Genomic DNA, 54,640 nt, shown 5'->3' with positions numbered 1-54,640 from the left:
CGACCATCTCGATGAGCATGCGCACGTTGCCGTGGGCCGTGTCGGCGACGAGCACGTCCACGCCCGCGTCGATGAGCGTCGTGGCGCGCTGCCACGCGTCGCCGAAGTAGCCGATCGCGGCCCCCACGAGCAGGCGGCCCTGGCCGTCCTTGGACGCCTGCGGGAACTGCTCGGACTTCACGAAGTCCTTGACGGTGATGAGGCCCGAGAGACGGCCGTCGGCGTCGACGAGCGGGAGGCGCTCGAGCTTGTGCTTGCGCAGGAGGGCCGTCGCCTCCTCGCGCGAGATGCCGGCCGGGCCCGTGATGAGCGGCTGCGGCGTCATGACCTCGTCGACCTTGGTCGTCGCCCACTCGGCGACGGGCGTGAAGCGCAGGTCGCGGTTGGTGACCATGCCGATGAGGCGGCGCTCGGCGTCGACCACGGGGAAGCCCGAGATGCGGTACTCGCCGGCCGTCTTGTCGAGCTCCTCGAGCGTCGCGTCCGGGCCGATGGTCACCGGGTTGTCGATGATGCCCGTCTGCGTGCGCTTCACCAGGTCCACCTGGAGCGCCTGGTCCTCGATGGACAGGTTGCGGTGCAGGACGCCGATGCCGCCCTGGCGCGCCATCGCGATCGCCATGCGCGACTCGGTGACGGTGTCCATGGCCGCCGAGACGAGCGGGACGCGGATCGAGATCTCGCGCGTCAGGCGCGTCGTGGTGTCGATGTCCGACGGCGCCAGGTCCGAGTAGCCGGGCTGCAGCAGGACGTCGTCGTAGGTGAGACCCAGGAAACCGAAGGGGTCGCGGTCGGGAGCGGCGGCGGGGACGGGCGAGGCGGTCACACCAGGATTCTACGCCGCGGGGCCCTCCCGTATTCCCGGGCCGTCCGCGGACGTGGCCTCGCGCGGCGCCTCACCGGAGCCCTCAGCGGACGACCGCGAGGAGCTCGTGCAGGAGCCCGGGAAAGCTGCGCACGCGGTGCACCGTCGCGGCGAGCGGGAGGTCGCCGGCGGCCTCGTCGCTCGGCAGGCCGACGAAGAACGGCAGGCTCGGGTTGGCCTCGTGCGCGGCGTGGACGATCCCCAGGTCGGGGCGCGACTGGGTCGTCACCATGGCGACCGCGGACGGTCGCACCATCGTGACAATCTCGAGCGTGCGGTGGACGTTCGCCGGGCCGGTGACGATGCGGGCCATCGCGCCGTGCGACGCGAGCGACGCCGCGAGCGCGTGCGCGGCCAGCGGGAGCGGCTCGTCCGGCGCCGCGAAGACGAGGACGATCCGGCGCATCCGGCTCGGGTGGTTGCGGGGCGGGCCGCCGGCCGCGACGATCGCGTCCTCGCTCGCCTGCGTGTACTCGCGCAACGCACCGAGCGTCGCGTTGGCGAGGACGACCTCGGGGACCTCGCCCGGGCCCGCGAGCACGGTGCGCTCGGCGAGCCGCTCGAGGGCCGGCTCGACGAGGTCGGACCACCAGGCCGCGGGGTCGCCGCCCGTGGGGATCCGCAGGAGCCGGTCGCACGTGCGCTGGTCGTAGGCGATCGCGGCGTCGACGACGTCCGACACGCGGGTGGGGCGCGGAGCCTCCCGCACGCCGAGGGTGCGCGGCCCGGTCCCCCGCGCGGGCTCGCCGCCGGGCACCGCGCGCAGGAACGGGCGCGACGGCGGAGCGGGCTCGGGAGCCTCGTCGTCCGCGTCGAGGTCGTCGTCGAGGTCCGGGCCGCCCTCGGCACCGTGCTCGTCGAACGAGACGGCACCGCGGTGCGCGTCGAGCTCGTCGTCGTCGGCCGCCAGGGCCGCGCGGGCCGCGTCGGCGGGCGCGACGCCGTCGAGCGTGAGGCGTCGCATGACGACCAGGCGCGCGACGTCGTCGTCGGTGTAGCGCCGGTGGGAGCCTGCGCGGTGCTGCGAGGGCCCGAGGCCGTAGCGGCGGTCCCACGTCCGCAGGGTCGCGGGCGCGACGCCGAGCCGGCGCGCGACGGCGGCGACGGCGAGGCCGGGATTCGTGGACATGCTCGGTCGGGCTCCCTCGGGGTCGGGGGCGGACCGGACGGAGGTCATGGATCGATTCTGCCGACCGCGCCACCGTCCCGCCACCTCGTCCAGGTCACAGTCGTGCACCCTTCGCGCCAGGCTTGTGCAGGGTTTGTTCACCGTTCGCGCAAACGCGCCAGCAGGTCGTCATCGCGTCAGCCTAGACCTCGTGGCTGCATCGATTCGGCTTCCCTTCGGAGCATCCGCGCCCTCCCGAGCCGCCGTGACCTGCTGTTTCACCTTTCTCACACAGGGGACTTGAACAACTTCTGCAACGCTTGTAGGTTGTTCGCCATGGCTGAGATCTCGAGGCTCCCCGGGCCCGTCATGGAACTGTGGGAATGGCAGTACCAGGGTTCGTGCCGCGACGCGGACGACACGTTGTTCTTCCACCCCGAGGGGGAACGCGGCTCGACGCGACGACGTCGCGCGGAGGCCGCGAAGGCGATCTGCCACTCGTGCCCCGTCATGATGCAGTGCCGCGAGCAGTCGCTCCGCGTGCGCGAGCCGTACGCGGTGTGGGGCGGCCTGAGCGAGGACGAGCGCGCGGCGATCCTCGCCGGCGGCGCGCGCCGCACCGGCTGAGCGCCGGCAGCACGGCCAGCAGTACACCAGCAGACCTGCACGAGCTCCCGGTCCGACGTCGCACCGGGAGCTCGTGCGCACGACCCGTGGGAACGGTGGGGCGACCGGCCACGGAACGCAGCAGGGCCCGCGACCGGACGGTCGCGGGCCCTGCTGCTGGAACGGGGTCGGCGTCAGCCGACCACCACGGCGAGGATGTCGCGCGCGGACAGGACCAGGTAGTCCACGCCGCCGTACTTGACCTCGGTGCCGCCGTACTTGCTGTAGATGACCTTGTCGCCGACGGTCACGTCGAGCGGGACGCGGTTGCCGTTGTCGTCGACACGGCCCGGACCGACGGCCAGGACCTCGCCCTCCTGGGGCTTCTCCTTGGCGGTGTCCGGGATGACCAGGCCGGATGCGGTCGTGGTCTCGGCCTCGAGGGCCTTCACGACGATCCGGTCCTCGAGCGGCTTGATGGGGACCGACACGTCGGACCTCCCCTTTCGCTGTGAGAACTGCAACGGATGGGTCGAGCGCACCGGCTGGCCGTCGTCGCGGGTGCCGGACAGCCTGGTCGCACGTGGTGCCACCCCCGCGAGCGGTGGCGGCACGCCCTCAAATCTAGGTCGCCGTTAGCACTCGGTCAAGGCGAGTGCCAACGTCCGCCCCTCGGACGATCGACGTCCCGGCTGCGCGGGGTCCCCGCCGCCCGTGGAAGGATCGACGCCATGGACGCCGCCACGCTGACCAAGCTGCTCAGCCCCGAGGGCTGGGCGCTGCTCGGCGCGCTCCCCCCGTACGACGAGCAGCAGGCGCTCGTGCTCTCGGCGGGGCTGCGCGCGAAGGGCGTCGACCCCGACCTCGCCGCCGCGGCGCTCACGCAGTCGCGGCTGCGCGCGGCCGCCCGCGGCAAGCTCGGCGCGTTCGCCGACGGCATGCTCTTCACGCAGGCGGGGCTGGAGCAGGCGAGCCGGCTCGTCGTCGCGGGCCTGCACGCGCGGCGGTACCAGGACGCGGGGATCCGGCGCGTCGCCGACCTCACGAGCGGGATCGGTGTCGACGCCCTCGCGTTCGCCGCCGCGGAGCTCGAGGTCCTCGCGACCGACGTCGACGAGCTCACCGCGGCGATCGCGACCGTGAACCTGCGCCACTTCCCCGAGGCCGAGGTGCGCCACGGCGACGGGCTCGCGCTCGACCTCGAGGGCGAGCGGGTCGAGGGCGTGTACGCGGACCCCGCCCGACGGACGCGCGGCGGCAAGCGCGTGTTCGACCCGAAGGCGTACGCCCCGCCGCTCGACGCCGTGTGGGCGCTGCGCGAGCGCGTCCCCGCGGTCGGCATCAAGGTCGGCCCCGGGATCCCCCACGACGGCCTGCCCGCGGACGCCGAGACCGAGTGGGTCTCGGTCGACGGCGACGTCGTGGAGGCAGGCCTCTGGTTCGGCCCGCTCGCGCCCGAGGGGGCGGGCCGCTCCGCGCTCGTCCTCACGACGTGGACCGGCCCGGACGGGACCGAGCGCACCACGACGCGCCGGATCGCCCACCGCCCCGGCGAGCACGACGTCGTCCCCGACGTGGGCGGCGTCGGGCAGTACCTCTACGAGCCCGACGGCGCGGTCATCCGCGCGGGGCTCGTCGCCCACGCGGCGCGCGGGCTGGGCGGGCGGCTGCTCGACCGCACGATCGCGTACGTGACGACCGACGCCCCCGCACCGCTCGACGCGACCGGGCTCGCGGACGGCCTCGCACGCGGCTACCGCGTGCTCGACACGATGCCGTTCGGCCTCAAGCGGCTGCGCTCCTACCTGCGCGAGCGCGGCGTGGGACGCCTGACGATCAAGAAGCGCGGCACGGCCGTCACGCCCGAGCAGCTCCGCCGTCAGCTCGCCCTCACGGGCGACGCGACCGCCACGATCGTCCTGACCCGCGTGGGCGGATCCCAGCAGGTCCTCGTCGTCGAGCCGCTCGGCGCCCCCTCGACGGGCACCCCGCAGAGCGGTGCCCAGGAGGGTCCGCGGTGAGCGCCCTGCCGCGCCGCACCGCGATCCCGTTCGCGCGGTCGGAGCGCTCGACCGTCGGGCTGGAGTGGGAGCTCGCGCTCGTCGACGCCGACTCCGGCGACCTGCGCCAGGTCGCCCAGACGGTCCTCGACGCGGTGCGTCCGGAGGACGGGGGCACGCACCCGTCGATCAAGCAGGAGCTGCTGCTGAACACGGTCGAGGTCGTGAGCGGCGTGTGCCGCACCGTCGGGGAGGCGGGCCGCGACCTCGAGCGCTCGATCGACGAGCTGCGGGCGGTGACCGACCCGCTGCGCGTCGAGCTGATGAGCGCGGGCACGCACCCGTTCGCGCGCTGGGCGCAGCAGAAGGTCACCGACAAGCAGCGCTACAACACCCTCATCGACCGCACGCAGTGGTGGGGGCGGCAGATGCTCATCTACGGCGTGCACGTGCACGTCGGCATCGAGGACCGCGCCAAGGTGCTGCCGATCCAGCGCGCGATGCTCACGACGTTCGCGCACCTGCAGTCGCTCTCGGCCTCCTCGCCCTTCTGGGGCGGCAAGGACACCGGGTACGCGTCGAACCGCGCGCTCATGTTCCAGCAGCTCCCCACCGCCGGGCTGCCGTTCCAGTTCGCCACGTGGGAGGAGCTCGAGGGCTACGTCGCGGACATGCTCCACACGGGCGTCATCGACGCGTTCGACGAGGTCCGCTGGGACCTGCGCCCCGCACCGCAGTTCGGCACGCTCGAGACGCGCATCTGCGACGGCGTCACGAACATCTCCGAGCTGCTCGCGCTCGCCGCGCTCACGCACTGCCTCGTCGAGCACTTCTCGACGATGCTCGACGAGGGCCGCGAGCTCCCGAGCATCCCGCCGTGGTTCGCGCAGGAGAACAAGTGGCGCTCGGCGCGCTACGGCATGGACGCGATCATCATCCTCGACCGCGACGGCAACGAGGAGCTCGTGACCGACGCCGTCGGGCGCCTCCTCGTCGAGCTCGAGCCCGTCGCCGCGCGCCTCGGGTGCCTGGACGAGCTCGACGGCGTGCGCACGATCGTGCGCCGCGGGGCCTCCTACCAGCGCCAGCGCGCGGTCGCGCGCCGCAACGGCGGCGAGCTGGACGCCGTCGTGCGCTCGCTCGTCGCGGAGATGCGGGCGGGCCGCCCGCTCTGACGGTCCACCGGGGACGGTCAGTAGTCGCGCAGGACCACGCCGAGGTCGGTGGCCCGGTCGGCGAGCCACGTCGGCGACCAGTCGTCGGTGTCGCACGGCGACGACGTGCGGTCCGCCGCCGCCTCCGAGTACCCGCCCCACGCGAGCACGCGGCACGTCGCGTCGGTCTCGAGCGCGTGCGTCCACTCCTCGTCCTCCGCGAACCCCGAGTCGACGGCCGACTGGAGCAGGTCGAACTCGTGCCACCACTGGAGCATGTGCGACAGCTCGTGCGCGAGGAGCACCTGCTTGGTCGCCGGGTCGGAGTCCTCGCCCCACCACACGAACAGCACGGTCGGGTGGGCGGGCTGGAAGCAGCCCGCCGAGCCCGTCGCGTACGCGTCGTGCTCCGCGACGTGCTCCATGCCGCAGTTGAGCGTCGGGTCGTCGGTGAACACGACCTGCACGCCCGCGTTGGCCGGGTTGAGGGCGAGCAGCCAGGCCGTGGGGTCGGGGTGGTCGGGCAGGAAGGGCGTGGTCTGCGTCGCTCCCGGCACCGGGTCGGGCAACTGTTCGGCGTACTCGCCCGCCTTCCACGCGGCCTCCGTGCCGGCCGCCGACGCCGTCGCGTCGGGGCTCGGGTCCTCCCAGACCGTGGGGGGCGGCACCGCACCCTCCTGCTCGGTGGGCAGGACCGCGCCGTCGTCCCACGCCCCGCCGAGGGAGGTGACGAGGTACGCGACGACGGACACCACGAGCACGAGGACGAACATCACGACCCGCCCGGCACGACCCCGACGGCGGCGCGGCACCTCCCACGAGACGGTGGACGCCCCGTACGCGGGGGCGGTCGCCGCCGGCGCCCCGTAGGCCGGCAGTGCCGCGGGGGCTCCGGAGGACGCGGGAACGCCGTCGACCTGGCCGTACGGCGGGGCGGTCGTCGCACCCATGGTCCCGGAGGGCGGCATCCCGGCGGGCGCCGGGGCGGACCCGTACGCGGGCACGGCCACGAGGAGCGCCCGGTGCTGCGCCGTCCAGTACGCCGCGGCGTGCTCGGCCCGGGTGCGCTCGGGCCCGGGCGGCGTCGATGCTGCCGCTCTCGCCCAGGCGTGGGCGCGCCGCAGCGCCTCGTCGGGCGTGAGACCGGGCTCCGGGGTCACACGTGGGTCACGGTCAGCGGCATCGACGAGTCCACGCCGATGTCGAGGCTCGACGGCGCCACCCCGGCCCGCACGACGGCGGACCCGAGCGCGGCGATCATCGCGCCGTTGTCCGTGCAGTAGCGGATCGGCGGGATGCGCAGCTCGATCCCGGCCTCCGCGCAGCGCTTCGCGGCCATGTCGCGCAGCTGCGAGTTGGCGCTGAACCCGCCGCCGACGACGAGCGTCGACACCCCGTGCCGCTCGCACGCCGCGATGGTCTTGGCGGTGAGCACGTCGGCGACGGACTCCGCGAAGGAGGCCGCGACGTCGTGCACGGGGATCTCCTCCCCCGCGTCCTGCCGCGCCTCGACCCAGCGCGCGACGGCCGTCTTGAGGCCGGAGAACGAGAAGTCGTACGCGTGCTTCTCCTGGTCCTTGCGGGCGGTGAGACCGCGGGGGAAGCGGATCGCCGTCGGGTCGCCCTCGCGCGCGAGCCGGTCGATGTGCGGCCCGCCCGGGTACGGGAGGCCGAGCAGGCGCCCGACCTTGTCGAACGCCTCGCCCGCCGCGTCGTCGAGCGTCGAGCCGAGCTCGGTGACGGACGTCGCGACGTCGTCGACCAGGAGGAGCGAGCTGTGGCCGCCGGACACGACGAGCGCCATGACGCGCTCAGGGAACGGTCCGTGCACGAGCTCGTCGACGGCCGCGTGGCCGATGACGTGGTTGACGCCGTAGAGCGGCTTGCCGAGCGCGAGCGCGAGCGCCTTGGCGGCCGAGGCGCCGATCGTCAGCGGGCCGACGAGACCCGGACCGGCGGTGACGGCGATCGCGTCCACCTCGGACAGGTCGACGTCGGCCGTGCCGAGCGTCCGCTCGATCGTCGGGATCATGGCCTCGAGGTGGGCGCGCGACGCGACCTCGGGGATGATGCCGCCGTACCGCGCGTGCTCGTCCATCGAGCTCGCGACCGTGTCGACGAGCAGCTCGCGACCGCGGACCAGCGCGACGCCGGTCTCGTCGCAGGACGTCTCGATGCCGAGCACCAGGGGCTCGCCGGCGCTCACTGACGGCTCACTGACAGAGGGAAAGGCATGGCGTCCAGGGTAGTCGCGTGCGGGGCCTGGCCGTGCCGTGTCGCCCACGTCACACCGTCTGTCGGGAAGATGATTCAACGCTCAACCGTTGGTCCGGTCATGAGCACCGACACCCTGGCTCCCGCGAGCCTGCAGATCGACGAGACCACGGCCGACCGCCTCTTCCGCGAGGCGCGCACCACCGCGCAGTTCACCGACGCCGAGGTGACCGACGAGCAGCTCGCCGCGGTCTACGACCTCGTCAAGTGGGGCCCGACGGCCATGAACACCGTCCCGCTGCGCATCCTGGCCGTGCGCACGCCCGAGGCCCGCGAGCGCCTCGTCGCGCACATGAACGACGGCAACAAGGAGCGCGTCGCGAACGCGCCGCTGTCGCTCGTCGTCGCGTACGACCCCGCGTTCCACCAGCACCTCGACACGCTGTTCCCGCACGCACCCGGCGTCCGCGAGAACCTCGACGGTGTCCCCGAGGTCCGCGACGGCATGGCGCGCGACAACGCGCACATCCAGGCGGGCTACCTCGTCGTCGGCCTGCGCGCCGCCGGCCTCGCCGCAGGCCCGATGAACGGCATGGACCGCGCCGCGATCGACGCCGAGTTCTTCGCGGACAGCGGCTGGAGGTCCATGCTCGTCATCAACGTCGGCGTGGCCGACGGCGTCGGCACGCCCTACCCGCGCTCGCCGCGCCTCGCGCCCGAGCAGGCCATCACGACCGTCTGAGCCCCGCGACCCCGCGTCGCGACCGGACGTCCGCCGAGGCGGCGCCCCCACCCGGGGGCGCCGCCTCGCGGCGTCCGTACGGTCGTCCCGGTCGTCAGGTCGCGGCGGGTCGCGCCGGGTCGTTCGACCACTGCGACCACGAGCCCGCGTACAGCGCCGCGTCGACGCCCAGGGTCGCGAGCGCGGCGATCTCGTGCGCGGCGGTCACGCCGGAACCGCAGTACACGCCCACGGCGCGACCGCCGTCCGCTGCCGAGGCCGCCGCCGTCACCCCCGCGACCCCGAGCACGGCGAACCGCTCCCGGAGCGCGTCGTCGGCCAGGAACGTCCCGTCGGCGGCGAGGTTGCCCGTCGTCGGCGCGCTCACCGCACCGGGGACGTGGCCCGCCCTGGGGTCGACCGGCTCGACCTCGCCGCGGTAGCGCTCGCCCGCGCGTGCGTCGAGCAGGACGCCCGACGTCGCGAGGTCCGCCGCACCGTCGGCGTCGAGCACGGGCATCCCGCCCGGCGTGACGACGACGTCGCCCGGCTCGGGCCGCACCTCGCCCTCGTCGAGCGCGCGCCCGGTTGCCGACCAGGCGGCGAGCCCCCCGTCGAGGATGCGCACGTCGTCGTGCCCGGCCCAGCGCAGCAGCCACCAGGCGCGCGCGGCGGACGTGCCGCCCACGGCGTCGTAGACGACCACGGGCCGGTCCGCGCGCACGCCCCAGCGCCGCGCCGCGGCCTGGAGGTCGGCGGGCTCGGGCAGCGGGTGCCGCCCCGCCGCGGCCGAGGGCGGCGCGGCGAGCTCGCTCTCGAGGTCGACGTACGCCGCACCCGGGATGTGCCCCGCCCGGTGCTGCTCGCGGCCGTCGGTGACGCCGAGCGCCCACCGCACGTCGAGCACGACCGGCGGGCGGTCCCCCGTGAGCGCCTTCGCGAGCGCGGGGGCGGTGACGAGGACGCGCGAGCGTCGCGCGGCGTCGCTCCCGCGGTCGTCCGTGCCGAGGCCCGGGCCGCGGGGCGCGGGCGCGGTCACGCGACGGCGCCGGTCTCGGAGGCCGTCCCGTCCGGCGCGTCGGGCGTCGTCGTCGCGCCGAGCTCCAGCCGCATCGTGAAGGCGTCCACGTCCTCCGGCTGGTAGTAGCGCTTGCGGATGCCGAGCTGCTCGAACCCGTACTTCGCGTAGAGCGCGAGCGCCGGGTCGTTGTCGACCCGCACCTCGAGCAGCACCGCGCTCGCGCCCAGGTCGCGCGAGCGGGCGATCAGCGCCTCCAGGAGCGTCGAGCCGACGCCCTGGTGCTGGAACGCGGGGTCGACGCCGAGGGTCATGACCTGCGTGACGTCGCCGTCGAACCACAGGCCCGCGTAGCCGACCACGGGCTGCGGGCCGGCGGCGTAGAGGCGCACGGGCTCCGCGGCGACGTACCAGCGGCCGAGGCCCGCGAGCTCGTCGGCGAGCATCCCGTAGGTCCACGCGCCGCGCCCGAACAGCTCGCGCTCGAGCTCGACCACGCGGTCCAGGTCGGCCGCCTTGAGCGGGCGCAGGCGGATCTCGTAGCGGCGCGTGCTCATCGGGCCGCCTCCGGCGCGGGAGCGCTGTCGCTCACGCGCTTGCGCGCCGCGGCCTCGTGGACGTCCGGGCGGCGCAGGTACAACGGCTCGGTCGGCTGGTCGGTCCCCGCGGCCCGTCGTGCGATCGCGAGCCGGGCGAGGACGGCGGCGTCGGGGACCTGCGGCGCGTCCTCGGCGGCGTCGAGCGCGTCCGGGTAGAGCTCGCCGCCCTCCCCCACGACGACGGCGCCCACGGCGTGCTCGGCGACCGCTGCCGCGGGTCCGACGTCGGGCCCGGCGACGGTCTCCAGCACCGGCACGGCGTGCGGGCCCTCGTGCGCGACGACGCGGTACCGCGCCCAGTACACCTCGCGGCGGCGCGCGTCGGTCGCGACGAGCAGCTCGTCGTCGGGCTCGAGGCCGAGGTCGCTCACCGCCTGGGCGGCGATCGCGTCGAGGCTCGGGACGCCCAGCACGGGGATGCCGAGCGCGAAGCCCAGCGCCCGGGCCGTGACGAGCCCGACCCGCAGGCCCGTGAACGGCGCCGGGCCCGTGCCGACGGCGACGGCCGTGAGGTCGCTGCGGTCGACTCCCGCCTCGGCGAGCGCCTCCTCCACGAGCGGGGCGAGCGCCTCGGCGTGCCGGCGACGCTCGGGCGCGTCGCGGCGGGCGAGACGAGCGCCGTCGTCGGAGACGACGGCGACGGTGACGGAGGCGGAGGTGTCGAGCGCGAGAACAGCCACGGCCCCAGCCTACGGCCGAGACCGGGACGTCCTCCTCGCGAGCGGTCTAGCGGGTCAGCGCCGCGACGTCGAGGTCCGCCCAGCGCGCGCCGACGCCGCGCACGGTCACCCGGCGTGCACCCGCCTCGGGTGCGTCCTCGTCGTCGGACGAACCATCGGGCACGACCTCGGTCGCGTCGCCGCGCGGGCGCTCGAGCACCAGCTCGAGCCGGTCGCCCGCGAGCGCCTCGACGAGCCCGCTGCCCCACTCGACGACGGTCACCGACTCCTCCAGGCTCGAGTCGAGGTCGAGCGCGTCGACCTCGTCGAGCGAGCCGAGCCGGTACGCGTCCACGTGCACGAGCGCGGGGCCGCCCACGAGCGACGGGTGCTCGCGCGCGACGATGAACGTCGGGGACGCGACCTGCCCGCGCACGCCGAGCCCGGCGCCGATGCCCTGCGTGAGCGTCGTCTTCCCCGCGCCGAGGTCGCCCGTGAGGATCACGAGGTCGCCCGCGCGCAGCACGCCCGCGAGCGCGCGGCCGAACGCGCGCGTGGCGTCGGCGTCGGGCAGGACGACGACGCCGTGCGCGTCGGCCACGTCGGCGGGGGGCCCGGCGGGCGCCGTGGGGGTCGGGTCGTCGCTCATGCGCGGACCGTCCTTTCCGTGCTGGGGTGCTGTTCGCGCGCGAGCAGCGCCCGCGCGCCGTCGTCGAGCACGTGGATCCCCACGTGCTCGCGCGGCACGCGCGCGCCGAGGCGCGTCGTGATCTCGTAGCTGATGGTCCCGGCGGCCCGCGCCCAGTCCTCGGCGGTGGGGACGCCGTCGTGCTCGACGCCGTCGCCCGCGCCGAACAGCGTGACGACGTCGCCCGCGCGCTCGGTCGCGTCCGGGCCGAGGTCGAGCACGAGCTGGTCCATGCACACGCGGCCGGCGACCCGCAGGACGCGGCTGCCGGCCGTGCCGGGGCGCGCGCCGACGAGGACCGGCCCGCCGGGCGCGGCCGTGGGACCGCCGCCCGACGCGTGCCGCGGGATCCCGTCGCCGTAGCCGAGCGGGACGACGCCGAGCGTCGTGTCCTGCGGGGTCGTGTAGTGGTGCGAGTAGGAGACGCCGTGCCCGCCCGGCACGTGCTTGACCGTGGCGAGGCGCGCCTCGAGCGTCATCGCGGGTCGGAGCCCGTACCGCGACGGCGGCCCGAGCTGCGGCACCGGCGTCATCCCCCACACCGCGAGGCCGGGGCGGACGAGGTCGTAGTGGGTGCGCGGCGCGGTGAGCGTCGCGGCGGAGTTCGCGAGGTGGCGCAGCTCGGGCGCGACGCCCGCGCGCTCCGCGAGCCGGACCGCCTCGTCGAGCACGTCGGCCTGCGCGACGACGCTCGGGTGCCCGGGCTCGTCGGCGAACGCGAGGTGCGACCAGAGCCCGACGACCCGCACCGCGCCCTCGGCCTGGGCGCGCGCGACGGCGTCGAGCACGTCGGGCAGGTCGGCGGGCATGATCCCGTTGCGCCCCAGGCCCGTGTCGACCGCGAGGTGCACGCGCGCGGTCCGGCCGGCGGCACGCGCCGCGGCGACCACCTCGTCGACCGCCCAGCGCGCGGCGAGCGACACGTCGACGTCCGCCTCCACGAGCGCGCGCAGCGGGGCGCCCGGCGGGTAGAGCCACGTGAGGACGCGCGCACGGTCCACCCCGATCCCCGCCGCGCGCAGCGCGAGCGCCTCGCTCGGCTGCGCGGTCCCGAGCCACGTCGCGCCGCCCGCGAGCGCACCCAGCGCGCTCGCCACGAGGCCGTGCCCGTACGCGTCGGCCTTCACGACGGCCATCACCTGGGCCGACGGCGCGTGCCCGGCGAGGGCGCGGACGTTGTCCCGGACCGCGGCCAGGTCGACGACGGCGCGGGCGGGGTAGGCGGGTGCTGCGGGGGCACCGGCGGGTGCGCCGGTCGGGGTCGTGCGCTGGGTGTCGCTCACGGTGGACGATTCTCTCACCGTCGTCGCCTGGGGAGCGGGCGCGCCGGGTCGCGGTCGTCCGGGCGGCCCGTCGGGGTGCCGCCGAACTCGACCCGGTACCGCGACGGGCTGGTCCCCAGCCGCGCCCGGAAGTGGTGGCGCAGCGACTCCGCCGAGCCGAGGCCCGCGGCGTCCGCGACCCGGTCCACGGCGAGGTCGGTCGTCTCGAGGAGCTCGCGCGCCCGGTCGACGCGCTGGTCCAGCAGCCACCGCACCGGGCTGAGGCCCGTGCGCGCGGCGAACCGGCGGGTGAACGTGCGCCGCGACGTCCCCGCCGCGCGCGCCCACGCGTCCAGCGAGATCGGCTCGTCGAGATGCGCCCGCGCCCAGACCATCGCGAGCTCGACGGGGTCGGCCGTGTCCTGCGGCGGCACCGGCGCGGGGACGAACTGCGCCTGCCCGCCCGTGCGGTGGGGCGCGAGCACGAGCGCCCGCGCGACCCGCGCGGCGACCCGCGCGCCCTGGTCCTGCCGCACGAGGTGCAGGCAGCAGTCGAGCGCCGCGGCGGTCCCGGCCGACGTGACGACGTCCCCGTGGTCGACCCACAGGACGTCGCTGCGGACCGTCACGGCGGGGTGGTCCCGGCCGAGCCGCTCGGCCGCGCGCCAGTGCGTCACGACCTCCCGCCCGTCCGCCACGCCGCTCGCCGCGACGAGGAACGCGCCCAGGCACAGCCCGACGACGCGGGCGCCGCGCGCGTGCGCGGCCCGCACCGCGGCCAGGAGCGCGGGCGGCGGCTCGACGTCGGGGTGCCAGCTCGGCAGCACAACGGTCGCCGCGTCCTCGATCGCCTCGAGCCCGTGGTCGACGTGGAGCGCGAAGCCGGCCGACGTCGCGAGCCGCCCGGGCGTCGGCGCGCAGACCACGACGTCGTACGCGGGTCCCGCGCCCCCGGCGAGCGCGTCCGAGCCCAGGACGAGGCTCGGGACGGCGAGGTGGAACGGGCTGATGCCGTCGAAAGACACGACGGCGACGCGCTCGGGGTGCCGGGCGGGCTCTCGCGCGCGCTCGCGGGCCGGCACCCGGGCGGACTCCGCGACGTCGGCGGCGGCCAGGAGACTCATGGCCCGATCCTACCGATCATCGACCTGCGGGCCACTGTCGGGTCCACGTCCCGCGCGCGAGGCTCGACCCATGACCACCGCACCGCACCCCGTCCCCCGGCCTGACGAGACCACGCGCGCGACGCCCGGCGGGCTCACCCTGCTCCACGTCGGCGGGCCGGCGCTCCTGCTCCGCCTCGGCGGGCTGACGATCGTCTCCGACCCCGGGTTCGACGCGCCCCGCGACTACCCGCGCCCCGGCGGCGGCACGAGCACGCGCCTGCACGGCCCGGCCGCAGCCCCCGACGCGCTCGGCCCCCTCGACGTCGCGCTCGTCTCCCACGACCAGCACGTCGACAACCTCGACCTCAGCGGCCGGGCGCTCCTGCCGGGCGTCCCGCACGTCCTCACGACCCCCGCGGGTGCGGCGCGGCTCGGCCCCGACGTCCCGGGCGTCGTCGGGCTCGCCCCGTGGGAGGCGACCGTGCTGCCCCGGCCCGACGGCGGCGCGCTGCGCGTGACCGGCGTCCCCGCCCGCCACGGTCCGGAGGGCGCCGAGCGCGTGCTCGGCGACGTCACCGGGTTCGTCCTCGACGGCGACGGGCTCCCCCGCGTCTACCTCTCCGGCGACAACGCCGCCCCGGGGCTCGTCGCGGAGGTCCCCGAGCGCGTCGGGCCCGTCGACGTCGCGATCGTCCACGCGGGCGCGGCGCGCGTCCCCGCGATCCTCGACGGCGCGGCGCTCACGCTCGACGGCGCGGGCGTGGCCGAGGTCGCGCGGCTCCTGCGGGCACGCGTCGTCGTCCCGGTGCACGCGGACGGGTGGGCGCACTTCAGCGAGTCGGTCGCCGACGTCGAGCGGGCGTTCGCGGCCGCCGGGCTGACCGGCGTCCTGCGCGTCCCCACGCCGGGCGTCGCGCTCCTGCTGTGACGCCCCCTCACCAGGCGTCGAGCGTCCGGTCGGTCTCGAAGCGCCGCGCCTGACCGGTGAGCGGGTCGGCGAAGGCGAGCGAGCGCGACACGAGCTGGAGCGGGCGCGCGTAGTCGTCCGGCGCGACGTCGTACGGCTCGGGGTAGAAGTTGTCGTGCACGATCGGCACCCCGAGCCGGGCCATGTGCAGCCGGAGCTGGTGCGTCTTGCCGCTGTGCGGCTCCAGCCGGTAGCGCGCGAGGCCCCGGGCCGGGTCGGCCTCGATCACGTCGACGCGGCTCTCCGCGTTGGGCTCGCCGTGGACCTCCTCCGCACGCATGACGCCGCGGCGCTTGACGATGCGGCTGCGCACGGTCGCGGGCAGCTCCAGCGCCGGGTCCCACGGCGCGACCGCCTCGTACGTCTTGCGCACCTCGCGCCGCGCGAAGAGCTCCTGGTACGCGCCGCGCACCTGCGGGCGCAGCGTGAGCAGCAGGACGCCCGCCGTCACGCGGTCGAGGCGGTGCGCGGGGCTGAGGTCGGGCAGGTCGAGGTCGCGGCGCAACCGCACGAGCACCGACCGCGCCACGTACGCCCCGCGCGGGATCGTCGCGAGGAAGTGCGGCTTGTCCACGACCAGCAGGTCCCGGTCGCGGTGCAGCACGCGGACCTCGAACGGCACCTCGGGCTCCACCGGCGGGTCCCGGTAGAGGAACACGAAGCCGCGCGGCTCGTACGGCGTGCTCGCGTCCACCGGGCGGCCCCGGCCGTCGACGACCTCGCCCGCCGCGACCTTCTCGGCCAGGCGTGCGGCGTCGTCCGGGAACCGGTGGCGCACGTAGTCGAGCGTGCGCGTGTACCGCGCGACGCTCTCGGCGTCGTGCGGCAGCACGAGGCGCGTCGGGTTGAGGCCGTCGCGCACGGGGAGGGGAACCACGCCGTCCACGGTACCGGCGCGTCCTGCCCGGACCGGTCAGTCGCCCACGCTCCCGGGGCCCGTGGGGTGCTGACGGGCCGGGGCCGGAGAACCCCGCGCCGCTCAGCGCGCGGCGAGCAGCTCGGCGACGACGGCGGGGACCGCGTCCGCGACGTCGAGCGCCGCGACCGGGCCGCCCGGGTTCGCCCGCTCCGCCGCGAGGCCGTGCACGACGGCGGCCGCGGCCGCGAGCTCCGCGGCCAGCCCCGGCTCCCGGAGGATCCGTGGGGCGTGCGCCGCGAGCACGGTGCCGAGGATCCCGGCGAGCACGTCGCCCGCGCCGGCGGTCGCGAGCCACGCGGGCGCGTCCGCCTGGGACCACGCGCCCTCCGGCCCGACGACGACGGTCGCCGAGCCCTTGAGCAGCACCGTCGCGCCCGTGGCCGCGTGCGCGCGTCGCGCCCACCGCAGCGGCTCGGCCTCGACGTCGGTGCGCGTCACGTCGTCGCCGCGCGACCGCAGCAGCGTCGCGAGCTCCCCCGCGTGCGGGGTGAGGACGACCGACGGCGGGCAGCGCTCGGGCAGCAGGGACAGCGCCCCGGCGTCCACCACCACGGGCACCCGTTCCCCCACGACGTCCACCGCGAGCGCGTACCGGACCCGCTCGTGCTGGCCGCCGTCGTCCACGGGGTCGTCGTCCGGGCCGGAGACGGGCGGCACGCCGGGCCCGAGCACCCAGGACTGCACGCGGCCCGCAGCGGGCACCACCTCGGGCCGGGTCGCGAGCACCGCGCGCGTGACGTCGTCGGGCCCGCGGTAGCGGACCATGCCCGGTCCGGTGCGGACCGCGGCGCTCGCGACGAGCACCGCCGCGCCCGGGAAGGTCGGCGTGCCCGCGACGACGCCCACGACGCCGCGCGTGTACTTGTGGTCGGTCGGTCCGGGCACCGCCCAGAGAGCGGCGACGTCCGCCGGCTCGAGCCGGCGCACGACCGGCGTCGCGGTCCCGCGGTCCGGGGCGTCCGCACCGTCCCGAGCCGACGAGCCGTCCGGGACGGGCGAGGCGTCCGGAGCGGACGCGTCCGTGGCCCGCATGCCGAGGCGCAGCCCGATGTCGACGACCGCGCCGTGACCCGCGAGGTGCGTCGCGGGCGGCAGGAGCAGCCCCGGCTTGGCGGCGCCGAACGTCACCGTGCGGTCGGCGCGCAGCACGGGGCCCGGCACCGTGCCGTCGTCGACGCCGATGCCGCTCGGCGCGTCCACCGCGACGACCCAGGGACGGCCTCCCGACCCGTCGCGGGCGCCACCACCCGCCCCGGGCGCCTCGTCCCCGTCGAGCACCCCACCGGGTGCGCCGCCGGGCGCCCTTCCGTCGAGCACCGGGGAGACGTGCCGCACGAGGTCCGCCGCGATGCCGCGCAGCGGTCCACGGGCGCCGATGCCGACGAGGCCGTCCAGCACGACGTCGGCCCGCGCGACCTGCGCGGCGACCCGGTCGGCGACGTGCGGGTCCAGGTGGTCGTGCGGTCGGTCGGCGCGCGTCGCGTCGTCAGGGCTGCCGACGAGCACCTCGACCGACCCTCCCGCGTCCCGGAGCGCCGCGAGCCCGCCCGCGTGCGCGTGCTCACCGGTGAGGACCGCGAGCACCTCGACGCCCCGGCGAGCGAGGTACGCGCCCGCGTGGAGGGTGTCCCCGCCGTTGTTGCCCGACCCCACGAGCAGGACCGCCCGGGCCCCCGTCACGCGCCCGTCCCGACGGCCGCCGTCGGGCAGGGCGACCGACCGCCGTCGGGCGAGGTCGCGCGCGACGATCGTCGCCAGCGCGAACGAGGCACGTTCCATGAGCGGGACGCCCGCCGCGAGCAACGGCTCCTCGGCGGCGCGCACGTCGGCGGCGGACCAGGCTTCGATCATGACCTCATCCTGCCGACCCGGTGCCCCGGTCGCCTGCGCGGACCGCCGCAGGGTGAGACGACGGACGCCGGAGAGCGGGCCGCCGCACGCCCCCGCATAGGGTGACGGCCATGCGATTCGGACTCTTCATCCCCCAGGGCTGGCGCTACGACCTCGTCGACGTCCCGCCCGAGGACCACTGGAAGACCATGCTCTCCCTCCTGCACTACGCCGACAACGCCGCCGCGGGCGAGCCCCTGCCGGGCGGCGAGTTCGCGTGGGACGGCGTGTGGGTCTACGACCATTTCCACACCACGCCGACCCCGAGCACCGAGGCGACGCACGAGGCGTGGACGCTCATGGCCGCGTTCGCGGCGGCGTCGCAGCGCGTGCGCCTCGGCCAGATGTGCACGTGCATGGCGTACCGCGACCCGACGTACCTGGCGAAGGTCGCCGCGACCGTCGACCACGTCTCCGGCGGGCGCCTCGAGATGGGCATCGGCGCGGGCTGGTACGAGCACGAGTGGCGCGCGTACGGGTACGGGTTCCCGAGCGCGGGCGAGCGTCTGCGCGCGCTCGACGAGGGCGTCCAGATCATGGCGAGCATGTGGCGGACCGGGTCGTCGGGCACGTTCGAGGGCCGGCGCTACCAGGTCGACGGCGCACTCTGCTACCCGCAGCCCCTGCAGCGGGTCGTCGTGGACGGCGAGGGCGCGAAGCCGAGCATCCCGCTGTGGATCGCGGGCGGCGGCGAGAAGAAGACGCTGCGGATCGCCGCGCAGCACGCGCAGTACACCAACTTCGACGGCTCGCCCGAGGGCTTCGCGCACAAGTCGGCGGTGCTCGAGCAGCACTGCCGCGACCTCGGCCGCGACTTCGGCGAGATCACCCGGTCGGCCAACTACAACGTGGTCATCGGCGAGACCGAGCAGGACGTCGCGGACCGGCTGGACCGGATCGAGGAGCACGCGCGCCGATACTTCCCCGAGAAGGCGGACGACAACGTCCGGTCGTGGCGGAACGGCCCCCTCGTCGGGACGCCGGAGCAGATCGTCGAGACGCTCACGGGCCTGCGCGACCAGGGCCTCGGCTACGCGATCGGCTACTTCCCGTTCGCCGCGACCGACCGCGACCAGCTCGAGCTCTTCCAGCGCCAGGTCGTCCCCGCCCTCCAGGCCTGACCGCCGTACCTTGTGGGCATGAAATGGGCCCGGTTCTCGGCCGAGAACCGGGCCCTTTCATGCCCACAGCGCGTGGCGGGGGGTCAGCCCTCCGCGACGACCATGGCCGAGGCGATGCCGGCGTCGTGCGAGATGCTCAGGTGCCACGCCGTGATGCCGAGCGCGTCCGCGCGCGCCGCGACCGTGCCCGTGATCTCGACCTCCGGAGGGCCGCCGACGACGCGGTGCACCGTCGCGTCGTGCCACCGCATCCCCGCCGGGGCGCCGAGCGCCTTGGCGATGGCCTCCTTCGCGGCGAACCGCGCGGCGAGCGACGCGGGCGGCAGGTCGCGCTCGGCGTCCGTGAACAGCTTCTCCCGGAGCCGGGGCGTCCGCTCGAGGGTCTCCATGAACCGCGCGACGTCCACGACGTCGATCCCCACGCCCTTGATCATGCGCCCACCCTACGACCGGGCCTCCGGCCTGCCGTCCCCCGACAAGGCGATCCAGCCACCACGAGCAGGTGGCCCTGGCTCCTCCGGGAGACCGGACGAACCAGGACCACCTGATCGGCGTGCGACGGGTTCGGCGGAGGGCTACTCGACCGTGACCGACTTTGCCAGGTTGCGCGGCTGGTCGACGTCGAGGCCCTTGGCCGTCGCGAGCGCCATCGCGAAGATCTGCAGCGGCACGACGGCCAGCAGCGGCGAGAGCAGCGTGGGCGACTCGGGGACCCAGAAGATCTCGTCCGCGTAGGGGCGCACGGCGTCGTCCCCGTCCTCCGCGATGACGAGCGTGCGCGCGCCGCGCGCCCGGATCTCCTGGATGTTCGAGATGACCTTCGAGTGCAGGCCCTCGCGGCCCTTCGGCGACGGCACGACGACGAACACCGGCTGGCCCTCGTCGATGAGCGCGATCGGGCCGTGCTTGAGCTCGCCCGCGGCGAAGCCCTCGGCGTGGATGTACGCAAGCTCCTTGAGCTTGAGCGCGCCCTCGAGCGCGACGGGGAACCCGACGTGCCGGCCGAGGAACAGGACCGACTTCGCGTCCTTCATGGACCGTGCCGTCGCGCGCACGTACTCGCCGCGCTCGATCACCGTCTGGATCTTGCGCGGCATGTCGCGCAGGTCCTCGAGGATCGCCGAGATCTCGTCCGGGAACTTGTTCCCGCGCAGCTGCGCGAGGTACAGACCCAGGAGGTACGCGGCGGTGATCTGCGACAGGAACGCCTTCGTCGAGGCGACCGCGATCTCCGGCCCGGCGTGGGTGTAGAGCACGGCGTCGGACTCGCGCGGGATGGTCGACCCGTGCGTGTTGACGATCGAGATGACCTTGGCGCCCTGCTCGCGCGCGTGACGCACGGCCATGAGCGTGTCCATCGTCTCGCCGGACTGCGTCACGGCCACGACGAGCGTCTTCTCGTCGACGATCGGGTCGCGGTAGCGGAACTCGTGCGCGAGCTCGACCTCCACCGGGATGCGGCACCAGTGCTCGATCGCGTACTTCGCGACGTGGCCCGAGTACGCGGCGGTCCCGCACGCGACCACGATGATCTTGTCGACCGACCGGAGCACGGCCTCGTCGATGCGCACGTCGTCGAGCACGAGCTTGCCCGACGGGTCCGTCCGGCCGAGCAGGGTGTCCGCCACCGCGTGCGGCTGGTCGTGGATCTCCTTGTCCATGAAGGACGAGAAGCCGCCCTTCTCCGCGGCGGCGGCGTCCCAGTCGACGGTGTAGCGCTTGGCCTCGGCCGGGTTCCCGTCGAAGTCCGTCACCTCGACGGCCGTCGGGGTGATCGTGACGATCTGGTCCTGCCCGAGCTCCAGCGCCTCCTTGGTGTGGGAGATGAACGCCGCGACGTCGGAGCCGAGGAAGTTCTCGCCCTCGCCGATCCCGACGACGAGCGGCGAGTCGTGCCGCGCGCCCACGACCGTGTCGGGCGAGTCGGCGTGGACCGCCAGGAGCGTGAACGTGCCCTCGAGGCGGCGGGCGACCTGCCCCATCGCGAGCGTGAGGTCCTTGGTCTCGCGGTAGGCGCGGGCCAGGAGCTGCGCCGCGACCTCGGTGTCCGTCTCCGACCGGAACTGCACGCCCTCGGCGAGCAGCTCGGACTTGAGCGTCGCGAAGTTCTCGACGATCCCGTTGTGGATGACCGCGAGGCGGTCGTCGTCCGCGAGGTGCGGGTGGGCGTTGGTGTCCGTCGGGCCGCCGTGCGTCGCCCAGCGCGTGTGACCGATCGACGCGGTCGCCGCGGGGAGCGGGTGCAGGTCGATCTCCTCGACGAGGTTCGCGAGCTTGCCCGACTTCTTGGCGAACGCGACGGCGTCGATCCCGGGCGCGACGAGCGCGACCCCGGCCGAGTCGTAGCCGCGGTACTCGAGCCGACCGAGTCCTTCGAGAGCGACGTCGAGGGGTCGCCCCGAGGCCTCTCCGACCATGGTTCCAGGGCCTACGTAGCCCACGATTCCGCACATGGTGATCGAGTCTATCCACGGCGCGCGGCACCTCGGGAGCGGCGAGAATCCGCGGGTTTTGGTGACCACCGCTGCCATATTCGCCGGTCTCCGGGCGACCCCGTGGCACGACCCGCGGCACGACCAGCGGCCACGATCCGGCAGAATCGCCGGGTGGACAGTTCTCCCCGTCCGACCGAGGCGACCGGACCGACCGGGCTCACGACCGGCCCCGGCGCGAGCGCACCCGTCACCGATCCCGACCCGGCCGAGCTCCTGCCCGCCCGGCTCGCGGCGCCCTCGGCGTCGCCGTACGTGGACCTGGACCGGGCGGTGTGGAGCCGCCTGTCGGAGTCGACGCCGCTCCCGCTCACCGACGACGACGTCACCCGGCTGCGCGGCCTCGGCGACCCCATCGACCTGGCGGAGGTCGACGCCGTCTACCGCCCGCTCTCGCGGCTGCTCAACCTCTACGTGACCGCCACGTCGGGGCTGCACGAGGCGACGTCGACGTTCCTCCGGGAAGACACCGGCAACACGCCGTACGTCATCGGCGTCGCGGGGTCGGTGGCCGTGGGCAAGTCCACGACCGCGCGCGTCCTGCGCGAGATGCTGGCCCGCTGGCCGGAGACGCCGCGCGTCGAGCTCATCACGACCGACGGCTTCCTGTACCCCAACGCGGAGCTGGCCCGCCGCGGCCTCATGGAGCGCAAGGGCTTCCCCGAGTCCTACGACCGCCGCGCGCTCATCCGGTTCCTGTCCAAGGTCAAGGCCGGTCACGCCGAGGTGCGGGCGCCCGTCTACGACCACCTCACGTACGACATCGTGCCCGGTGCCGAGACGGTCGTGCGCAAGCCTGACGTGCTGGTCGTCGAGGGGCTGAACGTCCTGCAGCCGGCCCGTCCGAGCGCGCACGACGAGTCCACCGTCGCGGTCTCCGACTTCTTCGACTTCTCGATCTACGTCGACGCCCGCACGCGCAACATCCGGCAGTGGTACGTCGACCGGTTCCTCGCCCTGCGCCGCACCGCCTTCGCCCGGCCCGAGTCGTACTTCCGCCGCTACGCCGACCTCACGGACGAGCAGGCGGTCGAGAAGGCGAAGTCGATCTGGGACGCGATCAACGCCCCGAACCTCGAGCAGAACATCCTGCCGACGCGCGGCCGCGCGACGCTTGTGCTCACCAAGGGCTCGGACCACTCGGTCCAGCGGGTCCGGCTGCGCAAGCTCTGAGCCGCCAGGTCGGCGGCCCCGCGCCCCGCGCCCTCAGGAGGCGCGCGGCGCGGCGCCCGGCCGACCCGACGCCGTCGTCCCCGTCGCCTCGGACGACGGCGCGCCCGTCGCCGGGCCGGCGTCGGACTCGGCGGGGGTGCGCTCCGGGGCGCTCGCCTCGTCCGCGTCCTCCGGCTCCGGGGTCGCCGCGCTCTCGGCCCGAGGCAGCTCGCCCCGGCGGCGCGCGCGCATCATGAGCACGCGGTCGATGGCGAAGCCCGCGGCGATCCCCAGGACGACGCCCACGACCATCGCGAGGAGCGGCTCGTGGCCCAGCCACTGCGCCGCGACGAGCCCGATGAGGACCGAGTACAGCGCCCACGTGACGGCCGCGATCCCGGAGAACGCCATGAAGCGGCGGCGCGGGTAGCCCACGGCGCCGGCCGTCATGTTCACCGCGACGCGGCCGACGGGGATGTAGCGCGCGGCGAGGATGAACGACGCCCCGCGGTGCGCGAGGGCCCGCTCCGCCCACGCGACGGCCGTGCGGCCCCGCGCCGAGCGCAGGAACCGGACACGGTCGGTGCCGATCGCACGACCGATCGAGAACGCGATCTGGTCGCCGGTCCACGCCCCGGCCGCGGCGACCAGGAGCACGAGGAGCAGGTTCGGCTCGCCGGTCGCGTGCGCGGACACGGCGAGCGTGATGACGACGGACTCGCTCGGGATGGGCGGGAAGAACCCGTCGATCGTCGCGAAGCCGAACAGCGCGGGATAGATCCACGCGGACGCCGCGAGGGCGAGAATCCAGGTCTCCAGATTCTCCAGGAAGGTCGACACGGCGTCGGGCAACGGCGTCCTCGTTCGTCGGCTGGCGGGGAGGCCAGGCGGGCGGCGGCGGCAGGTCGGGCGTCCTGCGCCACGACAAGCCTACGGAGCGCGACGACGTCGACCATCAGGGAAACCCCCGGTCCACCCCTGAGGATTCCCGCCCGGCAGCGCCGCGCCCGGTGACGAGTCTTCCGTGCGGGCCGCCGTGGCGCGTCATCCCGACGAACGACTTCCCGCGACCGGCGGGTACGTCGTGAGGACCAGGCCCCCACCGGCTCAGCCGTCGCGGCGGCGCGGTCGCGGCGTGCCGCGCAGCGGCTGGGCGCTGCCAGGGTCCTGCGGCCACGCGTGCTTGGGGTAGCGACCGCGCAGCTCGGCGCGCACTTGCGGGTAGCCCTGCACCCAGAACGAGGCGAGGTCCGCCGTGACCGCGGCCGGGCGGCCCGCCGGGGAGAGCAGGTGCAGCAGCACGGGCACGCGCCCGTCCGCGACGCGCGGCGTGCTCGCCCAGCCGAACGTCTCCTGGAGCCGGACCGCGAGCACGGGCTGGTCCTGCCCGTAGTCCACCGTGACGCGCGACCCGCTCGGGACGTCGAGCCGTTCGGGCGCGAGCGCGTCGAGGCGGGCGGCCTCCGGCCACGGCAGGAGGCGGCGCAACGCACCCGCGAGGTCCGCGCCCTGCCCCGTGCCCCGCCCCCGGGCGACGGCCGGAAGGTCGGGGCCCAGCCAGTCGTCGAGGCGCTCCAGGAGCGCGTCGTCGCCGACGTCGGGCCACGGGGCGCCCAGCGCGCCGTGCAGGAACCGCAGGCGGTCCCGCAGCCGGACCGCGCCGTCGGACCACGGGAGGCCGTCGAGACCGTCGCGGCGCAGCCCGTCGCGCACGGTCGCCACCAGCAGGTCCGCGGGCGGGTCCCGCCACGGCTCGCGCGCGAGCTCGATCGCGCCGAGCGAGGTCACCCGGGCGGCGCGCACGCGCCCGCCCGACCACTCGGTGACGCCGGTCGACCGCAGCTCGGGAGCAGCCGCGGCACGCGCCGTCGCCTCGTCGACCGGCGCGGCGGACCGCACGACGGCGTCCGCCCGGCCCGCCGTGCGGTCCACGTCCGCGACCGCGAGCCACGGCGAGCCCTGCAGCGACGAGCCGGCGGGCAGCCGTGCGCCCGCGCCCGAGACCAGGAGGTACGTCTCGCCGCCCGGCCGCAGGCGGGCCAACCGGTCGGGGTGGGCGAGCGCGACGACGTGCCCGACGGCGGCGTCGTCGGCCGGGCGGCGCCGCGCGGCCGGGCTCGATCCCCCGGCCGCGTCGTCCTCGGCCACGGCGGCGCGCGCCACCCGCTCGAGCCGGTCCCGCTGCGCGGCCCACGCGGCGGAACCCGGACCTCCACGCCGCAGCGCGCGGAGGGCGGCGGGCAGGTCGGCCCCGGGCACCCGCACGTCCTCCGAGAGCAGCGCCACAACCTCCGCGGCGAGCCCCGCGCCCACCTCGGGGACCGCGTCGAGCAGCGCCCGCGCACGCCGCGGGTCGGCGGGGACGGCGGCGATGCGGCGCCCGAGCGGCGTCACCCCGTCCGGCCCCACGGCTCCCAGCCCGTGCAGCACGTCGCGGGCGGCGGCCCAGGCGGCCGGGGGCGGCGGGTCCAGCAGCGCGAGGCCCGCGCCGTCGGGGCTGCCCCAGCACGCGAGCTCGAGCGCGAACCCGGTGAGGTCCGCCGTACGGATCTCGGGCTCCGGGTGCCGCGCGAGGCGCGCGTGGTCGCCCTCGGACCAGCACCGGTACACCGCCCCCGGCCCCTCGCGCCCGGCCCGCCCCGCGCGCTGCTCGGCGCCCGCCCGGCTGACGGCCACCGTGACGAGGCCCGGCAGGCCCCGGCGCACGTCCGTGCGCGGCTCGCGCGCGAGCCCGGCGTCCACGACGACCCGCACGCCCGGGACCGTGAGGGACGACTCCGCGACCGCCGTCGAGACCACGACGCGGCGCCGCTGCCCGGGCTCGAGCGCCCGGTCCTGCTCCCGCGAGGGCAGGCGGCCGTGCAGCGGGCGCACGTCGACGTCCGACAGCCCGCGCGCCAGCAGGCCGGCCACGGTGTCCACCTCGCGTGCGCCGGGGACGAACACGAGGACGTCGCCCGTCCGCTCGCGCAGCGCGCGGTGCGTCGTCGCGACGACGTGGTCGAGCAGCGCGGGCGCGGTCCCGCGGGCGTCCGTGCGCGGACCGCGCCCGGGGCACCAGACGACGTCGACCGGGTGGAGCCCGCCCTCGACCCGCACGACCGGGACCGCGCCTGCGTCCCCGCCGAGCACCCCCGCCGTCCGCCCGGCCTCGACCGTCGCGGACATCGCGACGAGCGCGAGGTCGTCGCGCAGGTTCTCGCGCACGTCCGCCAGGAGCGCGAGCGCGAGGTCGTCCTCCAGATGGCGCTCGTGCACCTCGTCGAGCACGACACCGGCGACGCCCGGCAGCTCGGGGTCGCGCTGGAGCCGACGGACGAGCGTGCCCGTCGTGACGACCTCGACCCGGGTGCGACGTGAGGTCCGCGACTCGCCCCGCACGGTGTAGCCGACGGTGCCGCCGAGGTCCTCGCCGAGCAGGGCCGCGAGCCGCCGCGCGGCCGCCCGGGCCGCGAGCCGCCGGGGCTGTGTCACGACGACGCGCCTCTCCGGGGCGTCTCCCAGCGCGACGGAGAGGGCCGGCGGCACGAGCGTCGTCTTGCCCGTGCCGGGCGGCGCCTGCACGACGACGGCCCCCTCCGCGCGCACGGCGGCGACCACCTCGGGCAGGTGGTGCCCCACCGGCAGGTCGGGCGGCGCGGCGAGGAGTCGGGCGAGCGGGTCCACCCCCGTAGTCTCGCGCGCCGACCCGCCCCGGCCGTGTCGCGCAGGGTGGCGCGGCCCGGTCAGCCGACCTGGCGAGGGACGCCCGGGAGCCGCGCGACCCCCAGCGTGGACGCCAGGGTGCGCAGGTCTGCTTCGTCGACGTAGAGCTCGCCGCGCAGGTGGTCGGTCTCGTGCTGGACGATCCGTGCGGCCCACCCGGTGAGCACGTCGTCGAACGGCACGCCCGCCTCGTCATGCCCGGTGAGGCGCACCGAGCGGGCACGCGTCCGCTCCGCCTGCCAGCCGTGCACCGAGAGACACCCCTCGAAGAACGTCCGGGTCTCGTCGCCGACGGCCTCGTACCGCGGGTTGACGAGCACCCGGAAGGCGAGCGGCGGGCGCTCGCGCTCGTCGTCCGCGTCGGGGGTGCCGGGGTCCTCGACGACGGCGAGCGCGAGGCCGATCCCGACCTGCGGCGCCGCGAGGCCCACGCCGGGCGCCGCGTACATCGTCGCGCGCATCGCGTCGAGGAACCGCGGCAGCACGTCGCCGAGCTGCCCGGCGTACGGTACCGCCGGCGTGCGCAGCACGGGCTGACCCGCCTGCACGATCGGCAGGACGCCGTCGTCGTACTCGTCGAGGAGCGCGACCACGTGCTCGCGCAGCACCTCGTCGACCCCCTGCCGCACGCCCGTCGTCCGCCCCGTGGCGCTCACAGCGCGAGCCGGTCCCGCACGACGCCCGCGAGCCGCGCGGCGACCGCGTCGGCCTGCTGCTGCGTCGCCGCCTCGACCATGACGCGCACGAGCGGCTCGGTGCCCGACGGCCGCAGCAGCACGCGACCCGTCTCGCCGAGGGTCCGCTCCGCGTCCGCGACCGCGGCCTGCAGCTCCTCGTCGCTCGACGCGCGCGCCTTGTCCACGCCGGGCACGTTGAGGAGGGTCTGCGGGAGGCGCTGCACGACGCCCGCCAGGTCGGCGAGCTTCTGCCCCGTGGCCCGCACGCGCGCGGCGAGCTGCAGGGCCGTGAGCACGCCGTCTCCGGTGGTGGCGTAGCGCGACAGCACGATGTGGCCCGACTGCTCGCCCCCGAGCCCGTACCCGTGCGCCCGCATCTCCTCGAGGACGTACCGGTCGCCGACCGCCGTCTGGACGGTCGAGATGCCGGCGTCGCGCATCGCGAGCAGGAGGCCCAGGTTGCTCATGACCGTCACGACGAGCGTGTCGTGCGGGAGCGCGCCCTCCTCCTTGAGCGCGAGCGCGAGGACGCCCATGATCTGGTCCCCGTCGACGACGGTCCCGCCGTGGTCGACCGCGACGCACCGGTCGGCGTCGCCGTCGAACGCGACGCCGAAGTCCGCCTCGGACGCCACGACGACGGCCTGGAGCTGCTCCGGGTGGTTCGACCCGCACGCGGCGTTGATGTTGCGGCCGTCGGGGCTCGCGTTGATGACGACGACGTCGGCGCCGGCCGCGCGCAGCGCCGCGGGACCGACGTCGCTCGCCGCGCCGTTCGCGCAGTCGACCGCGATGCGCAGCCCCGCGAGCGGCTTGTGGTCCTCGTCGGCGCCGATGCTCGCCATGAGGTGCTCGACGTACGCGCCGCCGGCGCGCCCCGAGTCCGGGGAGATCCGGCCGACCGCGCCGTGCGTCGGGCGCTGCCACTCCTGCCCGAGCAGGCTCTCGATCCGGTCCTCGACCGCGTCGTCGAGCTTGACGCCGCCGCGCGCGAGGAACTTGATCCCGTTGTCCTGCATCGGGTTGTGGGAGGCCGAGATCACGACGCCGAAGTCGACGTCCATGGTGCTCGTCAGGTACGCGACGGCCGGCGTCGGCAGCACGCCCACGTCCTTCACGTCGACGCCCGCGCTCGCGAGCCCCGCGATGAGCGCGGCGCCCAGGAACTCGCCCGAGACCCGGGTGTCGCGACCCACGACCGCGCGCGGGCGGTGCCCCTCCTCCTGCCCGCTCGCGAGCACGCGCGCCGCCGCGACGCCGAGGTCGAGGGCGAGCTCGCCCGTCACGTTGCCGTTCGCCAGACCGCGCACCCCGTCGGTGCCGAAAAGCCGTCCCATGGAAAGTCCTTCCTCGACCCGGCCGTACGTCGACCGTACGACCGCCTGCCCTGCCCCGCCCTCGGCGGGCTTGGTCACCGTCCCTCACAAACGACGTCGGCCCCGGTGGACGAGGTCCACCGGGGCCGACGAGCGCACAGCGCGGATCAGCGCTTGGAGTACTGCGGTGCCTTACGGGCCTTCTTGAGACCGGCCTTCTTGCGCTCGACGACGCGGGCGTCGCGAGTGAGGAAGCCGGCCTTCTTCAGCGCGGGGCGGTTGTGCTCGGCGTCGATCGCGTTGAGCGCACGCGCGATGCCGAGGCGGAGCGCACCGGCCTGGCCGGAGGTGCCGCCGCCGCTGATGCGGGCGACGACGTCGAAGCGACCCTCGACGTCGACCAGCTTCAGCGGGGAGTTCACGAGCTGCTGGTGAACCTTGTTCGGGAAGTAGTCCTCGAGCGTGCGCCCGTTGATCTTCCACTGCCCGGTGCCGGGGACGAGGCGCACGCGCGCGACGGCCTCCTTGCGGCGGCCCAGGGCCTGGCCGGGGGCGGTGATGCTCTGGCCGCGGCCCGTGGGGGCAGCAGACTCAGAGGTGTAGGTGCTGGGCGTCTCGTCGCCCAGGGTGTCGGTCTCGACGGTGGTCTCGGCCACGGGTGGTGTCCTCGCGTCTCTCTGTGCGCTACGCCCGGGGGGCGATTACTGCGCGACCTGGGTGATCTCGAACGGCTTCGGCTGCTGCGCGGCGTGCGGGTGCTCGGCACCCGCGTAGACCTTGAGCTTGCCGAACTGGGCGCGACCGAGGGTGGTCTTGGGGAGCATGCCGCGGACGGCCCGCTCCACAGCACGCTCGGGGTGCTTGTCGAGCAGGTCGCCGTAGGCGACGGCACGCAGACCACCCGGGTACCCGGAGTGGTTGTAGGCCATCTTCTGCTCGCGCTTGTTGCCGCTCAGGGCGACCTTGCCGGCGTTGATGACGATGACGAAGTCACCGCCGTCGACGTGCGGAGCGAAGGTCGGCTTGTGCTTGCCGCGCAGCAGGGTGGCCACGTGGGTGGCCAGGCGGCCCAGGACGACGTCGGTCGCGTCGATGACGTACCAGTCGCGCTGGACGTCGCCGGGCTTCGGGGTGTACGTACGCACGGTCGTAGCCTTCGTTTCTGTCTCAGAATGTCTTCTTCGGCCGCTGAAGCGTGCGGCCGAGAGGGCAGGTCGTTGCGCGGCGGGCTCGTTCGACACCCGCTCCTTGGCCGGCAGCGAGTGGGCGCGCTAGCGACACGGGCGTCGTGAGGTGAGCACAACGACTCACCAGACTACCCGCGAGGCAGCCCACCGGTCAAAGCGGCCGGACGGGAGGCGAGGCCGGAGGCTGGACGCTCCGCCACGCACGTCTCGCATCGCGTCGAGCGCGCGACGTGCACGCAGTCCGGGCAGTACAGGCGCAGCGTCCGACAGCTCGGATCGGCGCAGTTCTCGTACTTCGCCGTCGCCGCCCCGCATCCCGTGCACGCGCCGAGCGGGGTCGACCCCGGGCCGAGCTCGACGTGCATGCGCTCGTCGAACACGTACAGCGAGCCGTCCCACAGCCCCTGCGACCCGAACGCCTCGCCGTAGCGCACGACGCCGCCGTCGAGCTGGTACACCTCCTCGAAGCCGCGGGCGGTCAGGAGCGCGGACAGCACCTCGCACCGCACGCCCCCGGTGCAGTACGTGACGACCGGCCGCTGCTTGAGGTCGTCGTAGCGGCCCGAGTCGATCTCGGCGACGACGTCGCGCGTCGTGGCGACGTCCGGGACGACCGCCCCGCGGAAGCGCCCGATCTCCGCCTCGAACGCGTTCCGGCCGTCGAACATCACGACGTCGTCGCCGCGCTCCGCCACGAGGTCGTGCAGGGCCTGGGGGCTCAGCCGGGCCCCGCCTCCCACGACGCCGTGCTCGTCGACCACGACCTCGTCGGGGACGCCGAACGCCACGAGCTCGGGGCGCACCTTCACGGACAGGCGCGGGAAGTCCCGACCCGTGCCGTCGGACCACTTGACGTCGATGTCCGCGAAGCCGGGGTACTGCCGGGTCGTCTTCACGTACTGCTTGAGGTCCTCGACCGTCCCGCCCAGCGTCGCGTTGATCCCGTGCTCCGCGACGATCACGCGCCCCGTGAGGTTCCAGCGCTCCCCCAGCGCCCGCTGCCAGAGCTGCACCGCACGGGGGTCCGGCAACGGCGTGAAGGCGTAGAAGAGCACGATCTTGTGGACGGCCATGCCCACCAGGATAGGGACGCGAGGGGGAGAGCGGGCCGCGCTCCCCCGCACGCGGGGCTACCGCGCCCGCTGCACCCGATCGACGTCCCAGACCGGCTCCGGAGCCTCGACGACCTCCCCGTCCTCGCGGAACACGAGATACCGGTCGAACCCGCGCGCGAACCACCGGTCGTGCGTCACCGCGAGCACGGTGCCCTCGAACGCGGCGAGGCCGGTCTCGAGCGCCTCCGCCGAGTGCAGGTCGAGGTTGTCCGTCGGCTCGTCGAGCAGGAGCAGGGTCGCGCCGTCGAGCTCGAGCAGGAGGATCTGGAACCGCGCCTGCTGCCCGCCCGAGAGCGTCTCGAAGCGCTGCTCCGCCTGGCCGACCAGCTCGTACCGGTCGAGCGCGCGGCTCGCGCCCTCGCGTCCCATCCCGGCCCGATGCCCGTCTCCCCGGTGGAGGATCTCCAGGAGGGTGCGCCCACGCAGCTCCGGGTGGTCGTGGTTCTGCGCGAACCAGCCCGGCCGGACCCGGGAGCCGAGCACCGCGCGACCCGTGTGCGCCACGGGGTCGGGCCGGACCCCGTCGGACGTCGCGGCGTCGGGCACCACCCCGGGCTCGGGGTCGCTCCCGCCGGCGGCGAGGAGCCGCAGGAAGTGCGACTTGCCCGACCCGTTGGAGCCCAGCACCGCGACGCGCTCCCCGAAGAACACCTCGAGGTCGAACGGCCGCATGAGCCCGGTCAGCTCGAGCGCCTGGCACGTCACGGCACGCTTCGCGGTGCGACCGCCCGCGAGCCGCACGGTGACGCGCTGCTCGCGCGCGAGCACCTCGGGACGCCCCGCCTCCTCGAACTTCCGCAGGCGCGTGCGCGCGGCCTGGTACCGGCTCGCGAGCCCGTCGTTGAAGGCCGCCTTCGTCTTGAGGGTGAGCACCAGCTCGCGGAGCTTCGCGTGCTCCTCGTCCCACCGCCGCGCGAGCTCGGCCAGGCGCTCGCGCCGGTCGGCGCGCGCCTGCGCGTAGGTCGCGAACCCGCCGCCGTGCACCCAGACGGTCCCGCCGCCCGGCGTCGGCTCGAGCGTCGCGACCTGCGTCGCCGTGCGGGACAGCAGCTCGCGGTCGTGCGAGACGTAGAGGACCGTCTTGGGCGACGCGACGAGCCGCTCCTCGAGCCAGCGCTTCGTCGGCACGTCGAGGTGGTTGTCCGGCTCGTCGAGCAGCAGGACCTCCTCGGGCCCGCGGAGCAGCGCCGTGAGCGCCAGACGCTTCTGCTCACCGCCGGACAGCGTGCGCACGTCGCGCCACTGCGCCTTCTCGAACGGGACGGACAAGACCTCGTCGGTCACCTCGTCCCACGCCGTCTCGGCGTCGTAGCCCCCGACGTCGGCCCAGTCGACGAGCGCCTGCGCGTACCGGAGCTGGGCGGGCTCGTCGTCGACCAGCATGATGTCGTGCTCGGCCGCGGCGAGCTCGACCGCCGCGTCCCGCACCGCGGCGGGCGCGAGCTCCACGAGCAGGTCGCGCACGGTGCGGTCGTCGTCGATGCGCCCCACGTCCTGCCGCATGACCCCGAGGCCGCCGCTGCGCACGACCGCCCCGCCGTGCGGCGCGACGTCGCCCGTCACGATGCGCAGGAGCGTCGACTTGCCGACGCCGTTCGGTCCCACGAGGGCGACCCGCGCGCCGTCCGCGACGCGCAGGCTCACGCCGTCCAGGAGCGTGCGGCCGTCGGGCAGGTGATACGTGACGTCGCTGAGGTCGAGGTGTCCCACAGGGACATGGTCCCCCGGGCGGGCCTGCCGGGTCACGCGGATTCCGCGCGACCCCGTCCCTTCGGTGCGGGCGCGCCCCCGGCCGGGACAGCCGCCATCGGCCCCGGGTTCAGCGCCGGCCGCCCCCGAGGAGACCACCGAGTCCGCCCAGCAGGTCCCCGAGGCCACCCCCGGACCCGCCCGAGCCGCCGCCCAGCAGACCGCCGAGCAGGTCGCCCAGGCCGCCGCCGCCCGCGCTCTCCGGGGCCGCCGAGGACGAGCCCGCGCCGGCGTCCTTGCCGCCGAGCTGCTTCGCGAGGAACGCAAGCGCGATCGGCGCGAGCGCGGGCAGGACCTTCGAGAGCAGGCCCTGCTGCGTGCCCGTCGAGTCGGCGAGCTGCGCGACGACGGCCTCCTCGTTCGACCCGAAGACGTGGCGGACGATCTTCTCGCCGTCGGCCGTGTCCACGTCGTCGAGGTTCACCCCGCCCTCCACGAGCGACGGGTCGTGCTGCGTGAGCGCCTTGCCGAGCGACGCCGCGCCGGCCGGGTCCTGCGCGTTGGCCTGGAGCCCACCGAGCAGCGCAGGGAGCGCCGCGCCCACGGCCTGCTGCGCCGTCGCCTCGTCGACGCCGAGCCGACCGGCGAGCTGGTCGAGCGGGATGGTGGACAGGATGTCGTCGACGCCGGCCATGATGGTCCTCGGTTCTCGGGCTCGTTCGCGGGCGGCCGCGACGCGCGGCCCGTCCCACGGTATCGCCGGCGGCGCGTCGGTGCAGGTCCGGGTGCAGATGCTGCGCCCGACCGCACGAGGTGCCACTGTGGACGCATGAGCGAAGACACCACCGGCACCAGCCCGGACCCGGAGACCGGCGCCGAGGGCGACAACGACCAGCTCCAGGCCGAGGACACGCTGCTCGACCGCGGCGTCGACGACGTGCTCGACGAGGGCTACTCCCCGCCCGACCGCCCCCGGAAGAACCACTACGGCGAGACGCCGTGGGAAGAGGTGCACGGCGAGACGCTCGACCAGCGCCTGGCCGAGGAGGAGCCGGAGGACTGGGACCGCGACCCGCTCGACCGGCCGGACCAGACCCGCTCGGGCCGCCTCGTCGCGGACCCGGACGCGCTCGACGGGCGCCAGAACGACACCTACGCCGACGACGAGGGCATCTCCGGGGGCGCCGCGGGCGCCGAGGAGGCGGCCGTGCACGTCGTCGAGGAGCCCTGAGAGGGCCGCCGCACGGTCAGGAGGCGCCGCCGTCCCAGACGTCCTCCTCGTTGCGCACCGCACGGATCCGTTCGGCGCGCTCGGCGAGCTCGTCGTCCGGCGGGTACGTGACCCCCTCGAGCACCAGCCCGTGGGCGGGCACGACGCCGGCCCCCGCGTCCCGCCGTCGGCTCGCGAGGAGCTGCGCGGGCCAGGCGACGTCGCGCCGCCCCTCCCCCACCGCGAGCGACGCGCCGACGAGCGCGCGCACCATGTTGTGGCAGAACGCGTCCGCGCGGACGTGCGCCACGACGAGGCCGGCGTCGGGCCCGTCGACGGGCCGCGACCACGACAGGCGCTGGAGCTCGCGGATCGTCGTCGCCCCGGGGCGCGGCTTGCAGAACGCCGCGAAGTCGCGCACCCCGAGGAGCGGCCGGACCGCGGAGTCCATCGCGGCGACGTCGAGCGGGCGGCGGTTCCACAGGACCCACCCGCGCCGCAGCGGGTCGCGCTGCGCCGGGTCGTCCGCCACCCGGTAGGTGTACGCGCGGTGCAGGGCCGAGAAGCGGGCGTCGAACCCGGCCGCGGCCGGAGCCGCGCGGTGCACGACGACGTCGCCCGGCAGCACCCCGCCGAGCCGCGCGACGAGCGCGTCCCCGGGCGTCCGGTCGGAGCGCCCGGGCAGCGCCTCCCACTGGTCTCGCGTGAGGTCGACGTGCGCGACCTGCCCGCGTGCGTGCACGCCCGCGTCCGTACGTCCCGCGACGGTCAGGCGCGGCGCCGGACCGCGCAGGAGCGTCGCGAGCCCGTCCTCGATCGCGCCCTGGACGGTCCGCAGACCCGGCTGGCGGGCCCAGCCGGCGAAGTCCGTCCCCTGGTAGGCGAGGTCGAGGCGGACCCGCACGGCGCCGTCGGGCAGCTCGGGCCGCGCGGCGGAGGCGAGGTCGTCGGAGGGTGCGTCGGGGGCCGGGGCGTCGCTCACGGGAGTTCACGGTAGTCGCCCGGCCGTGCGGTGCGCGCTCCGTCGTGCCTACGCTGCCGCCCATGACCGGCGACCGCGCAGACGTCCGCACCCTCGCCGTGGACTGCGGCGGCGGCGGGATCAAGGCGAACGTGCTCGACGCGTCGGGCACCGCGCACGCCGCCGCCGTCCGCGTGCCGACGCCCTACCCGCTGCCCCCCGAGCTGCTCGTCGAGACGATCGCGGAGATCGCGTCCACGCTGCCCCCCGCCGACCGGGCCACCGTCGGCATGCCCGGCATGGTCCGGCGCGGGGTCGTCGTGCACACCCCGCACTACGTGACCCGCAACGGCCCTCGCTCGCGGGTGGACCCGGCCCTCGTCGAGGCGTGGACGAGCTTCGACGTCCAGGCGGCCGTCGCCCAGCGGCTCGGCGTGCCCGCGCTCGTGCTCAACGACGCCGAGGTGCACGGCGCGGGCGTCGTGGCGGCGTCCGGGCTCGAGCTCGTGCTGACGCTCGGGACCGGGCTGGGCTCGGCGCTCTTCCACGGCGGGCGGCTCGCGCCGCACCTCGAGTGGTCGCGCGCACCCGTGCGCCGGGGAACCACCTACGACGAGTACGTCGGCGAGCCCGAGCGGCGCCGGCTCGGCAACGGGCTGTGGTCGCGGCGCGTGCTCGCGGTCGTCGAGGGCCTGCGACCCGTCTTCTGGTGGGACCGGCTGTACCTGGGCGGCGGGAACTCGCGGCAGATCACCCCGAGCGTCCTCGACCGCCTCGGCGACGACGTCGTGGTCGTGCCCAACTCCGCGGCGCTCGTCGGCGGGGCGCGCGCCTGGGACCTGCCGCCGGCCTGAGGGCGCTCAGCGGCCGAGCACGTGGCCCTCGCGCGTCGCGGCCGCGGGACGCGCGTCGACGGCGTCCGCGGCCCTCGCGCAGGCCCCGGCGACCGTGCGGTGGGCGTCGAGCAGGACGCGGTTGAACGCGACCGGCGCGTCGAGGCTCACGAGGTGCCGGGCGCCCGGGATCACCACGAGCCGCGCGGGCGCTCCCCCGCGCCGTGCCGCCTCGACGAACCCGCGCTCCCCGAACCGGAAGTGGTCCCATCGGCCGTTGACCAGCCACACGGGCGAGTCCGTGACGGCGAGGGCCGCCACGGGATCGACCCCCTCGACCTCGCGCAGGATCGCGCTCATCACGTCGAGCGCGTACCCGCCGGCGCCGAGGTCGGCCGCTCCCTGGGGCGTGAGCGCCCGGTCGACGAGCGCCTGGTTCAGTCCCGCTCCCCCGTCCGGGAGCCGCTCGATGCCGCGGGCGACGAGGAGCCAGCCCCCGCGCAGGCGCGTGGCGGGCGGCGTCGAGCAGGCGGCGGCCACGAGGCCGACGACGCGCTCCGGGTGCCGCGCGCGGGCCTCGATCGCGACGTAGCCGCCGAGCGACAGGCCGACGACGAGCGCGCGCCCACCCACGTCGTCGATCCCGGCGGCGACGGCCTCCACGGCACCGTCCAGGGTGAACGCCTCACCCCGCCGCGCCCCGTGCCCCGGCAGGTCCACGGCCGCCGCGTCGACCCCGGCGCGACGCAGCGCCGCGAGCTGGTCGCGCCACATCGACCGCGACGTCCGCGAGCCGTGCACGAGGACGACCGGCGGCCACGCCGTCCGCAGGGGGTCGTCACTCGTCACGTCTCGACCGTAGGCCCTCCCCGACCGGAGATCGACCCGTACGCCACGAGTTCGACCCTCGGAAGGTCGATCTCGGACATACGGGTCGATCTCGCGCGGCCACCCTGACGCCCGGACGTACCGGCGCCGTCGGCACGGCAGAACGCCGCAGGGCCCGAGACCAACCGGTCCCGGGCCCTGCGGTGTGGGGTCGCGGAGGACCCCGAGAGACGATCGAGGAGGCTCAGGCCTCCTTCTTCTCCTCGGCGGCGTCCTCGACGGGCGCGTCCTGGACGTCCTCGACGGGAGCGTCCTCGACGGCGGCGGGGGGCGTCCTCGACGGGCGCGTCCTCGACCTTGTCGGCCTTCTTGGCCGGCTTGTCCGCCTTCTTCTTGCTCGCCTTCTCCGCGGCCTTCTCCGCCTCGCGGACGACGGCCTGCTTGGGGCTGACGGGCTCGGTCACGAGCTCGATCACCGCGAGGGGCGCGTTGTCGCCCTTGCGCGTGCCGACCTTCGTGATGCGGGTGTAGCCACCCTCACGCTCCGCCATCTGCGGGGCGATCTCGGTGAACAGCGTGTGCACCACGGACTTGTCGCGCACGACGCGCAGGACGCGACGACGCGCGTGCAGGTCGCCGCGCTTCGCGAACGTGATGAGGCGCTCGGCCACGGGACGCAGGCGCTTCGCCTTGGTCTCGGTGGTCGTGATGCGGCCGTGCTCGAAGAGCTGGGTGGACAGGTTCGCGAGCATCAGGCGCTCGTGAGCCGGTCCGCTGCCGAGCCGGTGGCCCTTGGCGGGGGTAGGCATGGGATGTGCTCCTTGGGAAGTTTTCGCGCCGCAGGTGCGGACCCGGACGCGCTGAGGTGTCTAGAGCCGCAGGCTCAGTACTGCTGCTCGGTGTCCGAGAACGTCGCCTCGTCGTCGTCGCCGTCGTAGTACGCGGCGGCCGACGGGTCGAAGTCGAGCGGCGAGTCCTTGAGGGACAGACCGAGCTCGGCGAGCTTCTCCTTCACCTCGTTGATGGACTTCGCACCGAAGTTACGGATGTCGAGCAGGTCCGCCTCGCTGCGTGCGACGAGCTCGCCCACCTGGTGGATGCCCTCGCGCTTGAGGCAGTTGTACGACCGGATCGTGAGGTTGAGCTCCTCGATCGGCAGCGCCAGGTCCGCGGCGAGAGCCGCGTCCGTCGGCGACGGGCCGATCTCGATGCCCTCGGCCTCGACGTTGAGCTCACGGGCCAGGCCGAAGAGCTCCACCAGCGTCTTGCCCGCCGACGCGAGCGCGTCGCGCGGCGAGATCGCCGGCTTCGACTCGACGTCCACGACCAGCTTGTCGAAGTCCGTGCGCTGCTCGACACGCGTCGCCTCGACCTTGTAGGTCACCTTGAGGACCGGCGAGTAGATCGAATCGACCGGGATGCGCCCGATCTCGGCGTCGAACGACTTGTTCTGCGAGGCCGAGACGTACCCACGGCCACGCTCGACGGTGAGCTCGATCTCGAGCTTGCCCTTGTCGTTGAGCGTGGCGATGTGCAGCTCGGGGTTGTGGACCTCCACACCCGCGGGCGGGACGATGTCCGCCGCGGTGACCGCACCAGCGCCCTGCTTGCGCAGGTACATCACGACGGGCTCGTCGTTCTCCGAGGAGACGACGAGGTTCTTGATGTTGAGGATGACCTCGGTGACGTCCTCCTTCACACCCGGCACGGTGGTGAACTCGTGGAGCACACCGTCGATGCGGATGGAGGTGACCGCCGCGCCCGGGATGGACGACAGCAGCGTGCGACGCAGCGAGTTGCCGAGCGTGTAGCCGAAGCCCGGCTCCAGCGGCTCGATGGAGAAGCGCGAACGGTTCTCCGAGATGACCTCTTCGGTCAAGGTGGGGCGCTGTGCGATCAGCACTGGTGGTTTCCTTTCGGTGAGCGTCCGCCATATGACGCTGCACGGTTCAAGGCGAGGTGCGCGCCTGCGGCACGCGGCCCCGGCCGGGACTCTGTCCACCCGGCCGGGAAGGGGGCGTCGGCCCCGTCAGGAGGCGGCTGCCCCGTGACGGGTGCCGTCGACGGGCTCGGCCGGTCGGAGACCGGGCGGACCGTCGACGGCACGCCGACGACGAGGGTCAGACGCGACGACGCTTGGGCGGGCGGCACCCGTTGTGCGCCTGCGGCGTGACGTCCTGGATCGAGCCGACCTCGAGGCCGGCCGACTGCAGCGAGCGGATCGCGGTCTCGCGACCCGAGCCCGGGCCCTTGACGAAGACGTCGACCTTCTTCATGCCGTGCTCCTGCGCCTTGCGGGCAGCGGCCTCGGCCGCGAGGCCGGCGGCGAAGGGGGTCGACTTGCGCGAGCCCTTGAAGCCGACGTCGCCGCCGGAGGCCCACGCGATCACGGCGCCCGACGGGTCCGTGATCGACACGATCGTGTTGTTGAACGTGCTCTTGATGTGCGCCTGGCCGGCGGGGACGTTCTTCTTGTCCTTGCGACGAGGCTTGCGCCCAGCGGCGGCGCGAGTCTTGGGAGGCATCTTTCGTTTCTCTCCTGGTCTGAGGTGGTCTGACCGCGGGGATCTCCGACCGGGACGACGTGGACCGTGCGGTCGACGTCAGCACCCGAGCGGGGCCCGCCCTGCGGACTGGCTCAGCGGGCCTTCTTCTTGCCGGCCACGGTGCGCTTGGGTCCCTTGCGCGTACGCGCGTTGGTCTTGGTGCGCTGGCCGCGCACAGGAAGGCCGCGGCGGTGACGCAGGCCCTGGTAGGTGCCGATCTCGACCTTGCGGCGGATGTCGGCGGCCACCTCACGACGGAGGTCACCCTCGAGCTTGTAGTTGCCCTCGAGGTAGTCGCGGAGCGCGACGAGCTCGGCGTCGCCGAGATCCTTCACGCGCGCGTCCGGGCTGATGCCGGTCGCGGCCAGCGTCTGCTGGGCGCGGGTACGGCCGACGCCGTAGATGTAGGTGAGCGCGACCTCGAGCCGCTTGTCGCGGGGGAGGTCGACGCCGATGAGACGTGCCATGTGCCTTTCGGCTCCTCGTGCTTCGTCGGAGGTCTGTCGCACTGCCCTCCCACGGGGAGCTCCGTGGGCCCCGGCCTCCGAGCCGGGGGTTCGCCTGCCCGTGGCGTTCTCCTCCCGGACTCGCGTCCGGGGTGCCGAGCAGGTTCGTGGTGGTGCGCTGGTGGCCGGCCGTCGACATGACGAGCGACCTGGTGACTGCGGTCCCGAGGGACCGTCACCCGTGGCGCAGGCGCGGGCTCAGCCCTGGCGCTGCTTGTGCCGCAGGTTCTCGCAGATCACCATGACGCGACCGTGCCGGCGGATCACCTTGCACTTGTCGCAGATCTTCTTGACGCTGGGCTTGACCTTCATCTTCGTTCCCTCAGTGGTGCCCCGCTCCGGGCGCGACCGACGAGCGGTCCGGGGTCCGGGTGGTGAGGCGGGTGAGTGGGTGGACGCGTGGCGACTACTTGTAGCGGTAGACGATCCGGCCGCGGGACAGGTCGTACGGGCTCAGCTCGACCACGACCCGGTCCTCGGGGAGGATCCGGATGTAGTGCTGGCGCATCTTGCCCGAGATGTGCGCGAGAACCTTGTGACCGTTGGCCAGCTCCACGCGGAACATCGCGTTCGGCAGGGCCTCGACCACGCTGCCCTCGATCTCGATGACACCGTCCTTCTTTGCCATGTCCTCCGCTAACTCTCGTCTGAACTGCTGGTACTCCCGCGCACGCCCGACCCGAGGCCGTCCGTTCGTGGGAGGTGCGTGGAGCCGCGTGCGGGGTCGGTCGCCCGGGTCCCGAGGGACGGGGGCCGGTTGAACGACGTGCACGGACTACACCCGACGGACCATCCTACGGCATCCGACAAGAGTCGCGAAACCGTGGCGTGCCTCGGGAGTCGTGCGACGCGTCACTCCCCCGCCGCACGCGAGGCTGTACCGGCGCGGCTGGCGGGACGCGAGGTCAGACCGCGAGGGGCGCGACGCGGACGCCGAGCTCCGCAAGCTCGGCCGCTCCGCCGTCGGGTGCGGTGAGGACCCAGATCCCCTCGTCGAGGATCGCGACGCTGTGCTCCCAGTGCGCCGCACGGGCACCGTCGTCGGTCACGACCGTCCAGTCGTCCTCGCAGACCTCGGTGAAGCGGTCGCCGAGCGTCAGCATCGGCTCGATCGCGAGGCACATGCCTGGGCGCAGCCGCGGACCCTTCTCGCGCGTCCGGTAGTTCGGGACGTCCGGCGGCTGGTGCATCGCGGAGCCGATCCCGTGCCCCACGTACTCCTCGACGATCCCGTAGGAGACACCGTCGGACTCACCCGAGATCCGGACCGAGTCCTCGATGGCGGCGCCCACCTCACCGAGCCGCTCGCTCGTCGCGAGCGCGGCGATGCCCGCCCACATCGCCCGGCGCGTCGCCTCCACGAGCGCCGCGTCCTGCGGCTCGCCCTCGCCGAGGACGAACGAGACCGCCGAGTCTCCGTGCCAGCCGTCGACGATCGCCCCGCAGTCGACGGAGACGATGTCGCCCGGGCGCAGCTCGCGCTGGCCCGGGATGCCGTGCACGACCTCGTCGTTCACCGACACGCAGAGCGACGCCGGGTAGCCCTCGTAGCCGAGGAACGACGGCGTCGCACCGGCGTCCGCGATCACCGCGGCGGCGAGCGCGTCCAGGTCTGCCGTCGTCATGCCCGGACGGACCGTCTCACGGACCGTCTCGAGCGCCCGCGCGACCACCAGGCCGGCGCTCCGCATGGACCGGACCTGGTCGTGCGTCTTGTACTCGATGCGCTCGCGACCGAACACCCTGCTGCTCCCCAGAACCCTACGGACGAACTGCCGGTGCTCAGCCGACGAGCGCGGTCAGCGCCGAGACGATGCGTCCGGTGATCTCGTCGACGTCGCCGATGCCGTCGACGCGGACGAGCAGGCCGCGCTCCTCGTAGGCGGACGTGAGCGGCGCCGTCTGCTCGGCGTAGATGTCGAGGCGGCGCGCGATGGCCTCCTCGGTGTCGTCCTCGCGGCCCTCGATCTCCGCACGCTTCGCCAGGCGCGCGAGGAGCTCGTCACGGTCCGCCGTGAGCTCCACGACGCCGTCCAGGGCGACGCCCAGGTCCGCGAGGATCGTGTCGAGCTCGACGACCTGGGCCGCGTTGCGCGGGTAGCCGTCGAGGATGAACCCCTGCGCCGCGTCCTCCTGGGCGAGGCGGTCGCGCACCATCGCGTTCGTCACCGAGTCGGGGACCAGGTCGCCCTTCGCGGTGTACTCCTGCGCGAGCCGGCCGAGCTCCGTGCCGCCCTTGATGTTCGCCCGGAAGATGTCTCCGGTCGAGATCGCGGGGATGGCGAGCTGCTCGGCGAGCCGGGCGGCCTGGGTCCCCTTGCCTGCGCCCTGCGGGCCCATGATGACGAGGCGCGCGGGACGCGAGGCGGACTGGCCGTCGGTGGCGTTGCTCAACGGAGGAACCCTTCGTAGTGGCGCTGCTGCAGCTGGGAGTTGATCTGCTTGACCGTCTCCAGGCCGACGCCGACGACGATGATGATCGAGGAGCCACCGAACGGGATGTTCGTGCTCACGCCGAGCCCGATGAGGACCAGCGTCGGCAGCAGGGCGACGAGCGCGAGGTAGATGGAGCCCGCGGACGTGATGCGGGTGATGACGTAGTCGAGGTACTCGGCGGTCGGCCGGCCGGCACGGATGCCGGGGATGAAGCCGCCGTACTTCTTCATGTTGTCCGCGACCTCGTCCGGGTTGAACGTGATCGACGTGTAGAAGAAGCAGAAGAACAGGATCATCAGCACGTACAGCACGATGTGCAGCGGCGCGGCCGGGTCGGCGAGGTTCGTGCTGACCCAGATGACCCAGTCGGCGCTCTGGTCGCCGAACTGCGCGATGAGGCCCGGGACGGCGAGCAGCGACGCCGCGAAGATCACCGGGATGACGCCGGCCATGTTGATCTTGATCGGGATGTAGGTGCTCGACCCGCCGTACATGCGGCGCCCGACCATGCGCTTGGCGTACTGGACCGGCACGCGACGCTGGGACTGCTCGACGAACACGACGAGGCCGATGACAACCACGATGACCGCGATCATGATGATGAAGTTCGTCGCGCCGTTCGCGCCGCCGGCGATCGACCACAGTGCGGTCGGGAAGCTCGCGGCGATCGACGTGAAGATGAGGAGCGACATGCCGTTGCCGACGCCGCGCTCGGTGATGAGCTCGCCGAGCCACATGATGAGGCCGGTGCCCGCGGTCATGGTGATGACCATGAGCGCCATCGTCACGAAGCTGCCGTCGGGGATGACGTCCACGGAGCAGCCCTGGAAGAGCAGGCCGTTGCGCGCCGTCGTGATGACGGTCGTCGACTGGAGGATGGCGAGCGCGATCGTCAGGTAGCGCGTGTACTGCGTCAGCTTCGACTGGCCCGACTGCCCCTCCTTGTGGAGCGCCTCGAAGCGAGGGATCACGACGCGCAGCAGCTGGACGATGATGCTCGCGGTGATGTACGGCATGATGCCGAGCGCGAAGATCGACAGCTGGAGCAGTGCGCCACCGCTGAAGAGGTTGACGAGGCCGAGCAGGTCGTTGCCGTCGGCGGTCTCCTGGATGCACTGCTGCACGTTGGGGTAGTCCACACCCGGCGTGGGGATGAACGACCCCACCCGGAAGATCGCCATGATCGCGATCGTGAACAGCAGCTTGCGCCGCAGGTCGGGCGTCCGGAAAGCCCGGGCGAATGCGCTGAGCACCTATCCTCCTGGCCCGCCGAGGCGGGATGTCGTGTCGCCGGGAGGCCCGGCGAGGTGTGACGCACGGCACGGGCGCCAAGAGGCACCCTAGCCGTAGCGCCGCGTCGAACGGCAAGTCGGTCCCGACGACCGGACGGACCGACCGTGGACCTGAGAGTGACGGCGGTCACCCCGGGGTGCGGGGAGACAACCGTCGGAGAGTCTAACCGTGGCGCGCTGCCGGACGGACCACGGGTCGTGCAGGAAGACGTTCCCAGACGCGGACAGGGCCGACGGCGCGTGTGCGCCACCGGCCCTGTCCAGGGGTGTCAGTCCTCCGAGACCGAGCCGCCGGCCGCGAGGATCTTCTCGCGAGCCGCGCCCGAGAGGGCGTCGACCGCGACCTCGAGCTTGACGGTGATCTCGCCCGTGCCCAGCACCTTCACGAGCTGGCCCTTGCGGACCGCGCCCTTCGCGACGAGGTCCTCGACGGTGACCTGGCCACCCTCGGGGTACAGCGCCGCGAGCTTGTCCAGGTTCACGACCTGGTACTCGGTGCGGAACGGGTTCTTGAAGCCGCGCAGCTTCGGGAGGCGCATGTGCAGAGGCATCTGCCCGCCCTCGAAGCGCTCGGGAACCTGGTAACGAGCCTTCGTACCCTTGGTACCGCGGCCCGCCGTCTTACCCTTCGACGCCTCACCACGACCCACGCGGGTCTTGGCCTTCTTGGCGCCGGGAGCCGGACGCAGGTGGTGGATCTTGAGCGTGCCGCCGGCACCCTCGGTCTGCTTGCCCGACTGCTTCGCAGCAGTAGCGGTCTCCGCCTTCGCGGGGGCCTTCGCAGCAGCCTTCTTCTTCGGAGCCTCGGCGGTCTCCTTGGTGGCCTTCTCAGCCATGGTCACTCGACCTCCTCAACGGTGACGAGGTGCGCCACCGTCGCGACCATGCCGCGGATCTCCGGGCGGTCCTCCTTCACGGCGGTGTCGCCGATCCGCTTGAGGCCCAGAGTGCGCAGCGTGTCGCGCTGGTTCTGCTTGCCGCCGATGGCGGACTTCGTCTGGGTCACCTTGAGCCTGGCCATCAGGCGTTCACCCCCGCAGCACGGGCACGCAGGAGCGCGGCCGGAGCCACGTCCTCGAGCGGGAGACCACGGCGCGCGGCGACAGCCTCAGGCTGCTCCAGGTTGCGCAGGGCCTCGACGGTCGCGTGCACGATGTTGATCGCGTTGGACGAGCCGAGCGACTTGCTCAGCACGTCGTGGATGCCCGCGCACTCCAGCACGGCGCGCACCGGACCACCGGCGATCACACCGGTACCGGGAGCGGCCGGACGGAGGAACACGACGCCGGCGGCGGCCTCACCCTGGATGGGGTGCGGGATGGTGCCCTGGATGCGCGGGACCTTGAAGAAGTTCTTCTTGGCCTCCTCGACACCCTTGGCGATCGCCGCAGGCACCTCCTTCGCCTTGCCGTAGCCAACGCCGACGGTGCCGTCGCCGTCGCCCACCACGACCAGCGCGGTGAAGCTGAAGCGGCGGCCGCCCTTGACGACCTTGGAGACGCGGTTGATGGTGACGACGCGCTCGACGAAGGCGTTCTTCTCGGCTGCGTCGCCACGGCGACCGTCGCGACGGTCACCACGACGGTCGTCGCGGCGCCCCCCGCGCGCGTTCTGGTCGCTCGACTCGTTGGCGGCACCCGTGGGGGCGCCGGTGTTGCTGCGCTGCCCTGCAGCCATCAGAGAATCCTTTGCTTCCGTGTGGGGATGGTCGGCGTCGTCACAGGGACAGACCGCCCTCGCGAGCGCCGTCGGCGACCGCAGCGACCCGACCGTGGTACTTGTTGCCACCACGGTCGAAGACGACGGCGTCGACGCCCTTGGCCTTCGCACGCTCGGCGACGAGCTCGCCGACCTTGCGGGCCTTGGCGCTCTTGTCGCCGTCGAGCGCACGCAGGTCCGCCTCGAGCGACGAGGCCGACGCGAGCGTCTGACCGATCGTGTCGTCCACGACCTGGGCCGTGATGTGACGCGTCGAGCGCGTCACCACGAGGCGCGGACGACCGGCGGTCCCCTTGATCTTCTTGCGCAGGCGCAGGTGGCGGCGCTGACGCGCGACGGCCTTGCCCTTGCCGAGAACCTTCAGAGCCATCGTTACTTACCAGCCTTTCCGACCTTGCGGCGGACGACCTCGCCGGCGTAACGCACACCCTTGCCCTTGTACGGCTCGGGCTTGCGGATCTTGCGGATGTTCGCTGCGACCTCGCCGACCTGCTGCTTGTCGATGCCGGAGACCGAGAACTTCGTCGGGCTCTCGACCGCGAACGCGATGCCCGCGGGCGGCGTCACGACGACCGGGTGGCTGAAGCCGAGGGCGAACTCGAGGTCCGAGCCCTTGGCCGTCACGCGGTAACCGGTGCCGACGATCTCGAGCTTCTTCTCGTAGCCCTGCGTCACGCCCTCGACGATGTTCGCCAGGAGGGTGCGCGTGAGGCCGTGCAGCGCGCGGGACTCGCGCTCGTCGTTCGGGCGCGTCACCACGAGGGTGCCGTCCTCCTGAGCGACCTGGATGGGGGCGGGCACGTGGTGCTCGAGAGAGCCCTTGGGGCCCTTCACGGTCACGAGCGCACCGCTGATGGTGACGTCCACTCCGGCGGGAACCGGAACGGGGATCTTGCCGATTCGAGACATGGCGTATCTCCTTTCCGGATTACCAGACGTAGGCGAGGACTTCGCCGCCCACGCCCTTCTTGGCGGCCTGCTTGTCGGTGAGCAGACCGGAGGACGTGGACAGGATCGCCACGCCCAGACCGCCCAGAACCTTGGGCAGCTCGGTGGACTTGGCGTACTTGCGCAGGCCCGGCTTGGACACGCGGCGCACGCCGGCAAGGCTGCGCTCACGGTTCGGGCCGAACTTCAGCTGGATGGTGAGGTTCTTGCCCACCGTCGCGTCCTCGACGCTCCAGCCGGAGATGTAGCCCTCGGCCTGGAGGATCTCGGCAATGTGCGACTTCAGCTTCGAGTACGGCATGGTCACCGTCTCGTGGTAAGCCGAGTTCGCGTTCCGCAGACGCGTCAGCATGTCTGCGATCGGGTCGGTCATCGTCATCGGGCTCTAGCCCTTCCTCGACGTGGTATCCGGGCGGAGGCGCGTCGTGCGACGCGCTCCGCCAGGACCTACGACGTAGTTGTTACCAGCTGCTCTTGGTGACGCCGGGAAGCTCACCACGGTGGGCCATCTCGCGCACGCAGATGCGGCACAGGCCGAACTTGCGGTACACCGAGTGCGGGCGACCGCACTTCTGGCACCGGGTGTAGGCGCGGACCGCGAACTTGGGCTTGGCGGCCGCCTTGTTGATCAGGGCCTTCTTCGCCATGTCAGTTCTCCTTGAAGGGGAAGCCGAGACGGCGCAGCAGGGAGCGGCCCTCGTCGTCGGTCGTCGCCGTGGTCACGATCGTGATGTCCATACCGCGGACACGGTCGATCTTGTCCTGGTCGATCTCGTGGAACATCGACTGCTCCGTGAGGCCGAACGTGTAGTTGCCGTGCCCGTCGAACTGCTTGGGCGACAGGCCGCGGAAGTCGCGGATGCGCGGCAGAGCGATCGACAGGAGACGGTCGAGGAACTCCCACATGCGGTCGCCGCGCAGCGTGACGTGCGCACCGATCGGCATGCCCTCGCGCAGCTTGAACTGCGCGATGGACTTGCGGGCCTTGGTCACCTGCGGCTTCTGGCCGGTGATCGCGGACAGGTCGCGGATAGCACCCTCGATGAGCTTCGAGTCCTTGGCCGCGTCACCGACACCCATGTTCACGACGATCTTCGTGACGCGGGCGACCTGGTTGACGTTCTCGTGCCCGAACTCCTCGCGCAGACCGGCGACGATCTCCTCGCGGTAGCGCTGCTTCAGGCGAGGCACCTCGGGGGCAACGATCTCGGTGCTCATCAGATGTCCTTCCCGGAGCGCTTGGCGACACGCACGCGCACGGTGCGCTTGCGGCCGTCACGCTCGACCTCTTCGGTGCGGTACCCGACGCGGGTGCCCTTCTTGGTCTCCGGGTCGACGACCATCACGTTGCTGATGTGGATCGGGGCCTCGACGGTCTCGATCCCACCGGTCCGCGTGCCGCGCTGCGACTGGCCGACCTTGGTGTGCTTGGTGATGCGCTGGACGCCCTCGACGATGACGCGGTCACGGTCGGTGAGCACCTCGAGGACGCGGCCCTGCTTGCCCTTGTCCTTGCCGGCGATGACGACGACGAGGTCGCCCTTCTTGATCTTGGCCATGGTCAGAGCACCTCCGGAGCCAGCGAGATGATCTTCATGAACCGCTTGTCGCGCAGCTCGCGCCCGACCGGGCCGAAGATGCGCGTCCCGCGCGGCTCGCCGTCGTTCTTGAGGATCACGGCGGCGTTCTCGTCGAACTTGATGTAGGAACCGTCCGGACGACGGCGCTCCTTGGCGGTACGGACGATGACGGCCTTGACCACGTCGCCCTTCTTCACGTTGCCGCCCGGGATCGCGTCCTTGACGGTTGCGACGATGACGTCGCCGATTCCGGCGTAGCGACGGCCCGAGCCACCGAGAACACGGATGCAGAGAATCTCCTTGGCACCCGTGTTGTCGGCGACACGAAGTCGCGACTCCTGCTGGATCATGTAATGAACTCCTGTCGTCGAGCCGGTTCTCGCGCGGGGCGAGCCTTGCCGAACGGATAGCTGTCAGTGCCGGGTCCCTCGCGGGTGAACCGGCCAGGACCAGGCGGTGGACCCGCCCGACCTGTCCTCACTGGTTGCCGCACCGCGGTGCGGCACGAGAGCGGTCGTGACGGGCGAGCGTGCCCGCCCGTCACGACCGGTGGATCACTTGGCCTTCTCGAGGATCTCCACGAGGCGCCACCGCTTGGTCGCGGACAGCGGGCGGGTCTCCATGATGAGCACGAGGTCGCCCACGCCGGCAGAGTTCTGCTCGTCGTGGACCTTGACCTTGCTCGTGCGGCGGATGACCTTGCCGTAGAGCGGGTGCTTGACCCGGTCCTCGACCTCGACCACCACGGTCTTGTCCATCTTGTCGCTCACGACGTAGCCGCGGCGCGTCTTGCGGTTCGCGCGCTCCTCGGTCGCCTCGGCGACGTCGGGCGCGTTGGTTGCGTTCTCGCTCATTCCAGCCTCACTCACTCGGCGCTCGGCGCGGTACGGATGCCGAGCTCGCGCTCACGCAGGATCGTGTAGATCCGCGCGATGTCGCGGCGGACGGCCTTGAGGCGCCCGTGGCTCTCCAGCTGGCCGGTGGCCGACTGGAAGCGGAGGTTGAAGAGCTCCTCCTTGACCTTCTTGAGCTCGGCGACGAGCGTCTCGTCGTCCATGGCGTCGAGGTCGACGGGGGCGAGCCCCTTCGTTCCGATTGCCATCAGTTGCCACCACCCTCGCGCACCACGAAACGGCACTTCATCGGGAGCTTGTGGATCGCGCGGCGCATCGCCTCGCGAGCCAGGTCCTCCGGGACACCGGCCAGCTCGAAGACGATCCGGCCGGGCTTGACATTGGCGACCCACCACTCGGGCGAACCCTTACCGGAACCCATGCGGGTCTCGGCAGGCTTCTTGGTCAGGGGACGGTCCGGGTAGATGTTGATCCAGACCTTGCCGCCACGCTTGATGTGGCGGGTCATCGCGATACGAGCAGCCTCGATCTGCCGGTTCGTGACGTACGCCGGCTCGAGAGCCTGGATGCCGTACTCACCGAACGAGATCTGCGTGCCACCCTTCGCCGCGCCGGAGCGCGACGGGTGGTGCTGCTTGCGGTGCTTGAGCCTGCGCGGGATCAGCATGACTCAGGCCTCCGTTCCGGTCTCAGGGGCCTTCGCCTCCGCGGCAGGAGCGGACTGCTCAGCCGCGGCCGGCGCCTCGGACCCGGAGGTCCGCTCGCCCGAACGCTCGGGACGACGGCCACCACCACGACGGTCGCCGCCACGCTCACCGCGCGGGCCACCACGGCCCTGGCGCGGAGCGGCCGTGGCCTGCTGCGCGGCGAACTCCTTCTCGGTGACGTCGCCCTTGTAGATCCAGACCTTCACGCCGATGCGGCCGAAGGTCGTGCGGGCCTCGAAGAAGCCGTAGTCGATGTACGCACGGAGCGTGTGCAGCGGCACACGACCCTCGCGGTAGAACTCCGACCGGCTCATCTCGGCGCCGCCGAGGCGGCCGGCGACCTGCACGCGGATGCCCTTGGCACCGGCGCGCTGGGCCGACTGGATGCCCTTGCGCATCGCACGCCGGAACGAGACGCGGCTCGCGAGCTGCTCGGCGATGCCCTGCGCGACGAGCTGCGCGTCCGTCTCGGCGTTCTTCACCTCGAGGATGTTGAGCTGCACCTGCTTGCCGGTGAGCTTCTCCAGCTCGCCGCGGATGCGGTCCGCCTCGGCGCCACGGCGACCGATGACGATGCCCGGGCGTGCCGTGTGGATGTCCACGCGGACACGGTCACGGGTGCGCTCGATCTCGACCTTGGAGATGCCTGCGCGCTCGAGACCGGTGCTCATGAGCTTGCGGATCTGGACGTCCTCGCGGACGTAGTCGCGGTACCGCTGTCCGGGCTTGGTGCTGTCGGCGAACCAGCGCGACCGGTGGTCGGTGGTGATGCCGAGGCGGTACCCGTGCGGGTGAACCTTCTGTCCCACTATCGGGCACTTCCCTTCGTGTTCTCACGCGGAGCGACGACCACGGTGATGTGGCTGGTGCGCTTGAGGATGCGGTTCGCACGGCCCTGGGCCCGCGGGCGGAAACGCTTGAGGGTCGGGCCCTCGTCGACGAACGCCTCACGCACGACGAGCTCCTGCTCCTCGAACGCCTCGCTCGCACGGTCTGCCTTCACCCGGGCGTTGGCGATCGCGCTCTCCACGACCTTGCGGACGGGCTCGCTCGCCGCCTGCGGTGCGAACTTCAGCACCGCGACGGCCTCGGAGGCCTGCTTGCCACGGATGAGGTCCACGACGCGCCGGGCCTTCTGGGGCGTGACACGGACGAACCGCGCCTGCGCCTTGGCTTCCATTGCTGTCCTGCCTTCTTGTCTCTTGACCGTCCAGGTCGTCACCAGACTGACCCGGGGGTCAGCGGCGACGACCCTTCTTGTCGTCCTTCACGTGGCCGCGGAAGGTCCGCGTGGGAGCGAACTCGCCGAGCTTGTGGCCGACCATCGACTCGGTGACGAACACCGGCGTGTGCTTGCGACCGTCGTGCACGGCGAACGTGTGACCGAGGAAGTCGGGCGTGATGACCGACCGACGGGACCAGGTCTTGATGACGTTCTTGGTCCCCTTCTCGTTCTGAGCGTCCACCTTCTTCTGAAGGTGGTCGTCGACGAAGGGGCCCTTCTTCAGGCTACGAGGCATGTCTCCAGGCTCCTATCAGCGCTTCTTGCCGGTACGGCGACGACGCACGATCAGCTTGTCGCTCGGCTTGTTCGGACGGCGGGTACGACCCTCAGGCTGGCCCCACGGGCTCACCGGGTGGCGACCACCGGAGGTCTTGCCCTCACCACCACCGTGCGGGTGGTCGATCGGGTTCATGGCGACACCACGGACGGTCGGGCGCTTGCCCTTCCAGCGCATGCGGCCGGCCTTGCCCCAGTTGATGTTCGACTGCTCGGCGTTGCCCACCTCGCCGACCGTCGCGCGGCAGCGCAGGTCGACGTTGCGGATCTCGCCGGAGGGCATGCGCAGCTGCGCGTACGGCCCGTCCTTCGCGACGAGCTGCACGGACGCACCCGCCGAGCGGGCGATCTTCGCGCCGCCACCGGGCTTGAGCTCGATGGCGTGGATGACCGTACCGGTCGGGATGTTGCGCAGCGGCAGGTTGTTGCCGGGCTTGATGTCGGCGCCCGCACCGTTCTCGACGACGTCGCCCTGCTTGAGCTTGGCCGGCGCGATGATGTAGCGCTTCTCGCCGTCCGCGTAGTGCAGGAGCGCGATGCGCGCCGTGCGGTTGGGGTCGTACTCGATGTGCGCGACCTTGGCGGGCACGCCGTCCTTGTCGTGGCGACGGAAGTCGATCACGCGGTACGCACGCTTGTGGCCACCACCCTTGTGACGGGTGGTGATCCGGCCGGAGCTGTTGCGGCCGCCGCTCTTCGAGAGCGGGCGGACCAGAGACTTCTCCGGCTGCGAGCGCGTGATCTCGGCGAAGTCGGCGACGCTCGAGCCGCGGCGGCCGGGCGTCGTCGGCTTGTACTTACGGATTCCCATGGGGATCTGTCCTCAATCTGCTCTCGTCGGCTCAGCCGAAGATGTCGATCGTGCCCTCGCGGAGGGTGACGATCGCACGCTTGGTGTCCTTGCGCTTGCCCAGGCCGAAACGCGTGCGACGCGTCTTGCCCTTGCGGTTGATCGTGTTCACCGAGGCCACCTTGACCGAGAAGATCTGCTCGACGGCGATCTTGATCTCGGTCTTGTTGGCCCGCGGGTCGACGACGAACGTGTACTTGCCCTCGTCGAGCAGGCCGTAGCTCTTCTCGGAGACGACCGGCGCGAGGATCACGTCACGGGGGTCCTTGGTCACGGTGGTCACTTCGCGGCCTCCTCGGCAGCAGTCTCGTCCGCCTCGGTGGAGGTGGCGACGGCCTTCGCGGAGCGACCCGTGGCCGGGCCCGCCAGGAACGCGTCGAGCGCGCCCTGCGTGAAGACGACGTCGTCGGAGACGAGCACGTCGTAGGTGTTGAGCTGGTCGGCCACCAGGAGGTGGACCTGCTCGACGTTCCGCAGCGACTTGACCGTCAGCTCGTCACCACGCTCGGTGACGACGAGGACGTGCTTGCGCTCGGAGAGCTTGGCGAGCGTCGCGACGGCGGTCTTGGTCGACGGCAGGCCGTCGACGCCGAAGCCGGTCACGACGTGGACACGGCCGTTGCGGGCGCGGTCCGAGAGGGCACCGCGGAGCGCGGCAGCCTTCATCTTCTTGGGCGTCCGCTGGTCGTACGAGCGCGGCGTCGGGCCGTGGACGACGCCACCCCCGGCGAACTGCGGCGCACGGGTCGAACCCTGGCGGGCGCGGCCGGTGCCCTTCTGCTTGTACGGCTTGCGACCACCACCGCGGACCTCGCCGCGGCTCTTGGTGTCGTGGGTGCCCTGGCGTGCAGCAGCACGCTGGGCGACGACGACCTGGTGGATCAGCGGGACGTTGAGCTCGACGTCGAACACCTCGGCGGGGAGCTCGGCGGTGCCGGCCTTCTTGCCCTTGGGGTCCAGCACGTCAACGGTCAGAGCGGACATGGTGTTCACGCTCCCTTCGCGGCGCTGCGCACGAGGACGACGCCGCCCTTGGGGCCGGGAACCGCGCCCTTGACGAGCAGCAGACCCTTCTCGGCGTCGACCGCGTGGACGGTCAGGTTCTGGGTGGTCTGGCGGTCGTTGCCCATGCGACCGGCCATCCGCAGGCCCTTGAACACGCGCGACGGGGTCGAGGCCCCACCGATCGAGCCCGGCTTGCGGTGGTTGCGGTGCGCACCGTGCGAGGCGCCCACGCCGGAGAAGCCGTGGCGCTTCATGACACCGGCGGTGCCCTTGCCCTTGGTCGTGCCCACGACGTCGACCACGGCGCCGGCCTCGAAGGCCTCCGCGGTGATCTCCTGGCCGAGCGCGTACTCGGCGGCGTCGGTGGTACGGACCTCGGCGACGTGACGACGCGGCGTGACGCCGGCCTTCTCGAAGTGGCCCTTGAGCGGCTTCGTGACCTTGCGCGGGTCGATCTGGCCGTAGGCGAGCTGCACGGCGGCGTACCCGTCGGCGTCGGCCGTGCGCACCTGCGTCACGACGTTCGTGCCGACGGCGACGACGGTCACGGGCACGAGGCGACCGGCCTCGTCCCAGAGCTGCGTCATCCCGAGCTTCGTGCCGAGCACCGCGGTGACCGGGCGCGCGTTCTGCTGGGGAATAGTCATGATGTCCTCCAGCCTCAGAGCTTGATCTCGATGTTCACGTCGGCAGGCAGGTCGAGACGCATGAGCGAGTCGACGGCCTTCGGCGTGGGATCGATGATGTCGATCAGCCGCTTGTGCGTGCGCATCTCGAAGTGCTCGCGGCTGTCCTTGTACTTGTGAGGCGACCGGATGACGCAGAAGACGTTCTTCTCCGTCGGCAGCGGCACCGGACCCACGACCGTTGCACCAGCGCGCGTCACCGTGTCGACGATCTTGCGCGCCGAGCTGTCGATGACCTCGTGGTCGTAGGACTTGAGCCGGATGCGGATCTTCTGTCCCGCCATGGCGTCGTCTGACTCTCTCTCTCGAACCGCTAGCTGTCCGACCCCCGCGCTCGGGCGTGTCGCGTAGTCGCGACGCACCTGGGCGCACGCGCCGAGAGGCGCAGGGCCGTTGGATATGTGGACCCCCGTCCGCACCGTGCTGACGCACGGCTCCGCGAAGCGGGCCACAACGTTTGTGCGAGCCTGGTCGGAACGTGTGTTCCGCGGGGTGCTCGATCCATGGCGACAGAGAGCTCAACCCGCAGGACCGGGACGAGGTCCCGGGATCCTGGCCCTCCTCAGGAGGACCGGTTCAACACACTGTTCGACACGTGAAAGAGCGCGCCCGTAACAGGCAACCTGAACAGTCTGCCACACGAAGGCCGCCTGGCCAAGTCGAGACCGGGCCAGGGGCTGTGACGGTGACCGCAGGAGGCCGCGGTGGCACCGCACGGGACGGCAGACCGCAGGCCGAAGGCCCGGTCCCGCGGACGGGACCGGGCCTTCGACGAGTGCTGCGGAGGCAGCGTCAGATCACTTGAGGATCTTGGTGACGCGGCCCGAGCCCACGGTGCGGCCACCCTCACGGATGGCGAAGCCGAGGCCCTCCTCCATGGCGATCGGCTGGATCAGCGCGACCGTCATCTCGGTGTTGTCGCCGGGCATGACCATCTCGGTGCCCTCGGGCAGCGTGATGACGCCGGTGACGTCCGTGGTGCGGAAGTAGAACTGCGGACGGTAGTTCGAGTAGAACGGGTTGTGACGCCCACCCTCGTCCTTGCCCAGGATGTAGACCTGCGCCTCGAAGTCCGTGTGCGGGGTGATCGAGCCCGGCTTCACGACGACCTGGCCGCGCTCGACGTCCTCACGCTTGATGCCGCGCAGGAGGAGACCGGTGTTGTCGCCGGCCTGCGCCTGGTCCATCTGCTTGTGGAACGTCTCGATGCCCGTGACCGTGGTCTTCTGGGGCGCGCGGATGCCGACGATCTCGACGTCCGAGTTGAGGTCGAGCGTGCCACGCTCCACCTTGCCGGTGACGACCGTGCCACGACCGGTGATCGTGAAGACGTCCTCGACGGGCATGAGGAACGGCTTGTCGAGCTCGCGGACGGGCTCGGGCACGCTCTCGTCCACGGCCTCCATGAGCTCGAGGATCTTCGCGGTCCACTCGGGGTCGCCCTCGAGCGCCTTGAGGCCCGACACGCGCACGACCGGCGCGTTGTCGCCGTCGAACTCCTGCGAGGAGAGGAGCTCGCGCACCTCCATCTCGACGAGCTCGAGGATCTCCTCGTCGTCGACCATGTCGGACTTGTTCAGCGCGACGAGCAGGTACGGCACGCCGACCTGGCGGGCGAGCAGGACGTGCTCGCGCGTCTGGGCCATCGGGCCGTCGGTCGCGGCGACCACCAGGATCGCGCCGTCCATCTGGGCGGCACCGGTGATCATGTTCTTGATGTAGTCGGCGTGACCGGGAGCGTCGACGTGCGCGTAGTGGCGCTTCGGCGTCTCGTACTCGATGTGCGCGATGTTGATCGTGATACCGCGCTGCTTCTCCTCGGGAGCCGCGTCGATCTCGTCGAAGTTGCGCTGCGTGTTCGCCGGCAGGTCCGGGTACGTGTCCGCGA

Annotated in this window: 65 protein-coding genes and 1 pseudogene (2 of these 66 cut by a window edge); 9 read left to right on the top strand and 57 right to left on the bottom strand. The window is 73.3% G+C overall.

From position 1 onward, the window contains the following. Positions 1-826 carry the 5' portion of an IMP dehydrogenase gene (gene guaB, locus JOE63_RS07420; protein WP_087471348.1) on the bottom strand. The gene continues 704 nt to the left of window position 1, outside the view, so the window shows 826 of its 1,530 coding nt (coding positions 1-826); it begins with the start codon at positions 824-826; the stop codon falls past the left edge of the window. 82 nt (positions 827-908) lie between these two features. Then, a complete protein-coding gene (locus tag JOE63_RS07415) occupies positions 909-2,042 on the bottom strand; it encodes a MerR family transcriptional regulator (RefSeq protein ID WP_087471347.1) in 1,134 nt (377 codons plus the stop codon). 267 nt (positions 2,043-2,309) lie between these two features. Between JOE63_RS07415 and JOE63_RS07410 the strand changes: the two genes are divergently transcribed. Further along, the gene (locus tag JOE63_RS07410; RefSeq protein ID WP_204540255.1) at positions 2,310-2,600 is read left to right on the top strand and encodes a WhiB family transcriptional regulator; all 291 of its coding nucleotides are present in this window, start codon (positions 2,310-2,312) and stop codon (positions 2,598-2,600) included. Between the two features lie 173 nt (positions 2,601-2,773). Here JOE63_RS07410 and groES read toward each other — a convergent pair whose 3' ends face one another. Further along, positions 2,774-3,070 (bottom strand): co-chaperone GroES, encoded by a 297-nt coding sequence (gene groES / locus JOE63_RS07405; protein ID WP_047233053.1) that lies wholly within the window; start codon positions 3,068-3,070, stop codon positions 2,774-2,776. Between the two features lie 240 nt (positions 3,071-3,310). Between groES and JOE63_RS07400 the strand changes: the two genes are divergently transcribed. Both JOE63_RS07400 and JOE63_RS07395 read left to right on the top strand, forming a co-directional pair. Then, a complete protein-coding gene (locus JOE63_RS07400) occupies positions 3,311-4,600 on the top strand; it encodes a class I SAM-dependent methyltransferase (protein WP_087471346.1) in 1,290 nt (429 codons plus the stop codon). A 5-nt stretch (positions 4,601-4,605) separates the two neighbouring features. After that, positions 4,606-5,754 carry a glutamate--cysteine ligase gene (locus JOE63_RS07395; protein WP_087472823.1) on the top strand — a complete coding sequence of 383 codons (1,149 nt, stop codon included), beginning with the start codon at positions 4,606-4,608 and terminating at the stop codon, positions 5,752-5,754. Between the two features lie 17 nt (positions 5,755-5,771). Here the strand turns inward: JOE63_RS07395 and JOE63_RS07390 are convergent, their stop codons facing one another. After that, a complete protein-coding gene (locus tag JOE63_RS07390; protein ID WP_204540252.1) occupies positions 5,772-6,893 on the bottom strand; it encodes a hypothetical protein in 1,122 nt (373 codons plus the stop codon). Then, positions 6,890-7,939, bottom strand: a complete 1,050-nt coding sequence (tsaD, locus tag JOE63_RS07385; protein ID WP_244286068.1) for a tRNA (adenosine(37)-N6)-threonylcarbamoyltransferase complex transferase subunit TsaD — start codon at positions 7,937-7,939, stop codon at positions 6,890-6,892. The genes JOE63_RS07390 and tsaD overlap by 4 nt, the downstream gene beginning before the upstream one ends. Before the next feature lie 129 nt (positions 7,940-8,068). Between tsaD and JOE63_RS07380 the strand changes: the two genes are divergently transcribed. Continuing rightward, positions 8,069-8,689: a malonic semialdehyde reductase gene (locus tag JOE63_RS07380; protein WP_239576647.1), complete on the top strand. Its 621-nt coding sequence runs from the start codon at positions 8,069-8,071 to the stop codon at positions 8,687-8,689. 94 nt (positions 8,690-8,783) lie between these two features. Here JOE63_RS07380 and JOE63_RS07375 read toward each other — a convergent pair whose 3' ends face one another. The 6 genes from JOE63_RS07375 to JOE63_RS07350 are packed head-to-tail and all read right to left on the bottom strand — an operon-like array spanning position 8,784 to position 14,018. Beyond that, positions 8,784-9,707, bottom strand: coding sequence for a sulfurtransferase (locus JOE63_RS07375; RefSeq protein ID WP_204540249.1), 924 nt, complete (start codon positions 9,705-9,707; stop codon positions 8,784-8,786). Further along, on the bottom strand, positions 9,704-10,243 hold the full coding sequence (rimI, locus tag JOE63_RS07370) for a ribosomal protein S18-alanine N-acetyltransferase (protein WP_204540246.1): 540 nt from the start codon (positions 10,241-10,243) through the stop codon (positions 9,704-9,706). Before rimI ends, JOE63_RS07375 begins: the two co-directional genes overlap by 4 nt. Further along, positions 10,240-10,965 carry a tRNA (adenosine(37)-N6)-threonylcarbamoyltransferase complex dimerization subunit type 1 TsaB gene (gene tsaB, locus JOE63_RS07365; protein WP_204540243.1) on the bottom strand — a complete coding sequence of 242 codons (726 nt, stop codon included), beginning with the start codon at positions 10,963-10,965 and terminating at the stop codon, positions 10,240-10,242. The genes rimI and tsaB overlap by 4 nt, the downstream gene beginning before the upstream one ends. A gap of 46 nt (positions 10,966-11,011) precedes the next feature. After that, positions 11,012-11,593 (bottom strand): tRNA (adenosine(37)-N6)-threonylcarbamoyltransferase complex ATPase subunit type 1 TsaE, encoded by a 582-nt coding sequence (tsaE, locus tag JOE63_RS07360; RefSeq protein WP_204540240.1) that lies wholly within the window; start codon positions 11,591-11,593, stop codon positions 11,012-11,014. After that, on the bottom strand, positions 11,590-12,915 hold the full coding sequence (gene alr, locus JOE63_RS07355; RefSeq protein ID WP_204540236.1) for an alanine racemase: 1,326 nt from the start codon (positions 12,913-12,915) through the stop codon (positions 11,590-11,592). Before alr ends, tsaE begins: the two co-directional genes overlap by 4 nt. Positions 12,916-12,929: 14 nt before the next feature. Then, positions 12,930-14,018, bottom strand: a complete 1,089-nt coding sequence (locus tag JOE63_RS07350) for a GlxA family transcriptional regulator (protein ID WP_204540233.1) — start codon at positions 14,016-14,018, stop codon at positions 12,930-12,932. A 70-nt stretch (positions 14,019-14,088) separates the two neighbouring features. On the opposite strand from JOE63_RS07350, the gene JOE63_RS07345 reads away from it, so the two are divergent. Continuing rightward, on the top strand, positions 14,089-14,928 hold the full coding sequence (locus tag JOE63_RS07345; RefSeq protein ID WP_204540230.1) for an MBL fold metallo-hydrolase: 840 nt from the start codon (positions 14,089-14,091) through the stop codon (positions 14,926-14,928). A 7-nt stretch (positions 14,929-14,935) separates the two neighbouring features. On the opposite strand, the gene JOE63_RS07340 is transcribed toward JOE63_RS07345, so the two are convergent. Both JOE63_RS07340 and JOE63_RS07335 read right to left on the bottom strand, forming a co-directional pair. After that, positions 14,936-15,844 carry a pseudouridine synthase gene (locus JOE63_RS07340; protein WP_307839984.1) on the bottom strand — a complete coding sequence of 303 codons (909 nt, stop codon included), beginning with the start codon at positions 15,842-15,844 and terminating at the stop codon, positions 14,936-14,938. A 102-nt stretch (positions 15,845-15,946) separates the two neighbouring features. After that, positions 15,947-17,737 carry a bifunctional ADP-dependent NAD(P)H-hydrate dehydratase/NAD(P)H-hydrate epimerase gene (locus JOE63_RS07335; RefSeq protein ID WP_204540227.1) on the bottom strand — a complete coding sequence of 597 codons (1,791 nt, stop codon included), beginning with the start codon at positions 17,735-17,737 and terminating at the stop codon, positions 15,947-15,949. A gap of 110 nt (positions 17,738-17,847) precedes the next feature. Between JOE63_RS07335 and JOE63_RS07330 the strand changes: the two genes are divergently transcribed. Further along, positions 17,848-18,897, top strand: a complete 1,050-nt coding sequence (locus JOE63_RS07330; RefSeq protein ID WP_087472821.1) for a TIGR03560 family F420-dependent LLM class oxidoreductase — start codon at positions 17,848-17,850, stop codon at positions 18,895-18,897. Positions 18,898-18,980: 83 nt separating this feature from the next. Here the strand turns inward: JOE63_RS07330 and JOE63_RS07325 are convergent, their stop codons facing one another. Continuing rightward, positions 18,981-19,331 carry a holo-ACP synthase gene (locus JOE63_RS07325; protein ID WP_047234559.1) on the bottom strand — a complete coding sequence of 117 codons (351 nt, stop codon included), beginning with the start codon at positions 19,329-19,331 and terminating at the stop codon, positions 18,981-18,983. Positions 19,332-19,472: 141 nt separating this feature from the next. Further along, entirely contained in the window at positions 19,473-21,350 is a 1,878-nt protein-coding gene (glmS, locus tag JOE63_RS07320) for a glutamine--fructose-6-phosphate transaminase (isomerizing) (RefSeq protein WP_204540224.1), read from the bottom strand. A 255-nt stretch (positions 21,351-21,605) separates the two neighbouring features. Here glmS and coaA point away from each other — a divergent pair, with 255 nt between their 5' ends. Continuing rightward, positions 21,606-22,562, top strand: a complete 957-nt coding sequence (coaA, locus tag JOE63_RS07315) for a type I pantothenate kinase (RefSeq protein WP_204543541.1) — start codon at positions 21,606-21,608, stop codon at positions 22,560-22,562. 33 nt (positions 22,563-22,595) lie between these two features. Here the strand turns inward: coaA and JOE63_RS07310 are convergent, their stop codons facing one another. The 9 genes from JOE63_RS07310 to JOE63_RS07270 form a co-directional block, all read right to left on the bottom strand. Beyond that, a complete protein-coding gene (locus JOE63_RS07310) occupies positions 22,596-23,393 on the bottom strand; it encodes a DedA family protein (RefSeq protein WP_204540222.1) in 798 nt (265 codons plus the stop codon). Between the two features lie 255 nt (positions 23,394-23,648). Then, the gene (gene hrpB, locus JOE63_RS07305) at positions 23,649-26,207 is read right to left on the bottom strand and encodes an ATP-dependent helicase HrpB (RefSeq protein ID WP_204540219.1); all 2,559 of its coding nucleotides are present in this window, start codon (positions 26,205-26,207) and stop codon (positions 23,649-23,651) included. 59 nt (positions 26,208-26,266) lie between these two features. Then, positions 26,267-26,902: a peptide deformylase gene (locus JOE63_RS07300; protein WP_307839983.1), complete on the bottom strand. Its 636-nt coding sequence runs from the start codon at positions 26,900-26,902 to the stop codon at positions 26,267-26,269. Then, on the bottom strand, positions 26,899-28,260 hold the full coding sequence (gene glmM, locus JOE63_RS07295; protein WP_087471332.1) for a phosphoglucosamine mutase: 1,362 nt from the start codon (positions 28,258-28,260) through the stop codon (positions 26,899-26,901). Before glmM ends, JOE63_RS07300 begins: the two co-directional genes overlap by 4 nt. Positions 28,261-28,406: 146 nt before the next feature. Then, positions 28,407-28,895: a 30S ribosomal protein S9 gene (gene rpsI, locus JOE63_RS07290; protein ID WP_087471331.1), complete on the bottom strand. Its 489-nt coding sequence runs from the start codon at positions 28,893-28,895 to the stop codon at positions 28,407-28,409. Positions 28,896-28,940: 45 nt separating this feature from the next. Beyond that, the gene (rplM, locus tag JOE63_RS07285; protein ID WP_047234564.1) at positions 28,941-29,384 is read right to left on the bottom strand and encodes a 50S ribosomal protein L13; all 444 of its coding nucleotides are present in this window, start codon (positions 29,382-29,384) and stop codon (positions 28,941-28,943) included. 170 nt (positions 29,385-29,554) lie between these two features. After that, positions 29,555-30,499 (bottom strand): oxygen-dependent tRNA uridine(34) hydroxylase TrhO, encoded by a 945-nt coding sequence (trhO, locus tag JOE63_RS07280; RefSeq protein ID WP_087471330.1) that lies wholly within the window; start codon positions 30,497-30,499, stop codon positions 29,555-29,557. Positions 30,500-30,556: 57 nt separating this feature from the next. Continuing rightward, positions 30,557-32,251 (bottom strand): ABC-F family ATP-binding cassette domain-containing protein, encoded by a 1,695-nt coding sequence (locus tag JOE63_RS07275; protein WP_087471329.1) that lies wholly within the window; start codon positions 32,249-32,251, stop codon positions 30,557-30,559. 109 nt (positions 32,252-32,360) lie between these two features. Next, on the bottom strand, positions 32,361-32,924 hold the full coding sequence (locus JOE63_RS07270; protein ID WP_087471328.1) for a DUF937 domain-containing protein: 564 nt from the start codon (positions 32,922-32,924) through the stop codon (positions 32,361-32,363). Positions 32,925-33,059: 135 nt separating this feature from the next. Here JOE63_RS07270 and JOE63_RS07265 point away from each other — a divergent pair, with 135 nt between their 5' ends. After that, positions 33,060-33,461: a DUF5709 domain-containing protein gene (locus tag JOE63_RS07265; RefSeq protein WP_087471327.1), complete on the top strand. Its 402-nt coding sequence runs from the start codon at positions 33,060-33,062 to the stop codon at positions 33,459-33,461. 16 nt (positions 33,462-33,477) lie between these two features. Here the strand turns inward: JOE63_RS07265 and truA are convergent, their stop codons facing one another. Next, complete coding sequence (gene truA, locus JOE63_RS07260) at positions 33,478-34,422, bottom strand: tRNA pseudouridine(38-40) synthase TruA (protein WP_374059001.1); 945 nt, start codon at positions 34,420-34,422, stop codon at positions 33,478-33,480. Positions 34,423-34,484: 62 nt separating this feature from the next. On the opposite strand from truA, the gene JOE63_RS07255 reads away from it, so the two are divergent. Beyond that, entirely contained in the window at positions 34,485-35,255 is a 771-nt protein-coding gene (locus JOE63_RS07255; protein WP_087471326.1) for an ROK family protein, read from the top strand. A 6-nt stretch (positions 35,256-35,261) separates the two neighbouring features. Here JOE63_RS07255 and JOE63_RS07250 read toward each other — a convergent pair whose 3' ends face one another. The 32 genes and pseudogenes from JOE63_RS07250 to tuf form a co-directional block, all read right to left on the bottom strand. Continuing rightward, positions 35,262-36,083 (bottom strand): alpha/beta fold hydrolase, encoded by an 822-nt coding sequence (locus JOE63_RS07250; RefSeq protein WP_307839982.1) that lies wholly within the window; start codon positions 36,081-36,083, stop codon positions 35,262-35,264. Between the two features lie 223 nt (positions 36,084-36,306). Then, positions 36,307-36,871 (bottom strand): annotated as a pseudogene (rplQ, locus tag JOE63_RS07245) (50S ribosomal protein L17). A gap of 74 nt (positions 36,872-36,945) precedes the next feature. Continuing rightward, entirely contained in the window at positions 36,946-37,965 is a 1,020-nt protein-coding gene (locus JOE63_RS07240; protein WP_087471324.1) for a DNA-directed RNA polymerase subunit alpha, read from the bottom strand. Positions 37,966-38,182: 217 nt separating this feature from the next. Further along, entirely contained in the window at positions 38,183-38,587 is a 405-nt protein-coding gene (gene rpsK, locus JOE63_RS07235) for a 30S ribosomal protein S11 (RefSeq protein ID WP_021479759.1), read from the bottom strand. A gap of 113 nt (positions 38,588-38,700) precedes the next feature. Beyond that, a complete protein-coding gene (gene rpsM / locus JOE63_RS07230; RefSeq protein ID WP_021479758.1) occupies positions 38,701-39,075 on the bottom strand; it encodes a 30S ribosomal protein S13 in 375 nt (124 codons plus the stop codon). Positions 39,076-39,312: 237 nt separating this feature from the next. Then, complete coding sequence (gene rpmJ, locus JOE63_RS07225; RefSeq protein ID WP_009740505.1) at positions 39,313-39,426, bottom strand: 50S ribosomal protein L36; 114 nt, start codon at positions 39,424-39,426, stop codon at positions 39,313-39,315. Between the two features lie 94 nt (positions 39,427-39,520). After that, positions 39,521-39,742, bottom strand: a complete 222-nt coding sequence (gene infA / locus JOE63_RS07220; RefSeq protein ID WP_012867920.1) for a translation initiation factor IF-1 — start codon at positions 39,740-39,742, stop codon at positions 39,521-39,523. A 277-nt stretch (positions 39,743-40,019) separates the two neighbouring features. Beyond that, positions 40,020-40,856, bottom strand: coding sequence for a type I methionyl aminopeptidase (gene map, locus JOE63_RS07215; RefSeq protein WP_204540216.1), 837 nt, complete (start codon positions 40,854-40,856; stop codon positions 40,020-40,022). 40 nt (positions 40,857-40,896) lie between these two features. Next, the gene (locus tag JOE63_RS07210; protein WP_275582771.1) at positions 40,897-41,508 is read right to left on the bottom strand and encodes an adenylate kinase; all 612 of its coding nucleotides are present in this window, start codon (positions 41,506-41,508) and stop codon (positions 40,897-40,899) included. Next, positions 41,505-42,803, bottom strand: a complete 1,299-nt coding sequence (gene secY / locus JOE63_RS07205; protein WP_204540212.1) for a preprotein translocase subunit SecY — start codon at positions 42,801-42,803, stop codon at positions 41,505-41,507. Before secY ends, JOE63_RS07210 begins: the two co-directional genes overlap by 4 nt. Before the next feature lie 308 nt (positions 42,804-43,111). Further along, complete coding sequence (gene rplO / locus JOE63_RS07200; RefSeq protein WP_087471321.1) at positions 43,112-43,678, bottom strand: 50S ribosomal protein L15; 567 nt, start codon at positions 43,676-43,678, stop codon at positions 43,112-43,114. A 2-nt stretch (positions 43,679-43,680) separates the two neighbouring features. After that, the gene (gene rpmD, locus JOE63_RS07195; protein WP_021480439.1) at positions 43,681-43,863 is read right to left on the bottom strand and encodes a 50S ribosomal protein L30; all 183 of its coding nucleotides are present in this window, start codon (positions 43,861-43,863) and stop codon (positions 43,681-43,683) included. Then, positions 43,863-44,519 (bottom strand): 30S ribosomal protein S5, encoded by a 657-nt coding sequence (rpsE, locus tag JOE63_RS07190; protein WP_021480438.1) that lies wholly within the window; start codon positions 44,517-44,519, stop codon positions 43,863-43,865. Before rpsE ends, rpmD begins: the two co-directional genes overlap by 1 nt. Positions 44,520-44,559: 40 nt before the next feature. Continuing rightward, on the bottom strand, positions 44,560-44,931 hold the full coding sequence (rplR, locus tag JOE63_RS07185) for a 50S ribosomal protein L18 (RefSeq protein ID WP_087471320.1): 372 nt from the start codon (positions 44,929-44,931) through the stop codon (positions 44,560-44,562). Positions 44,932-44,933: 2 nt separating this feature from the next. Then, a complete protein-coding gene (gene rplF / locus JOE63_RS07180) occupies positions 44,934-45,470 on the bottom strand; it encodes a 50S ribosomal protein L6 (protein WP_087471319.1) in 537 nt (178 codons plus the stop codon). 19 nt (positions 45,471-45,489) lie between these two features. Further along, positions 45,490-45,888: a 30S ribosomal protein S8 gene (gene rpsH, locus JOE63_RS07175; RefSeq protein WP_087471318.1), complete on the bottom strand. Its 399-nt coding sequence runs from the start codon at positions 45,886-45,888 to the stop codon at positions 45,490-45,492. A gap of 82 nt (positions 45,889-45,970) precedes the next feature. Next, positions 45,971-46,156 carry a type Z 30S ribosomal protein S14 gene (locus JOE63_RS07170; RefSeq protein WP_021480434.1) on the bottom strand — a complete coding sequence of 62 codons (186 nt, stop codon included), beginning with the start codon at positions 46,154-46,156 and terminating at the stop codon, positions 45,971-45,973. Between the two features lies 1 nt (position 46,157). Continuing rightward, positions 46,158-46,727, bottom strand: a complete 570-nt coding sequence (gene rplE, locus JOE63_RS07165; RefSeq protein ID WP_087471317.1) for a 50S ribosomal protein L5 — start codon at positions 46,725-46,727, stop codon at positions 46,158-46,160. Next, positions 46,727-47,068: a 50S ribosomal protein L24 gene (rplX, locus tag JOE63_RS07160; RefSeq protein WP_087471316.1), complete on the bottom strand. Its 342-nt coding sequence runs from the start codon at positions 47,066-47,068 to the stop codon at positions 46,727-46,729. Before rplX ends, rplE begins: the two co-directional genes overlap by 1 nt. Before the next feature lie 2 nt (positions 47,069-47,070). Beyond that, entirely contained in the window at positions 47,071-47,439 is a 369-nt protein-coding gene (gene rplN / locus JOE63_RS07155) for a 50S ribosomal protein L14 (RefSeq protein WP_056653778.1), read from the bottom strand. 204 nt (positions 47,440-47,643) lie between these two features. Further along, positions 47,644-47,943, bottom strand: coding sequence for a 30S ribosomal protein S17 (gene rpsQ / locus JOE63_RS07150; protein ID WP_204540209.1), 300 nt, complete (start codon positions 47,941-47,943; stop codon positions 47,644-47,646). Between the two features lie 11 nt (positions 47,944-47,954). Then, positions 47,955-48,191 carry a 50S ribosomal protein L29 gene (gene rpmC, locus JOE63_RS07145; protein ID WP_021480429.1) on the bottom strand — a complete coding sequence of 79 codons (237 nt, stop codon included), beginning with the start codon at positions 48,189-48,191 and terminating at the stop codon, positions 47,955-47,957. Beyond that, positions 48,191-48,610, bottom strand: a complete 420-nt coding sequence (gene rplP, locus JOE63_RS07140) for a 50S ribosomal protein L16 (protein WP_021480428.1) — start codon at positions 48,608-48,610, stop codon at positions 48,191-48,193. The genes rpmC and rplP overlap by 1 nt, the downstream gene beginning before the upstream one ends. A 3-nt stretch (positions 48,611-48,613) precedes the next feature. Next, on the bottom strand, positions 48,614-49,459 hold the full coding sequence (gene rpsC, locus JOE63_RS07135; RefSeq protein ID WP_087471314.1) for a 30S ribosomal protein S3: 846 nt from the start codon (positions 49,457-49,459) through the stop codon (positions 48,614-48,616). Beyond that, a complete protein-coding gene (gene rplV, locus JOE63_RS07130) occupies positions 49,459-49,830 on the bottom strand; it encodes a 50S ribosomal protein L22 (protein WP_021479879.1) in 372 nt (123 codons plus the stop codon). Before rplV ends, rpsC begins: the two co-directional genes overlap by 1 nt. 58 nt (positions 49,831-49,888) lie before the next feature. Then, the gene (gene rpsS, locus JOE63_RS07125; RefSeq protein ID WP_021479878.1) at positions 49,889-50,170 is read right to left on the bottom strand and encodes a 30S ribosomal protein S19; all 282 of its coding nucleotides are present in this window, start codon (positions 50,168-50,170) and stop codon (positions 49,889-49,891) included. Positions 50,171-50,185: 15 nt separating this feature from the next. Then, on the bottom strand, positions 50,186-51,022 hold the full coding sequence (gene rplB / locus JOE63_RS07120; RefSeq protein WP_087471313.1) for a 50S ribosomal protein L2: 837 nt from the start codon (positions 51,020-51,022) through the stop codon (positions 50,186-50,188). 31 nt (positions 51,023-51,053) lie between these two features. Next, a complete protein-coding gene (rplW, locus tag JOE63_RS07115) occupies positions 51,054-51,344 on the bottom strand; it encodes a 50S ribosomal protein L23 (RefSeq protein WP_021479876.1) in 291 nt (96 codons plus the stop codon). Next, positions 51,341-52,045 (bottom strand): 50S ribosomal protein L4, encoded by a 705-nt coding sequence (gene rplD, locus JOE63_RS07110; RefSeq protein ID WP_087472814.1) that lies wholly within the window; start codon positions 52,043-52,045, stop codon positions 51,341-51,343. Before rplD ends, rplW begins: the two co-directional genes overlap by 4 nt. Positions 52,046-52,050: 5 nt before the next feature. Further along, a complete protein-coding gene (gene rplC / locus JOE63_RS07105; RefSeq protein ID WP_087471312.1) occupies positions 52,051-52,713 on the bottom strand; it encodes a 50S ribosomal protein L3 in 663 nt (220 codons plus the stop codon). A 14-nt stretch (positions 52,714-52,727) separates the two neighbouring features. Then, positions 52,728-53,036, bottom strand: a complete 309-nt coding sequence (gene rpsJ, locus JOE63_RS07100; protein ID WP_012867945.1) for a 30S ribosomal protein S10 — start codon at positions 53,034-53,036, stop codon at positions 52,728-52,730. Between the two features lie 513 nt (positions 53,037-53,549). Further along, positions 53,550-54,640, bottom strand: the 3' portion of a protein-coding gene (gene tuf, locus JOE63_RS07095; protein WP_087471311.1) for an elongation factor Tu. 106 nt of this gene lie beyond the right edge of the window; the window shows 1,091 of its 1,197 coding nt (coding positions 107-1,197); the start codon falls outside the window, past its right edge — the gene reads right to left on this strand; it ends in the stop codon at positions 53,550-53,552.

The sequence above is a fragment of the Cellulosimicrobium cellulans genome (assembly GCF_016907755.1).
Taxonomy (GTDB): domain Bacteria; phylum Actinomycetota; class Actinomycetes; order Actinomycetales; family Cellulomonadaceae; genus Cellulosimicrobium; species Cellulosimicrobium cellulans_D.
Note: the sequence above shows the minus strand (reverse complement) of the source record. Positions and strands in the feature narration are given on the sequence as shown.

Bases quoted from the DNA above. Each gene is read 5' to 3' on its own strand.
- JOE63_RS07415 (WP_087471347.1), bottom strand. From the start codon at position 2,042: ATGACCTCCGTCCGGTCCGCCCCCGACCCCGAGGGAGCCCGACCGAGC.
- JOE63_RS07410 (WP_204540255.1), top strand. From the start codon at position 2,310: ATGGCTGAGATCTCGAGGCTCCCCGGGCCCGTCATGGAACTGTGGGAA.
- JOE63_RS07400 (WP_087471346.1), top strand. From the start codon at position 3,311: ATGGACGCCGCCACGCTGACCAAGCTGCTCAGCCCCGAGGGCTGGGCG.
- JOE63_RS07380 (WP_239576647.1), top strand. From the start codon at position 8,069: ATGAGCACCGACACCCTGGCTCCCGCGAGCCTGCAGATCGACGAGACC.
- rimI (WP_204540246.1), bottom strand. From the start codon at position 10,243: ATGAGCACGCGCCGCTACGAGATCCGCCTGCGCCCGCTCAAGGCGGCC.
- tsaE (WP_204540240.1), bottom strand. From the start codon at position 11,593: ATGAGCGACGACCCGACCCCCACGGCGCCCGCCGGGCCCCCCGCCGAC.
- JOE63_RS07350 (WP_204540233.1), bottom strand. From the start codon at position 14,018: ATGAGTCTCCTGGCCGCCGCCGACGTCGCGGAGTCCGCCCGGGTGCCG.
- JOE63_RS07345 (WP_204540230.1), top strand. From the start codon at position 14,089: ATGACCACCGCACCGCACCCCGTCCCCCGGCCTGACGAGACCACGCGC.
- JOE63_RS07335 (WP_204540227.1), bottom strand. From the start codon at position 17,737: ATGATCGAAGCCTGGTCCGCCGCCGACGTGCGCGCCGCCGAGGAGCCG.
- JOE63_RS07330 (WP_087472821.1), top strand. From the start codon at position 17,848: ATGCGATTCGGACTCTTCATCCCCCAGGGCTGGCGCTACGACCTCGTC.
- JOE63_RS07325 (WP_047234559.1), bottom strand. From the start codon at position 19,331: ATGATCAAGGGCGTGGGGATCGACGTCGTGGACGTCGCGCGGTTCATG.
- glmS (WP_204540224.1), bottom strand. From the start codon at position 21,350: ATGTGCGGAATCGTGGGCTACGTAGGCCCTGGAACCATGGTCGGAGAG.
- glmM (WP_087471332.1), bottom strand. From the start codon at position 28,260: ATGGGACGGCTTTTCGGCACCGACGGGGTGCGCGGTCTGGCGAACGGC.
- trhO (WP_087471330.1), bottom strand. From the start codon at position 30,499: ATGGCCGTCCACAAGATCGTGCTCTTCTACGCCTTCACGCCGTTGCCG.
- JOE63_RS07270 (WP_087471328.1), bottom strand. From the start codon at position 32,924: ATGGCCGGCGTCGACGACATCCTGTCCACCATCCCGCTCGACCAGCTC.
- JOE63_RS07265 (WP_087471327.1), top strand. From the start codon at position 33,060: ATGAGCGAAGACACCACCGGCACCAGCCCGGACCCGGAGACCGGCGCC.
- JOE63_RS07255 (WP_087471326.1), top strand. From the start codon at position 34,485: ATGACCGGCGACCGCGCAGACGTCCGCACCCTCGCCGTGGACTGCGGC.
- rpsK (WP_021479759.1), bottom strand. From the start codon at position 38,587: ATGCCTCCCAAGACTCGCGCCGCCGCTGGGCGCAAGCCTCGTCGCAAG.
- rpsM (WP_021479758.1), bottom strand. From the start codon at position 39,075: ATGGCACGTCTCATCGGCGTCGACCTCCCCCGCGACAAGCGGCTCGAG.
- rpmJ (WP_009740505.1), bottom strand. From the start codon at position 39,426: ATGAAGGTCAAGCCCAGCGTCAAGAAGATCTGCGACAAGTGCAAGGTG.
- infA (WP_012867920.1), bottom strand. From the start codon at position 39,742: ATGGCAAAGAAGGACGGTGTCATCGAGATCGAGGGCAGCGTGGTCGAG.
- rplO (WP_087471321.1), bottom strand. From the start codon at position 43,678: ATGGCTGAGAAGGCCACCAAGGAGACCGCCGAGGCTCCGAAGAAGAAG.
- rpmD (WP_021480439.1), bottom strand. From the start codon at position 43,863: ATGGCCAGGCTCAAGGTGACCCAGACGAAGTCCGCCATCGGCGGCAAG.
- rpsE (WP_021480438.1), bottom strand. From the start codon at position 44,519: ATGGCTGCAGGGCAGCGCAGCAACACCGGCGCCCCCACGGGTGCCGCC.
- rplR (WP_087471320.1), bottom strand. From the start codon at position 44,931: ATGGCTCTGAAGGTTCTCGGCAAGGGCAAGGCCGTCGCGCGTCAGCGC.
- rplF (WP_087471319.1), bottom strand. From the start codon at position 45,470: ATGTCTCGAATCGGCAAGATCCCCGTTCCGGTTCCCGCCGGAGTGGAC.
- rpsH (WP_087471318.1), bottom strand. From the start codon at position 45,888: ATGACGATGACCGACCCGATCGCAGACATGCTGACGCGTCTGCGGAAC.
- JOE63_RS07170 (WP_021480434.1), bottom strand. From the start codon at position 46,156: ATGGCGAAGAAGGCCCTGATCAACAAGGCGGCCGCCAAGCCCAAGTTC.
- rplE (WP_087471317.1), bottom strand. From the start codon at position 46,727: ATGAGCACCGAGATCGTTGCCCCCGAGGTGCCTCGCCTGAAGCAGCGC.
- rplX (WP_087471316.1), bottom strand. From the start codon at position 47,068: ATGGCCAAGATCAAGAAGGGCGACCTCGTCGTCGTCATCGCCGGCAAG.
- rplN (WP_056653778.1), bottom strand. From the start codon at position 47,439: ATGATCCAGCAGGAGTCGCGACTTCGTGTCGCCGACAACACGGGTGCC.
- rpsQ (WP_204540209.1), bottom strand. From the start codon at position 47,943: ATGAGCGAGAACGCAACCAACGCGCCCGACGTCGCCGAGGCGACCGAG.
- rpmC (WP_021480429.1), bottom strand. From the start codon at position 48,191: ATGGCAATCGGAACGAAGGGGCTCGCCCCCGTCGACCTCGACGCCATG.
- rplP (WP_021480428.1), bottom strand. From the start codon at position 48,610: ATGCTGATCCCGCGCAGGCTCAAGCACCGCAAGCAGCACCACCCGTCG.
- rplV (WP_021479879.1), bottom strand. From the start codon at position 49,830: ATGGAAGCCAAGGCGCAGGCGCGGTTCGTCCGTGTCACGCCCCAGAAG.
- rpsS (WP_021479878.1), bottom strand. From the start codon at position 50,170: ATGCCTCGTAGCCTGAAGAAGGGCCCCTTCGTCGACGACCACCTTCAG.
- rplB (WP_087471313.1), bottom strand. From the start codon at position 51,022: ATGGGAATCCGTAAGTACAAGCCGACGACGCCCGGCCGCCGCGGCTCG.
- rplD (WP_087472814.1), bottom strand. From the start codon at position 52,045: ATGTCCGCTCTGACCGTTGACGTGCTGGACCCCAAGGGCAAGAAGGCC.
- rplC (WP_087471312.1), bottom strand. From the start codon at position 52,713: ATGACTATTCCCCAGCAGAACGCGCGCCCGGTCACCGCGGTGCTCGGC.
- rpsJ (WP_012867945.1), bottom strand. From the start codon at position 53,036: ATGGCGGGACAGAAGATCCGCATCCGGCTCAAGTCCTACGACCACGAG.